The 45833-nt window shown below is 64.3% G+C and carries 40 protein-coding genes and 1 pseudogene; 27 read left to right on the top strand and 14 right to left on the bottom strand.

From position 1 onward, the window contains the following. From A9Z05_RS17965 to tssJ, 10 genes are all read left to right on the top strand, one after another. Positions 1-381: AAA-associated domain-containing protein (locus tag A9Z05_RS17965; RefSeq protein ID WP_176730223.1), on the top strand; the 381-nt coding region annotated here is incomplete at its 5' end. A gap of 535 nt (positions 382-916) precedes the next feature. After that, positions 917-3268, top strand: a complete 2352-nt coding sequence (locus tag A9Z05_RS17960) for a type VI secretion system Vgr family protein (RefSeq protein ID WP_069619308.1) — start codon at positions 917-919, stop codon at positions 3266-3268. A 4-nt stretch (positions 3269-3272) separates the two neighbouring features. Then, positions 3273-5618, top strand: coding sequence for a M23 family metallopeptidase (locus A9Z05_RS17955; protein WP_141723431.1), 2346 nt, complete (start codon positions 3273-3275; stop codon positions 5616-5618). Between the two features lie 11 nt (positions 5619-5629). After that, on the top strand, positions 5630-6250 hold the full coding sequence (locus tag A9Z05_RS36240) for a hypothetical protein (RefSeq protein ID WP_141723430.1): 621 nt from the start codon (positions 5630-5632) through the stop codon (positions 6248-6250). Between the two features lie 235 nt (positions 6251-6485). Next, positions 6486-6953, top strand: coding sequence for a hypothetical protein (locus tag A9Z05_RS36235; RefSeq protein WP_141723429.1), 468 nt, complete (start codon positions 6486-6488; stop codon positions 6951-6953). Between the two features lie 23 nt (positions 6954-6976). Beyond that, positions 6977-7243, top strand: a complete 267-nt coding sequence (locus tag A9Z05_RS17950) for a PAAR domain-containing protein (protein WP_069619306.1) — start codon at positions 6977-6979, stop codon at positions 7241-7243. 56 nt (positions 7244-7299) lie between these two features. Then, positions 7300-8580 (top strand): hypothetical protein, encoded by a 1281-nt coding sequence (locus A9Z05_RS17945; protein WP_256122023.1) that lies wholly within the window; start codon positions 7300-7302, stop codon positions 8578-8580. Next, positions 8546-12088 carry an ImcF-related family protein gene (locus tag A9Z05_RS17940; protein WP_069619304.1) on the top strand — a complete coding sequence of 1181 codons (3543 nt, stop codon included), beginning with the start codon at positions 8546-8548 and terminating at the stop codon, positions 12086-12088. The genes A9Z05_RS17945 and A9Z05_RS17940 overlap by 35 nt, the downstream gene beginning before the upstream one ends. Continuing rightward, positions 12085-13935 (top strand): type VI secretion system baseplate subunit TssF, encoded by a 1851-nt coding sequence (tssF, locus tag A9Z05_RS17935; RefSeq protein WP_084044314.1) that lies wholly within the window; start codon positions 12085-12087, stop codon positions 13933-13935. Before A9Z05_RS17940 ends, tssF begins: the two co-directional genes overlap by 4 nt. After that, positions 13905-14462, top strand: a complete 558-nt coding sequence (gene tssJ / locus A9Z05_RS17930) for a type VI secretion system lipoprotein TssJ (protein ID WP_256122022.1) — start codon at positions 13905-13907, stop codon at positions 14460-14462. Before tssF ends, tssJ begins: the two co-directional genes overlap by 31 nt. Positions 14463-14570: 108 nt before the next feature. Here the strand turns inward: tssJ and A9Z05_RS17925 are convergent, their stop codons facing one another. Next, a complete protein-coding gene (locus A9Z05_RS17925) occupies positions 14571-15449 on the bottom strand; it encodes a MurR/RpiR family transcriptional regulator (protein ID WP_069619302.1) in 879 nt (292 codons plus the stop codon). A gap of 368 nt (positions 15450-15817) precedes the next feature. On the opposite strand from A9Z05_RS17925, the gene ggt reads away from it, so the two are divergent. Beyond that, on the top strand, positions 15818-17569 hold the full coding sequence (ggt, locus tag A9Z05_RS17920) for a gamma-glutamyltransferase (protein ID WP_069619301.1): 1752 nt from the start codon (positions 15818-15820) through the stop codon (positions 17567-17569). Between the two features lie 152 nt (positions 17570-17721). Further along, positions 17722-19050, top strand: coding sequence for a dicarboxylate/amino acid:cation symporter (locus tag A9Z05_RS17915; protein WP_069619300.1), 1329 nt, complete (start codon positions 17722-17724; stop codon positions 19048-19050). Positions 19051-19053: 3 nt separating this feature from the next. On the opposite strand, the gene A9Z05_RS17910 is transcribed toward A9Z05_RS17915, so the two are convergent. Together A9Z05_RS17910 and A9Z05_RS17905 are read right to left on the bottom strand one after the other, a co-directional pair. Continuing rightward, the gene (locus A9Z05_RS17910; protein WP_069619299.1) at positions 19054-19443 is read right to left on the bottom strand and encodes a DUF3331 domain-containing protein; all 390 of its coding nucleotides are present in this window, start codon (positions 19441-19443) and stop codon (positions 19054-19056) included. Positions 19444-19487: 44 nt separating this feature from the next. Then, positions 19488-20780, bottom strand: coding sequence for an NAD(P)/FAD-dependent oxidoreductase (locus A9Z05_RS17905; RefSeq protein ID WP_069619298.1), 1293 nt, complete (start codon positions 20778-20780; stop codon positions 19488-19490). Between the two features lie 149 nt (positions 20781-20929). On the opposite strand from A9Z05_RS17905, the gene A9Z05_RS17900 reads away from it, so the two are divergent. Beyond that, positions 20930-21589: a TetR/AcrR family transcriptional regulator gene (locus A9Z05_RS17900; RefSeq protein ID WP_069619297.1), complete on the top strand. Its 660-nt coding sequence runs from the start codon at positions 20930-20932 to the stop codon at positions 21587-21589. 22 nt (positions 21590-21611) lie between these two features. On the opposite strand, the gene A9Z05_RS17895 is transcribed toward A9Z05_RS17900, so the two are convergent. Further along, positions 21612-22523, bottom strand: a complete 912-nt coding sequence (locus A9Z05_RS17895) for a LysR family transcriptional regulator (RefSeq protein ID WP_069619296.1) — start codon at positions 22521-22523, stop codon at positions 21612-21614. 113 nt (positions 22524-22636) lie between these two features. Between A9Z05_RS17895 and A9Z05_RS17890 the strand changes: the two genes are divergently transcribed. Beyond that, entirely contained in the window at positions 22637-23398 is a 762-nt protein-coding gene (locus A9Z05_RS17890) for an SDR family NAD(P)-dependent oxidoreductase (protein WP_069619295.1), read from the top strand. A gap of 24 nt (positions 23399-23422) precedes the next feature. Here the strand turns inward: A9Z05_RS17890 and soxR are convergent, their stop codons facing one another. Beyond that, on the bottom strand, positions 23423-23902 hold the full coding sequence (soxR, locus tag A9Z05_RS17885; RefSeq protein WP_069619294.1) for a redox-sensitive transcriptional activator SoxR: 480 nt from the start codon (positions 23900-23902) through the stop codon (positions 23423-23425). A 79-nt stretch (positions 23903-23981) separates the two neighbouring features. Here soxR and A9Z05_RS17880 point away from each other — a divergent pair, with 79 nt between their 5' ends. From A9Z05_RS17880 to A9Z05_RS38440, 7 genes and pseudogenes are all read left to right on the top strand, one after another. After that, on the top strand, positions 23982-25184 hold the full coding sequence (locus A9Z05_RS17880) for an efflux RND transporter periplasmic adaptor subunit (protein WP_069619293.1): 1203 nt from the start codon (positions 23982-23984) through the stop codon (positions 25182-25184). A gap of 13 nt (positions 25185-25197) precedes the next feature. After that, positions 25198-28371 (top strand): efflux RND transporter permease subunit, encoded by a 3174-nt coding sequence (locus A9Z05_RS17875; protein WP_069619310.1) that lies wholly within the window; start codon positions 25198-25200, stop codon positions 28369-28371. Beyond that, positions 28368-29891: an efflux transporter outer membrane subunit gene (locus A9Z05_RS17870; protein ID WP_069619292.1), complete on the top strand. Its 1524-nt coding sequence runs from the start codon at positions 28368-28370 to the stop codon at positions 29889-29891. The genes A9Z05_RS17875 and A9Z05_RS17870 overlap by 4 nt, the downstream gene beginning before the upstream one ends. A gap of 164 nt (positions 29892-30055) precedes the next feature. Then, complete coding sequence (locus A9Z05_RS17865) at positions 30056-30511, top strand: MarR family winged helix-turn-helix transcriptional regulator (protein WP_069619291.1); 456 nt, start codon at positions 30056-30058, stop codon at positions 30509-30511. 219 nt (positions 30512-30730) lie between these two features. After that, positions 30731-31378, top strand: coding sequence for a glutathione S-transferase family protein (locus A9Z05_RS17860; RefSeq protein WP_069619290.1), 648 nt, complete (start codon positions 30731-30733; stop codon positions 31376-31378). A 355-nt stretch (positions 31379-31733) separates the two neighbouring features. After that, entirely contained in the window at positions 31734-32984 is a 1251-nt protein-coding gene (locus A9Z05_RS17850) for an MFS transporter (protein WP_069619288.1), read from the top strand. A gap of 31 nt (positions 32985-33015) precedes the next feature. Further along, positions 33016-33099 (top strand): annotated as a pseudogene (locus tag A9Z05_RS38440) (transcriptional regulator); the annotation flags it as partial. Positions 33100-33340: 241 nt separating this feature from the next. Here the strand turns inward: A9Z05_RS38440 and A9Z05_RS17845 are convergent. Continuing rightward, entirely contained in the window at positions 33341-33712 is a 372-nt protein-coding gene (locus A9Z05_RS17845; protein WP_069619287.1) for a YXWGXW repeat-containing protein, read from the bottom strand. A gap of 584 nt (positions 33713-34296) precedes the next feature. Here A9Z05_RS17845 and A9Z05_RS17840 point away from each other — a divergent pair. Beyond that, positions 34297-35418, top strand: coding sequence for a porin (locus A9Z05_RS17840; RefSeq protein WP_069619286.1), 1122 nt, complete (start codon positions 34297-34299; stop codon positions 35416-35418). A gap of 176 nt (positions 35419-35594) precedes the next feature. Here the strand turns inward: A9Z05_RS17840 and A9Z05_RS17835 are convergent, their stop codons facing one another. Further along, positions 35595-35993 carry a GreA/GreB family elongation factor gene (locus A9Z05_RS17835; RefSeq protein ID WP_069619285.1) on the bottom strand — a complete coding sequence of 133 codons (399 nt, stop codon included), beginning with the start codon at positions 35991-35993 and terminating at the stop codon, positions 35595-35597. Positions 35994-36505: 512 nt separating this feature from the next. Between A9Z05_RS17835 and A9Z05_RS17830 the strand changes: the two genes are divergently transcribed. Continuing rightward, on the top strand, positions 36506-36835 hold the full coding sequence (locus A9Z05_RS17830; RefSeq protein ID WP_069619284.1) for a DUF4148 domain-containing protein: 330 nt from the start codon (positions 36506-36508) through the stop codon (positions 36833-36835). A gap of 158 nt (positions 36836-36993) precedes the next feature. Here A9Z05_RS17830 and A9Z05_RS17825 read toward each other — a convergent pair whose 3' ends face one another. Then, positions 36994-37455, bottom strand: coding sequence for a CBS domain-containing protein (locus A9Z05_RS17825; protein ID WP_069619283.1), 462 nt, complete (start codon positions 37453-37455; stop codon positions 36994-36996). A 176-nt stretch (positions 37456-37631) separates the two neighbouring features. On the opposite strand from A9Z05_RS17825, the gene ribA reads away from it, so the two are divergent. Both ribA and A9Z05_RS17815 read left to right on the top strand, forming a co-directional pair. Further along, positions 37632-38282 carry a GTP cyclohydrolase II gene (gene ribA, locus A9Z05_RS17820; RefSeq protein WP_069619282.1) on the top strand — a complete coding sequence of 217 codons (651 nt, stop codon included), beginning with the start codon at positions 37632-37634 and terminating at the stop codon, positions 38280-38282. A gap of 153 nt (positions 38283-38435) precedes the next feature. After that, positions 38436-39005 (top strand): GNAT family N-acetyltransferase, encoded by a 570-nt coding sequence (locus A9Z05_RS17815; protein WP_069619281.1) that lies wholly within the window; start codon positions 38436-38438, stop codon positions 39003-39005. A 20-nt stretch (positions 39006-39025) separates the two neighbouring features. Here A9Z05_RS17815 and A9Z05_RS17810 read toward each other — a convergent pair whose 3' ends face one another. Beyond that, the gene (locus tag A9Z05_RS17810) at positions 39026-39412 is read right to left on the bottom strand and encodes a VOC family protein (protein WP_069619280.1); all 387 of its coding nucleotides are present in this window, start codon (positions 39410-39412) and stop codon (positions 39026-39028) included. Positions 39413-39714: 302 nt separating this feature from the next. On the opposite strand from A9Z05_RS17810, the gene A9Z05_RS17805 reads away from it, so the two are divergent. Then, complete coding sequence (locus tag A9Z05_RS17805; RefSeq protein WP_069619279.1) at positions 39715-40005, top strand: hypothetical protein; 291 nt, start codon at positions 39715-39717, stop codon at positions 40003-40005. Between the two features lie 196 nt (positions 40006-40201). Here A9Z05_RS17805 and A9Z05_RS17800 read toward each other — a convergent pair whose 3' ends face one another. From A9Z05_RS17800 to A9Z05_RS17790, 3 genes are all read right to left on the bottom strand, one after another. Further along, positions 40202-40954 carry a hypothetical protein gene (locus A9Z05_RS17800; RefSeq protein ID WP_176730222.1) on the bottom strand — a complete coding sequence of 251 codons (753 nt, stop codon included), beginning with the start codon at positions 40952-40954 and terminating at the stop codon, positions 40202-40204. Between the two features lie 51 nt (positions 40955-41005). Further along, positions 41006-41614, bottom strand: coding sequence for an acyl-homoserine-lactone synthase (locus A9Z05_RS17795; protein ID WP_069619278.1), 609 nt, complete (start codon positions 41612-41614; stop codon positions 41006-41008). Between the two features lie 210 nt (positions 41615-41824). Beyond that, positions 41825-42268, bottom strand: coding sequence for a DUF4902 domain-containing protein (locus tag A9Z05_RS17790; protein ID WP_069619277.1), 444 nt, complete (start codon positions 42266-42268; stop codon positions 41825-41827). 73 nt (positions 42269-42341) lie between these two features. Here A9Z05_RS17790 and A9Z05_RS17785 point away from each other — a divergent pair, with 73 nt between their 5' ends. After that, positions 42342-43061 carry an autoinducer binding domain-containing protein gene (locus tag A9Z05_RS17785; protein WP_069619276.1) on the top strand — a complete coding sequence of 240 codons (720 nt, stop codon included), beginning with the start codon at positions 42342-42344 and terminating at the stop codon, positions 43059-43061. Between the two features lie 51 nt (positions 43062-43112). On the opposite strand, the gene A9Z05_RS17780 is transcribed toward A9Z05_RS17785, so the two are convergent. Together A9Z05_RS17780 and A9Z05_RS17775 are read right to left on the bottom strand one after the other, a co-directional pair. Then, on the bottom strand, positions 43113-43820 hold the full coding sequence (locus A9Z05_RS17780; protein ID WP_069619275.1) for an MgtC/SapB family protein: 708 nt from the start codon (positions 43818-43820) through the stop codon (positions 43113-43115). A 305-nt stretch (positions 43821-44125) separates the two neighbouring features. Further along, complete coding sequence (locus tag A9Z05_RS17775; RefSeq protein ID WP_069619274.1) at positions 44126-45670, bottom strand: TolC family protein; 1545 nt, start codon at positions 45668-45670, stop codon at positions 44126-44128. Positions 45671-45833: the final 163 nt, after the last annotated feature.

Genomic DNA, 45833 nt, shown 5'->3' with positions numbered 1-45833 from the left:
CTGCATCTGGAAGTCGACGACCTGTTCCCGATCGCGGAAGTGCTGCAGTACCTCGGCTTCGCGGACGTGCGCGAAGGCGACGTGTTCCTGACGCCGCCGGGGCGCGTGTTCGCGGAATTCGGCACGCAGGAACGCAAGCTGATGTTCGCGGATCACCTGCTGAAGCACGTGCCGCTCGCCGCGCGGATCAAGAAGGTGCTGAACGAGCGCCCGGGGCATCGCGCGCCGCGTGTGCGCTTCGAGCAGGAACTGGAGGATTTTCTGTCCGACGAAGCGGCCGAGGAGACGCTCGATGCAGTGATCGACTGGGGGCGGTACGGAGAGGTCTTTTCGTACAACGACAAGACGGAAGTGTTCAGTCTGGAGGATGTCGAGTCGTAAAGTCGGAAAGTAGATATGTGGGACGCGACATTCATCCGTCACCGATGTCGCGCCGACGGTGGAGCGTGACAATTTTCTACATTTCAAAATTCGGTTATTTATCAGATTGGTGGCTTGATATCGCTCAATATGTCGAGGATTTGTATGGAATTTTTTGGATATCGTTCCGTATAAGTCTACTTGCATTTCGAGAGGATTGGTTTTATCGGGTGACGGCTGGGAACCCACGTTGTAGCAGTACGAAGACCTATATTTCCCATTCGGTGGTTCGATTTTAACGATGCTTGTTGAGATCGCGGCTTGATTTAATAAGAGATAAGAAAAAATGGAGATTTTAATAAAATCAAATAAAAATTCATAAAATAAATAAATGGCTTATGTGATTATTTGAAAATTCCGAATTGCCAGATCCGTGACCGGTACGTGTTCATTTTCGTGAACACATGCTTCACTGGCGAGAGCGTTGTGGCACTGCGCCCCTGAAAGCGTGCATGGGCGAACGTGCCGGCGTAAAACCTCTCGTTCAACGGCAACCATGCGAACCATTCAGGATGTACTGAAACACCCCAATTCGGTCGTTACCCAACCTCTGCATCTCGAGATCGCGGGGCTCGATGCGCCGGTCTCCGTTCTGTCATTCGTTCTGACCGAGGAAATGAATACGCGATTCCTCGCGGACATCATCGTGACCTCGCAGGACAAGCGGATCGACGGTGCGACGATTGTGGGCCAGCCGGCAGTCTTCACGATCGAGGAACTCGCTTCGGTGCCGTCGATGGCGGCTGTGATCGATCCGGTTCGGCATGCGGCGCGTACCGTGCACGGCGTCGTCACGCAATGGACTCGCGTCAAAACGTCTCGCGACGAAGCAACTTACCAAGTCCATCTGAAGTCGCGTTTCTCGCTGCTTGAAGAGGTGCACGATTCGGCCGTACTGCTGGACAGGTCGCTTCGCGAGCTGCTGAGCGACATGATCGTCGATCGCGACTTGTTCCAATCCTTCGACGTCGAGTTCGAGCTGGAAGGGCTCGACGGGAAGCTGGAGCAAACCGTGATGTACGAAGAGACGGTCGCGAACTTTATCGACCGGCACTGCCGGCGCGCGGGTGTCTATTACTACTTCAAGCAGGCGAAGAAGGAGGACGGCCCGCAACGCGACACGTTGGTGTTCGGCAATACGCCTCGAGGCTATATGCGAGCGCTCGAGGTGCCGTTGATGCCGCATTCCGGTCTGACGAGCTGGCACGAGGCGATTTTGACGCTGGAAGTTACGCGTGCGCTGGTGCCGCAGACGGTGCGCGAATGGGATCGCAACTACCGCATACCCGACGATCCGCTGCAAGTCGAATCGATCGTGGCCTACGACGACCGCTCGGTATACGGAAGCGTGAATCGCAGCGTCGAGCATTTCCATTCGGTCGAGGAAGGGCAGGCGCTGGCTGATGCGCGGCGTGACGAACTGCTCACACGGCAAGTGCGGCTCACGGGCACGAGTAACGTCATCGGCATGACGCCTGGCATGGTGGTGCGGATCACCAATGACGAGGTGCACGAGGCGCCGCACGGGATGGTGATCACGAAGCTCGTCACGGCCGGTAGCCGGAGCCAGTCGGTGGTCAACACCTTCGAAGCGATCCCCGCACATCAGACCTACCGGCCCGAATACGTTCCTGAAAAGCATTGGCGATGGATCGCCGGCATGCTGATCGGTGTGGTCGAGTCCGGCGACGACGAGCCGTACGCATGGATGGACGAATATGGCCGCTATCGCGTCAGGCTCCTGTTCACCCGGCACAGCGGCAAGCGCGGCACGAACAGCATGCCGTTGCGCGTGCTGCGTACGTCGGCGTCGCACCAGGGCGGCCTGCACGTCCCCTTACTGCCGCGGTCCGAAGTACGCGTCGTCGCGACCCAGGGAAATTGCGACCGCCTGCTGATCGCAGGGGCGCTGCATGACCATGCGCGTCGTGACCTCGTTCACGGCAAGGAGGGTTGGTACAGCCGCGCCGTATTCCGCTCGCCATTGCTCGGCAACAAGTTGCGCTTCGAGGATCTGAAAGACCACGAGGGCATCCGGTTGGCGACGGTGTTCGGGCAATCGTCGCTCAACATGGGCCATCTGGTCGACAGGGACAAGAACAAGCGCGGCCAGGGCTTCGAATTGACCACGCAGAAATGGGGCACGTTGCGCGCGCCGAAGGGGCTGTTTGTTTCGGCAGACGCAGCAGGTGGATCCGAGACGCCGCATCTCGACATGCCCGCCGCTATCGCGCAACTCAAGGCTGCATTGCAGCGCGTGACGGACCTTGCGGCCGCGACGACGCAAGCCAAGGCCGACCCTGCGGACCGAGCGACGCAGGCGGCGCTGCTCGACGGCCTGAATCAGCTTCGCGACGCGGGGCTGCTTGCGAGTGCTCCCGGCGGCATGGCATTCGTGACGCAGAAATCACTGCAGCAATCGGCGGGCGAGAACGTGATCGTTACCGCAGGCCGGGATATGGACGTGAGCATCGTCAGGCGACTGCGCATGGTGGCAGGTGACCTGATCTCGCTGTGCGCGCACAAGCTCGGCATCAAGATTTTCTCTAAAGGAAAAATCGAGCTTCAGGCACAAGGCGCTTCGATGGATCTCTTCTCCGACGAGCAATTGCACGTGTCGAGCGCCGGCGCAAATGTGCTCGTAAGTGCCAAGACAAGGGCGATGGTTGCGTGCGGCGGTGCTTCGATGTCCATCGAGAACGGCAATGTCGTCTTCAATTGCCCGGGTGAATTTCGTATCAGGGCTGCCTCGTTCGTGTTCGAAGGGCCGCGCCATACATCCGTCAACTTGCCGCAATTGCCGGTGAGCGACTACTCGCCCAGTCCCAGATACAGCCACACAAGGTAACGACATGATCATCAGTCCGCCTTTTTTGCCCAAAGCCGGCCTTGCGGCCCCGACCGGGACGAACCCCGATCCGATGATGGACGCCGTAGACGAGCGCGAATGCGATCACGGCATCTATCCGATCGCCTTCGATCGGCGCTGGCATTGCGGCATGCATCTTCAGCCCGATGAGAAGGGCGAGGTGTACGCGATCGCCGACGGGGAAGTCGTTGCCTATCGGGTTTGCCAGCATGCGGTCGACAGCGGTGCGAGCCATATCGGCTTCGTGTTGCTCAAGCACACGACCGAGACGGGTGAAGGCCGCACGCTGGTCTTCTACTCACTTTATATGCATCTGTTGCCGCTGGTGGAATATGAGGAGCACGGCGCGGACAAAGAGCGCTTGCCGGAATTCTTGCGCGTGCCGACTGGTCCGGTGAGCAAGGGGCAGGTGACGCCGGCAGTGTCGGGAGAGGGCAAGAAGGTCCGGCGTAAGGATGTACTTGGGTGGCGCGGGCAATATGAAAGGATGCCGCATTTGCATTTCGAGATTTTCATGTTGCCGGACGATTTCGACGCTTATTTCGGAAGCACGCAACTGGGTAACAGCACGCCCACTTCGCCGAATGGAACGGACTGGTGGGGACATGCCTATTTCGTCATTCCGGCAGGTAGCAACTTTCGTCGTTTGCCTGAGAAGGCTGATGCTCGAAACAAGTTGCACGGGATTGAATTCAAGCCGGGTCACGAGGGTTCGAATACCTTGCCGTTGCTTGTCGAGACCTACTTCAGCGTCGGCTCGAAATACAGCAAGGTCTGGAGTATGGCGCAAGACGGCACCCGCACGCTGCTTACGCCGCAACCCGTCGAGGAAAAGGACTACGAATACGACCTGTACAAGCGTGCAACGGCGCTTTATTCGTCATGCCCGAGCGACGGCTACGAACTGCTGCGTTTCGGTCGCATCCTGTCGCCGTCTAAAACACTGGCGGCAGATGCGCGCGTGACGTGGATGCAGGTCAATTGGGCGGCAGGTAAGGCAGGCTACATCGATATCAATGATCCGAGTATTCAGAAGTTCTCCGACGCGGATTTCCTGTCATTCATGGGCTGGCAGAAAATCAGTGAAGGAAGCACGCCGTTCGACAGTGATGGCATGTGCGATGTGGCTGCGTTGAAGGAAATACTGGGCGATGCCGCTCCGCACGAGGTGCCAGCTGTGCAAGGTGAAACGCTGGAAGCTCACAAGGCGAGAGCGCTTTCAGGGTATGTACAAGGCAACGCCCAGGTACGGCAGCAGTTGCGTGGGCTCGTCTGCAACGCGCCGAGTGAATGGGACAGTACGAACAACGAGGAGCGTTACGCGAGTCTGCTTGACGAGGGTGGCTACTATCACGGAAATGACAAAGGCTACAACGATTTCATGAAGTATCTGAAGGAAGTTCAGTTTTGGGACAAAACGGGGCTTCCGGCGGGGCAGAAGTTGTGGTTTTTTCATCCGCTTGCGTTTATTCGGCATTTTAGGAAATGCGGGTGGATTGATAGGGGTGAGTTTAAAAATATCTATGCAAATAATCGCTATAGCCGGGATCAGCTGCCGTCTCCGAGTCAATTGCGGGATACTTACTTGGGCCCATTAAATAAGGCGACGAGAAAGTATGGATTGACATCGATGATCCGGTTATCCCATTTTATTGGTCAAGGTGCTATTGAGAGCAACTGCTTGGCAGCTATGCAAGAAACAAGCATGCTCGGAAAACTTAAGGAAGGAAAGTTCTACGGTCAAGTTATCAATCCGGAATCGAAAGTGCTGGAATCGATATTGGGACATTGGTATGGTCAGAATTCTGGTGAGGATGACGCCTGGTACCGGTCGGAAAAATTTAACAGTAAGGGAGCGCGCATCGCGAGCTCATACGACTGGCGGAATGGCAACTGTGATCGGGATGATTCACAGAAGTTTCGTGGAAGAGGTTTCAAGCAATTGACTGGGCGAAGTAATTATGCCAGTTATTGGATATTCAGGGGGTGGATTTCGAGTTCATCCTTTACTGAATCGTGGTGGACCGATTCAGCATTCCGTGCGCGAAACCGCAGCGGTATGACGAAGATTCCTGCAGTAATTGATAGGCCTCATGACGTTGCTCTTCCTGATAACAGTATGGATAGTGGGGGATTTTACATGGTATTTGAGCGGCCGGAGGTGGTTAGAAATATTGATCGTGACTCGCCGGCGGTGGTAGTCTCAAAAAGCGATCGACAAAAAGAGCAGGCAATATCGCGCGATGTTACGTATGCCATTAACGGCGGCTATACGGATTGGGAGCGGCGATTGGAGTTTACACGTTTTGTAAAGAGTGTGATTTTGTAGTGGACATAAAAATGCGTAAATTTCGGCGAAATTTGCTTGTACTGGCGCTGGCTTCTATTGGCACTCATGTTTATGCTGATAACACTTATGAGGTGGTCGGGGCCTCGCTGAAAATAGGTGATTCAAAAATATGTTCGCTTGACAGAAAGCCGCGCTACGCGATTGAGAGTTTCGATAAATCCGCTGTCATGCTTTCCGAGACGACTTACGTTGATAAGCGTCAGTTGGATCAGTGTCAAGTCGGAGTAACTGTTCACGTTCTTTCGATTCCGATGCACGTTGGTGTGCTGTCAGATATAAATATATCGAAGGGAATTTACGTTGCGCTCGATTTCGTTGATGTGCGGCCATTTTCATATTTGGCAACAGTGGCTCGTGTTGGCACTTCAAAAAATATTGTGTCTTTAAAGGGGGCGTATATCTCAGGTAAAAAAATCAGTGAGCTTAGGGGCACGGCTTTTAACAGTGGTGGTGAGGCGGGCGCATCGATTATTTCCCCAGATGGTCGCTATGTCGCACCAACCGGTGAAGTGGATTGTTCAAAAACGTCCTACCCAGGAGTATGGGATATAAAAAATAATCGACGTGTTGTGGTGGAAGATGATGTCTGCACTGCGCTTTTTGAAAAGTAAGGAGAGGTTGATTTGTTCCGGTTTTTCGCGCGACGCATACTTTATGACCCCGATTGAGGCGAGTCTTGATCCGCGGCAGTAGAATGATGAGGTAGTGTCAAGTGCTGACTGCAAGTCAGTAATGTGAGAGGTCATGAGGGCAATAGCTTTATTTAAGATCAATGTTATTTATGCTGATGTTGTCTTTGTTGCCGAGGGTATGTGAGAAAGGCTATGGGATGTCAGAGCGTAAATTATGATTAAAATCAAGGTTTTAATGGCGGCAATTATGCTCATAGCATCGTTTTTTTCGTATGCCGACGATTTTTCAAAAACTTTTTCGCCGTATCCGGATGTTGTGGCGGTGGTGAAAATAAAGGGTGATAGTTTGGTTTGGGAGTTGTCTGGTGGCGGTGGGGTCAAGCGCGGGGTGGTAAATTTAGATGCAGAAAAGACATTGAATATCGAGGTAGATAGTTACGATTTTAGCGGACAGCAGGGTTTTCGGGTGTCGCATATAGACGATGGGAAGGGTGTGTATAGCGTCGATAGAGTTTTTACATTTCATTCATCATCTTATGAGTTCGTGGAGAGGTTTCCGTCGTGTGGGGATGGGTTTTTTAACCTTAGGGTGGATAAGGTGCGGCGTTACCTCGTTAGTACTTATTGGAGCCACAATTATCCTAAAAAATGTATTACTAGATTGTCAATTTTAAGGCCATAACTTAATTAATTTAATCTGGTTGAATGAACAAAAAATCTCCCATCCGCAAAGGCGACAAACTCGAACGCGGCGGCGAAGTCACCAATGGCTCACCATGGACGACCTTCATGGGCAAACCGCTTGCCCGCAAGGGCGACGAGGCATTCTGCCAGCAGCATGGCCCGACCGTCATCGACGAAGGCGCCGACAAGTTTCCCGATCGCGACAACAAGCCATTCGCGCTGGACGGCCATCGCTGCGCATGTGGTCGTCAATTGATCTCGTCGTTACCGAACGTCCACTTCGAATAATGCCTGTCGACCTCTCCCAGGCTGGGCGCCCGAGCGCCTATCCGAGCCATCCACGCTTGTGGCCGTGGTGGTTCTGCATTTGGCTAGCCTGCGCGGTTTCCGGAGCAGCGATTGTCCTGCTGATCTGGCCGAAGGGTGAACGGGCAGGCAGCCCTTGGTTCTGGTTCTGCGTCGTCGGTATCCCGAACGGGCTTGTCGGCGTTCTGTTCGCGATCGAACGCGCACGCTATGAGGCCATGTGGTACCGCGCATACCACCGGAATCTCCATCGCGATCGATGGCTGGCGGAGCGTGTCCGTGTCGCACAGCAACCGCTTCGAGTGCTTGGCGTGGGTTATTGCTTGCCTTTGAACGGCCAGACGCTTGCCCAGGCGATCCGTGCCGGCGCGCGTCTGCCGCGATCGCAACAACCTCGCTATGGCGCGGGAGTCGTCGTGCATTGTCGCTTTGATGACCCACCGGAAATATCCGACGAGACCGGCGACGACGAGGAGATTGGTCCGGCCGGCGACAGTGGAGCCGATGCCGCAGCAGATGCGCCACTAAAACGACCCATTGCAGAATTGGCATTCAGGATCGCCGAAGCGCTCGAACCGATCGCCGCGAGCCTGCACGCGCTCACGCACTACGAAGCAACCCACTGGCCGAAGGTTCGCGTACTGGCCGAACCCGGCGAAGAAGCTTTCCGCGAGCAGGAAGTGCACGACGCGTTGCAATTGGCCGGTCTGCCGCTGCTTGCGGTGTCAGCTGCACCAGCTTCGCACGGGTTACTGATCGCGGACGCATGGCTCGACACCCGCGACGCATGCCCGCTGCTCGTAATCGCAACGGCATGGCATGAGGAATGGCCTCCGACTGGCAGCACGGAGGGATGTGTCGCGGTGCTGCTCGATGCCGGCGTCTATCGTCTACCGGAAGGGGTGCCCGTGATGGCGTCCCTGCATCGTCCTGTCGAGGGCAAGCCTGACGAGATCGAATACGGTTTCGCGAATGCCGTGATCTGGGGCGATACGGATTCCGATGCCGTGACGCGTGCCTGGACCACGCGTGCGGTCGCGCGTTGCAACCAGGGGCTGCGCATCGCGAATCTGGCGACGCTTGCGAATAGCGACGCGCAATACGACCTCGCTTACATCGTGGGGGATTTTGGCAATGCCAGCGGCTGGCTCTCCATCGCAGCCGCTATCGAATGCGGTGCTGTCGACGCGCCGCAACTGATCGTCGATGGCGTGCAGTCCGCCATCATTCATGTGCTTCCCGGTACCCATGGGAAGGAAACTTCGTTGCCTGGACACACTCAGCATGACCGATCCGAAACTGACTTTGCGATCGCTTGACTCGGCGCGCGCTGCAGACGCTTCGCCGTCCGGACGCGTTGCGCTCTGGGGCGTGGTGGTAGCGACGCTGATCATCGCGGCTTTCTCGATCGGCCTTGTATGGGTGCGCGGCGACTTGTTCGATCTCACGCCCGGCGGGGCGCGCATGCAGGTGGTGGTCGTCATCGTCATCGCGTTGATCGTATTCGTTGCCATACATCTCTGCCTGTTTTTTATCGGCGCATACGGCATCGCCGGACGAACGTTTCGGCGGGACATCGGCGACGCAACAAAGATGCAAAAGCCGCTCAAACGCGATGCCCGTCTGCAACGCCTGGTCGAGGAACTACGGGTATCGCGGGGCCGGCGCTGGCGATACCGCTTGCCGTGGCTGATGGTGACCGGTGCGGACACATTGCTCGATCAGGTCGCGCCGGGCCTGAAGCGCGCGGGCGCAATGCCGGTTGGCAACGCGATCCTCGTACACGCAGCACCTGACGGCATCGACGCGGGCGTGTGGCGTCGGCAGATCCGTAAGCTGCGCAGCAGACGGCCGGTCGACGGCATTGTGCACGTCACGCACGTGGACGAGCGCGATGTCGAATTGCCGCGCGTCCTCGCCGCGCTGGCCGCCGACATCGGCTGGGCCGCGCCTGTCACGTTACTGCACGCCGTGCCCGCGCAGGGCGATCGACCCGAGACGTTCGAGGCGATCGGTGCATTTCCAGGGGCGGCATACAAGGGGGAGCAGCCGGCGCTGGACTTGCGCGAGCAGCTTGCCGCGATCGAGCGTGGTACGGCGGACGCGGGCGTGCAGCAATGTACGGGGCCCACGCGGATCGGCTATCTGGCCGAAATCTCGCAATACATCGGGACACAGCTCGAACACATCGTGACCGGCTGGCAAGCGCTTCGTGCATCGCAGTGGCTGCGCGCGCCGCTAGCTGGCGTGATGTTCGCTCCGGTATTCAAGGCGACAGCAGCGATGCCGACGCCGGTGCCGATCGCCGCGGACGCGAGCACAACGGTGACCAACATCCCGATCGAGTTCCCGCCGCAACCGGCTGCACTGCTACCCGCGTGGCGCGCAATCGCCAGCCGGCGACGCATTGGCCGGCGGGTGGGAGTCTATTGGCCGGATGCGCTGGCGATGGGTGTGACCGTTGCGGCGATCGCGTGGTGCGCATGGATGACCGCATCGTTCATCGGCAACCAGCGACTCATGCGCGAAGCGAAGGCGGCAGCGAGCGCAGCGCTGGATGCCCGGCCGCGGACCGCAGCCGCCTGGCGCGCGCAACTGGGGCTACAGCAGTTGATGGAAAAGCTCGAATACCGGCAGCAGCATGGCGCACCGTGGCACCTGCGGGCGGGCCTGTCCCGCAATGACGATATCCTCGCCGGTCTCTGGCAACCGTACCGAATCGCTGCGACCCGCAACTTGCAAGCGCCTGTCGTGCAAACAATCGGCGAACTGTTGGAGGCAGCAGATCAGGCGCGCGCCGATAGCCTGCAATCGCAGGACGCGCGAGCTAGTACCTACAACGCGTTCAAGACTTATCTGATGCTCGGCGAGCCATCGCGCGCCGAACCCGCATTTCTGAAGCGCATGCTCGTCACCCTGTGGGCGCGGCCGGTCGAGATGCCGCTCGGCGAGCGTGACGATACCGGCAGGCGGCTTGCAGGCTTCTACGCCGATCACCTGAAAGCGCATCCCGAATGGCGGATAGCGACGAACGACCGCATCGTGACCTCGACCCGCAACATGCTGGTCACGCAAATGGGGCTCGCGTCGGCTGACGACACGGTGTACCAACGTATCGTCGACGAAGTCAAAAACAAATACGCCGACGCGTCGCTCGAAACGCTGCTGAATGGCGCCGATGCGCATGGAATGTTCAAGGCATCACAGACCGTCCCGGGGATCTATACGCGTGCGGCATGGGACGGCATGGTCGCCTCGGCAATCGACAAGGCGTCGCATGAACGCCGGATCAGCAGTGACTGGGTGTTGTCCGGCTCGCAGGCTTCGCAGACGATCGGCAATACGCTCGCGCAGGGCATGACCCGAACCACGGCGATCGACGATGAGAAACGCGCAGCCGAGGAACTGAAGCAACGATTGACGGCCCGGTATTTTGGCGAGTACACGGCGGCATGGCAGCGCATGCTCAATAGCCTGCAGTGGCAACCGACGTCCAACCTCGGTGGCGCGGTCGAGCAGCTTTCCCGACTGGCAGATGCGCAGACGTCGCCGTTGATCGCGCTGATGAAATCCGTGCAGTATCAGGCGCAAGCGGGGCGGCCGTCGCAGGCGCTGGCCGCCACCCTGGTGAGAAAGGCGCAAAACCTGATCGGGGCTGACGAGCAAGCAGGGGCGACCGTCGTCAACCCGCTCGACAAGGCGTTTGGCCCGCTGCTGGTGCTGATGGGCGACACGGGCGCATCGTCTGCCGCGGAAAACGGGAAGCGCGCCACGCCAGCCGACATCGCGCTAAGCGGTGTCAGCTTGTCGCGCTACCTGACGGCGGTCACGACGATGCGGCTGAAACTGCAGCAGATCGCGGGCAGTCCGGACGCTCAGGTCATGGCACGCTCGCTCGCCCAGGCCGTGTTTCAAGGCAAGTTGTCGGAATTGTCCCAGGCGCGCAACGACGCGGCGCTCACGGCCGCGAGCCTGGGTACGGCGTGGGCGGGCTTCGGCGATACGGTGTTTGCGCAGCCGCTCGAAACCGCATGGCAGACGATCCTGCAACCGGCCGCCGCGAGCTTGAATGACGCATGGCGAGCCGGTGTTGCCGCACCGTTCAACGCAGCGATGAGCGGCCGCTATCCGTTCTTCGATACGCAGGCCGATGCGTCCTTCGCCGAGCTCGGCCGCTATGTGCGACCCGATACCGGATTGATTTCGCGTTTCATCACGACCCAACTGGCCGGCGTGATGAAACTCGAGGGCGATCGTTGGGCGCCCAGCGAACTTGCACCGCAGGCCTTGCAGTTTGATCCGACATTCCTGAGCGCCGTCCGGCAGTTGTCGGCGGTTGGGGCACAGCTCTACCCGCAGGCCGATGCCGGGGAGAAATTCGACATGATGGCGCTGCCGACGCCGAACGTGACGCGATCGGAACTGTCGGTCGACGGCATGCAGATCGTCTATTTCAATCAGCAGGAGCGCTGGACCCCGCTGGCGTGGCCCGGCAACGGCTTGAACGGGCACGCGAGGCTCACATGGCAGACGCTCGACGCAGGCTTGCGACAGGCATTTGATTCGACCGGCGATTGGGCATTCCTGCGTCTGCTGAGCGAGGCGGAGATCAAGCCGCTCGATGGCGCGCGCTATCGGCTCACGTGGAACACGGGGAGCGGCGAGCCGCTGTCGTACGTGTTGCGTACGCGGGTCGGCGCCGGGCCGATCGACTTGCTGAAACTGCGCGGGTTTCGCATGCCGGATCGCATTTTCGTCGTCGGCAAGGCGGGCGTCGAGCCGACGCCGCCGCTTCTTCCGCCGCTGCCACAGGATTTCCAGCCATGAGTGAAGACGACAACCATCCGACGAAGCCTGCAGGGAGCGGTTTCGGTGTGGATGACGATCGATACCTGCGCTACTTCGATGCGGAGATGCGTTATTTGCGCGAGGCGGGGAGGGAGTTCGCGCGGTCCCAGCCACACGGAGCCCGCCGGGTCGGAATGACGATGCCTGGCGCGCGTCACGACAGTGTCGAGCAGACCTACGAGGCTTTCGCGTTCCTCACGAGCCGGCTGCGGATGAAGCTCGACGACGCAGCGCCGGAAATCACCGATCCACTGCTCGATCATCTGTGGCCGCATACAGGCCGCACGATTCCGTCGCTGACCATCCTCGAGTGCGTGCCGCGCAGCGGCGAGGCGCGCGTACTCGATACGTTACCGCCCGGGTTGCAGGTACGTTCGACACCGGTCGGACCGGACGGGACCATATGTGTCTATCGAACCACTCGAGCGATACACTTGCTACCGCTCAACGTGCGGGAGGCGGGCGCACGCATGCGCGAGGACGGCCGCACGGTCATCCGTCTCGCGTTCGACCTGCTGCATCGCGAGCAGCGATTGCTGGACGACCTGTCGCGTATCCGGCTATACCTGCATGGCGACCGGCCGACTGCATCGGCGCTGTACGCGGTTTTCACGCGCCAGGTGGAGTCGATCGGCGTGCGCATGCCGCGCGTGCTCGACGGCCAGCTACAATCACGCCCGGCGATGACGATCGAGGCAGCGGGCTTCGGCGCACAGGCGCGACTGTGGCCGACCGACCTCGATGTACGCGACGTCGATCTCGACCGCGAGCAGACGATGCTCGAATATTTCGCGTTCCCCGAGAAGTTCCACTTCGTGGACTTGTGCGGTTTCGACGCGGCCAGCGTGCCACCGGGCGAAACGCGTCTTGAATTCGAAATCGTGATTCGAGACCGAATCCCCGGTGACGCCACGTTCGATGCGGACAACATCCGGCTGTTCTGCACGCCGGTGATCAATCTGCTCGAACTGGACGCCCAGGCAATCCGCCCCAATGCGCATGACCGCGACTATCCGGTGCGCGCCCCGACCTCCGCAGGCGAGCACGTCGAGCCCTACGATGTACTGTCGGTCGTGGCGACCGATCCGCGCACCGCGAGGCAATACCCGTATCAGTCGATCAAGGCATTCCGGCACCGCGGCGGGATGATGCGGCACGAGTCGCCGGATCGGTACTACCACGCTTCGATTCGGCAGGGCGTAACGGGCCAGCGCGAGATGGTCGTGACGTTGGGCGGGCATCTGTGGGCGGAACCGGGCAGCTTGCCGGACGCACACGTAACGGTCCGCGTATTGGCGAACAACGGGCGGCTGCCGCGCATGGCGCTGCGTGAATCGATGATTACCACGCCTGCTTCGACCTTCAATGGCGTCGAGCGCGTGCACAACTTGACAGCCCCGACGATGCCGCTGTATCCGCCGCGCGGTGGCGACTATGACTGGCGGGTGATTTCTCACTTCAATGGGGCCGGCACAACCGAACTGAACATGATGGACGCGAATGTGCTGCGCGGCGCGCTGTCGTTGTACGACTGGACGCGAGAGGGCGATAACCGGCGACGCATCGACGCGATTCATCACGTTTGGCTCGATGAGGAAACGGAACGGGTGGGGGCGCGCGTCGACCGTATCGTGAATGTGAACGTGGGTATCGAGCCGTCCGGGTTTGCCGGGCCGGGCGACGTCGCGCTGTTCGGTGACGTACTCAGTCGCTTCGTCGGCCGCTATGCGTGCTTCCATTTTTCGGTGCGGCTCGTGCTGTATGAAGGCGTGGGCGGCCCGAGCCGGCGCTATCCATGCACGATCAAGACGGGAGACTGGCTGTGACGCCGCGAGCACATCCGATGATGCGAAGCGTTCGATTCGCGGCTGCTACTGCAACGACGGCCGCGTTGCTGTCTGGCTGCGGGTTGTGGCAATCGATGAAAGAGACGACCGCCGGCATGACACACGCGATTTTCGTCACGAAGGTCAAGCAGATGAACCTCGTGATCGAAAGCCGCGCCGCGCTCAACGAGAACGAGCAGGGACAATCTCTACCGGTCGTGATGCGCATCTATCAGTTGAAGGATGTGAAGGTTTTCGAGAGCGCGGCTTACGTCTCGCTGCTTGATGACGACAATGCGTTACTGAGGGCCGATCTGCTCGACAGCATGGAGGCCACGCTCGTGCCTGGCGCCACGGTGACGCTGTCCGCGCCGATGGCAGCCGACGCGCAAGCCGTGGGTGTGGCTGGGTTCTTTCGCGATCAGCGTGGCGCCGAATGGCAACTGGTGATTCCGAAGTCGAAGTGGAAGAAGACGGACCCCGTCAAATTGGTCGTGACGGGCAACCGGATGGAACTGGCACCCTGAACGAGGGAATGCGCCGGTGGTGGGCATGGTGCGTTGCATGCGGGGTTTGCAGTTTGCACACGCCACGAGGTCGAACGCGGACGCCCGCGCCCGAACGGCCACAGGCCATCACTCCGGCAAATCCCGCTGGCTCACATCCCACTCGATCCCGCCCGCATTGAGCTGCTCGATCTTTTCCATCCGCTGTCGCGCCAGTTCCGGCAGCCGGTTCGTCACGCCGATCACCAGCGCTTCGGCGAGCGCGAGCGCCGGTACGTTGGTCTGCAGCATCGCGAAAGGACGACCCTGAATCCGCAGCACGATCTCCGCGAACTCGCCGATCGGCGAGCGCCATTCGTCGGTGATCAGCAGGATTCGCGCGCCGAGCCGGTGCGCGGCCTGCGCGAAGCGGATGCTGTCCTTCTGGTAGCGGCGAAAGTCGAAGATCACGAGCACGTCGTTGCGCCCCATGTCGGCCAGCGCGACGGACGCGAGATTCACGTTCGGCTCGACGGACTGCACATGCGGCCGTGCATACGCGAGCGTAAACGAGAACAGGGACGCGAGCGGCGCCGTATAACGACCGCCGCCGCAGAACACGCGCACGTCCGGATCGGCCAGCACCGCCACGGCCGCATCGAATGCAGCCGCGTCGAGCCCTTCGATCGTGGTCGCGAGCGATTCGGACAGCCGCTGGAAAATCGCCGCATGGCTGTCGCGCATGCCCGTTTCCGAATGAAACGCGTCCATCCGCGCGAGCGGCGAATTCATCGCGGTGTCGATCTCGTCGTGCAGCGCCTGCTGGAACGACGAATAGTTCGGAAAGCCGATCCTGACGACGAAGCGGAACACGGTCGGGTCGCTGACTTCCGCCTGCTTCGCAAACTGCGCGATCGGGCCCAGCCCGAGACTGGGATAGCGATCCAGCAACGCCTGCGCGACCTTCTGTTCCGACGGCGTGAAGCTATCCATCTGGGATAACAGCAACGCCCTGATGCTCGTCCCCATCGGCACTCCGGCTCTCTATCTGAATGGATTGACCAAACGGCAGACGGGCGCCTGCCGGCAACTGCACGCATGTTAGCCGATTGACGTGCGGCAACCCGCGTGTGGCCCGAAATTAGAGGGACGTATCACTCGGTCAGCGAATACGTTCATATGTGTAATAAATCGAACATACATCGGTGCGCGTGGCGAGGTCCACTCCCGCTGAATTTAGTGGTTACCCTAGTTTTTGGCGCAAAAAAGTGAGTGTTATGATCGCGGCCTCGCTGAAATGTATCGTTTATTACATGCTGGATGGGCCGGGCCGAATACGCAGTGGCGCACCGATGCATCCCGGCATGGCCCGGTTTATTCGTCTGGAGGATTCCGTCATGAGGCGGCTGGTAGTACTCACCCTGTTGTCGGCGATGAGCGTGTGCGCGTTCGCCGCGTCGGACCCGGCGATCGAAGCGAAGAACGGCATGGTCGTGTCGTCGCAGCACTTCGCGTCGCAGATCGGCGTCGACATCCTGAAGGCGGGCGGCAACGCGGTGGACGCGGCGGTGGCCGTCGGCTATGCGCAGGCCGTGACCAACGCGTGCTGCGGTAACATCGGCGGCGGCGGTTTCATGACGATCCACCTAGCCGACGGTCGCGACCGCTTCATCAATTTCCGCGAGACCGCACCGGCCGCGGCGTCCGCGAACATGTATCTCGATGCGTCGGGTAACGTGATTCCGGAGCAGAGCCTGTACGGCTATCGCGCGGTCGGCGTGCCGGGTACGGTGGCCGGCCTCGATCTCGCGCAGCGCAAGTACGGGAAGCTGACGCGCAAGCAGGTGATGGCGCCGGCGATCCGGCTCGCGCGCGACGGCTTCGTGCTGACGCGCGGCGATACGGACATCCTCGATACGACGGTCGAGCGCTTCAAGAAGGATCCGGAAGCCGCGCGCATCTTCCTGCGCCCGGACGGCACCGCGTTGCAGCCGGGCGATCGCCTGGTGCAGAAGGACCTGGCCCGCACGCTCGAGCGCATCGCGGAGCAGGGGCCCGACGCGTTCTATCACGGCGAGATCCCGAAGATCGTGGAGGCGGCGGCGAAGCGCGGCGGCGGCGTGATCACGGCGGCCGATTTCGCGTCCTATCGCGCGCAGGACATGGCGCCGCTGACCTGCACGTATCGCGGCTACGAGTTCGTGTCGGCGCCGCCGCCGAGCTCGGGCGGCGTGACGATGTGCGAGACGCTGAACATCCTCGAAGGGTATGACCTGCGCAAGCTTGGCTACCACTCGGCCGCGGCGGTCCACTATATGACCGAAGCGATGCGCCACGCGTACGAAGACCGCAACACGCTGCTCGGCGACCCGGACTTCATCGACAACCCGATCGCGAAGCTGACGAGCAAGGAATACGCGGCGCAGATCCGCAAGAGCATCCATGCCGATACGGCGACGCCGTCGGTCGACGTGCAGCCCGGTGTCGGCGTGCACGAGAAGCCGGAAACGACGCATTACTCGATCGTCGACCACGACGGCAACGCGGTGTCGACGACCTATACGGTCAACGGCCGCTTCGGCGCCGTGGTCATCGCGCCGGGCACGGGTTTCTTCCTGAACGACGAGATGGACGATTTCACCGTGAAGGTCGGCGCGCAGAACCTGTTCGGCCTCGTGCAGGGCACGCGCAACTCGATCGCGCCGGGCAAGCGTCCGCTGTCGTCGATGGCGCCGACGATCGTGAAGAAGGACGGCAAGGTGTTCATGGTGGTTGGTTCGCCGGGCGGTTCGCGCATCATCACGATCACGCTGCAGACCGTGCTGAACGTGATCGACTACGGGATGACGCCGCAGGACGCGGTCGCCGCGCCGCGCATCCATCACCAGTGGCTGCCGGACGCGGTCTATTACGAAACCTACGGCCTGTCGCCCGACACGCTCGCGATCCTGCGCAACATGGGCTACAAGATGGTCGAGCAGACGCCGTGGGGCGCCGCCGAGCTGATTCTGGTCGGCCTGCCGGGCACCGAAGCGGCGAGCCGCCAGAGTTCCGGGAACGATTCGTCCGTGTCCGGCAACGTGCGTGCCGGCTTCATCTACGGCTACAACGACCCGCGCCGTCCGGCGGGCGCCGCGATCGGCTACTGACCGATCGCTTCATGCCGAATCGCTGCCGCCGGCGTTCGCGTTGCCGCGAATGCCGGTGCGGCGGCAGCGCGTCCGTCGGTGGACATTCGCCAGCCTGAGCGGCACGCGCGCCTTTTTTCCGTCAACTCCGTCGCCATGCGGCGAATTCCGTCATGAACAAACGAATGTCTGCGGCAGGCTGGATCCTGCTCGCGATGGCAGCCGGCATCCTGATCGGCTACCTGATCTATACGCAGCTTCCGGACAAGCAGTCGGCCGCGGAAATCGCCGGCTACATCTCGCTCGTTTCCGACGTGTTCCTGCGGCTGATCAAGATGGTGATCGGCCCGCTGGTGTTCTCGACGCTGGTCGTCGGCATTGCGCACATGGGCGATGCGTCGTCGGTCGGGCGCGTGTTCGTGAAGGCGCTCGGCTGGTTCGTCACCGCGTCGCTGATTTCGCTGCTGCTCGGCCTGCTGATGGCGAACCTGCTGCGGCCCGGCGAGAACCTCGGCCTGCCGCTGCCGGATATCGGCGCGTCCGCGCATCTGGCGACGTCCAAGTTCACGCTGAAGGATTTCGTCGGCCACATGGTGCCGAAGTCGATCGCCGAGGCGATGGCGAACAACGAGATCCTGCAAATCGTCGTGTTCTCGATGTTCTTCGGCGTCGCGCTCGCCGCACTTGGCGAGCGCGGCAAGATCCTCGTCGCCGCGATCGACCAGCTCGCGCACGTGATGCTGAAGATCACCGGCTACGTGATGAAACTCGCGCCGCTCGCGGTGATGGCCGCGATGGCGTCGACCGTCGCGGTCAACGGGTTGTCGATCCTGCTGAAGTTCGCGGTGTTCATGGGCGACTTCTACGTGAGCCTCGTGCTGCTGTGGGCCACGCTCGTCGCGGCCGGGCTGCTGTTCCTCGGCCGTCGCGTGTTCAAGCTGCTCGTGCTGATCAAGGAAGCGTTCATGCTGTCGTTCGCGACCGCGAGCTCGGAAGCCGCGTATCCGAAGATCCTCGACGCGCTCGACCGTTTCGGCGTGCGTCGCAAGATCTCGAGTTTCGTGATGCCGATGGGCTATTCGTTCAACCTCGACGGCTCGATGATGTACTGCACATTCGCGTCGCTGTTTATCGCGCAGGCGTACAACATCCACCTGTCGCTCGGCACGCAGATCACGATGCTGCTGATCCTGATGCTGACGTCGAAGGGGATGGCCGGCGTGCCGCGCGCGTCGCTCGTCGTGATCGCGGCGACGCTGCACCAGTTCGACATCCCGGAAGCCGGGCTGCTGCTGATTCTCGGCGTCGACACGTTCCTCGACATGGGCCGCTCCGCCACGAACGCGGTGGGCAATTCAATCGCGAGCGCGGTGGTCGCGAAGTGGGAAGGCGAGCTGATGTCGGAGTCCGAGGCGAACGCGCATGCCGCGCATCTCGATGCCGAACTCGAACGGCAGAACGGTGCTCCGGCCTATGGCGCCGGTCAGACCACATCGACCTGACGGTCAGGCCGCCAATGCGTCGTCGATGCACGCCGCGAGCACCATCGCGGCGGCGTTGCCGGGCGTCGAGCCGAGCAGTTGCGGCGCATAGACGCTGTCGCCGATCTCGATCGATCGCCCCGACAACGCACACACTCCGCGCTTGCGCGTCGTGAACAGGCGCCACTTCTGGTAGCCGTAATGTCCGGTGCAGGCGTCGCACCACGAAATCATCACGGTGTCGGCCGTGGGCCGTTCGAGCACGCTGATGGTCGGCTTGCTCGTCGCGTCCCACGACGGCAGCCGGTCGCGCGTGATGCTGCGCCGCCGCGGCCCGCTCCACGAGACGGATGGCATGTCGAAGCTGCCGATGGCGGCGACGGTCATGAGCCAGGGCGCTAAACGGTTGTTCATGTCAGTTTTCCTCTAAACGTTACGCGACACCGCCAAGCGCGATATCACGACAGGCGGATGCGCGGCTGCACCCAGCCGTTGATCCGTTCGGCGATCCACAGCAAGGTCGCCTTCGAGAAGCCGTGCAGCGCCTGCTGGTGCCGCCGGTAGAGCATCAGGTGGCTGAACTGCGCGAAGCGCCCCTGGATGAAGCCGCCGCGGAAGAACCCGAACTGCCCGAGCGTGCCGAACGCGTCGTAATCGCTGATCGACACCAGCGCGCCGAAATCGTGGAACGCGAATGGCGGAATCGGCGTGCCGTCGAGCCACGCGGGCAGGTGCTTCGCGAGATGCTCGGCCTGCTGCGTCGCGACCTGCGCGGTCGGCGGCAGCGGCCGTTCCTGGCCGTCGAGCTGCAGGCTTGCGCAATCGCCGATCGCGAACACATGTTCGTCGCCGCTCGCCTGCAGCGTGGAGCCGACGACGATCTGGTTCGCGCGGTTCGTGTCGAGCCCGCCCAGCCCCTGCATGAAATCGGGCGCCTTCACGCCGGCCGCCCAGACCATCAGGTCCGCTTCGGCGAATGAGCCGTCGCCGTAATGGAAACCGTTCGCGTCGGCCGACGTGACACGCGTCGACGTCAGCACGCGAAAGCCGATCTGCTCGAGCCGCCGCTGGGCCGACGCGGAAATCCGCGGCGGAAACGCGTTGAGGATGCGCGGGCCGCTTTCGAGCAGCGTGAGCTGCAGCCGCTCGCGCACCGTTTCGTCACCGTACGCCTGCGCCACCTCCAGCAAGCGGCTCAGCTCCGCCGCGAGTTCCACGCCCGTCGCCCCCGCGCCGACGATCGCGACGCGAAACGGCTCGTCGCGCGCGATGCTGCGGAACACGCGCATCCGCAACGCTTCGTTGAAGGTCTCGGCCTGGCGCTGGCTGTCGATGAAGTAGCAGTGCTCGCGCACGCCGGGCACGCCGAAATCGTTGGCCTGGCTACCGAGCGCCAGGATCAGCACGTCGTATTCGAGTTCGCGAGCGCCGATCACGACGTCGCCGTCCTGGGAGCGGATCTCGCCGAGTTGCACGCGGCGGCGCGCGCGATCCAGCCCCTTCAGTTCGCCGGGCTGGTACGTGTAGCCGTGGTCGCGGGCATGGGCGAGGAAGATCACCTGTTGCTGCTGGACGTCGCGCGTGCCGGCCGCGATCGTATGCAGCATCGGCTTCCAGATATGCGTCGGACTGCGGTCGACGATCGTGACCTGCGCCCGCCCGGACCGGCCGAGACGCTCGCCCAGGCGGGTCGCGAGCTGCAACCCGGCGATCCCGCCGCCGACGATGACGATACGTGTAGGGGTTGTCATGGATAAATCATCACGTGATGAATAAGGTATGATCCTAGCGCTTCCCGGCTCCGCGTGTCAACGAAGCGGGGCAGGCAGGCCGCCCGATTCCGGGTCGGGAAACCGGGGCCGGATACGGGCATTCGAATCGTTCAAGGAGCAGGAAAAACGTGGCAGAAGTCACTGAGCGCGCGCCGTCGAAGCGGCGTACGCGCGGACGGCCGCTGGCGGAGGCGTCCGTCGGTCCGGACGTGATATTGCGGGCCGCGCGCCGCACGTTCGCGAAGCGCGGCTACGACGCGACGAGCGTGCGCGAAGTCGCGCGCGAGCTGGGCATCGACGCGGCGCTGATCGCCCATCACTTCGGTGCGAAGGAAACGTTGTGGCTGGCCGTCGTCGAGCAGATCGTCGAGCTGGCCGAACCGATGTTCGACGCGCTGCACGCGTTGCGCACGTCGCCGCTGTCGCATCGCGACCGTGTGCGGCGCGCGCTCGAGCTGTGCGTCGATCACGAATTCGCGGAGCCGGATATCGGCATGTTCTTCTCGACGGCGGCGACCGAGGAGGGCGGGCGGCTCGATCGGCTGCAGGAGCGGATCGTGCGCCCGTATCACGACGCGATGTTTCCGCTGCTGGCGGACGCGGTCGAGGCCGGCGCGATCCGTCCGGTCGATCCGAACGTGCTGTTTTTCATGATCGCGAGCGCGATCGGCACGACGGTGTCGTACAGCCACATGATGCTGGAGTACACGTCGCTGCCGACGCGGCCGGAGGCGTTCCGCGAGGCCGTGCTCGGCGTCGTGTTCAACTTCCTCGGCGACCGGGACTGAGCGCCGCGCGCGATGCGCGCGGTCACGTCGCCACAACCAGTCCCAGTTCGCGCACCGCGTTCCGCGCGGTGTCGCGCAGCGCATCGACGAGCGGCGACGGCGTACGGTACGCGAGCGCCACTTCGTATGCGAGCGGGCTGCCCGCATCCTTCAGTTCGCAGAACGTAATGCCTCGCGGCTGCATCGGCACGAACAGGCGCGGCATCAGCGCGACGCCGATGCCGCCGGCGACGAGCCCGGCTGTCGTCTGCATCTGGCGCGGCTGCTGGACCACGCGTGGCGCGAAGCCCGCCTGCGCGCACGCCGTCACGATCAGCGCGTGCATGCCGGGTCCGTGGTGCGCGGCAAACATGACCCACGGTTCGTCCGCCAGTTCGGCCAGCGCGATGCGGCGGCGGCGCGCGAGCCGATGCCCGTCGGGCAGCGCGGCCACCATCCGGTCGTGCAGCAGCGGCTCGACATGCACGTCGCCGGCGTCGGGCACCGGCAGCACGACGAGGCCGACGTCGGTGCGGTCCTGACGCAGCGCGAGCACCTGCTCGGCGGTCGTCCCTTCCTCGAGCTGAAAATCGACGTTGGGATGCCGTTCCTGGAACGCGCGCAGGATCAGCGGCAACAGCGCATTGACCGTGCTGTCGACGAAGCGTAGCCGCAGCGTGCCGCCGAGGCCGGCGCCCGCGCGGCGCGCGACGGCCACCGCGCGCTCGGCCTGTTCGAGCGCGCGCCTCGCTTCGAGCAGGAACGCTTCGCCGGCCGGCGTGAGCCGCGCGCCGCGATTGTCGCGTTCGAACAAGGCGACGCCCAGTTCATCCTCGAGCTTGCGGATCGCCGCGCTGAGGGGCGGTTGAGCCATGTGCAGCCGTTCGGCCGCGCGGCGGAAGCTGAGCGTTTCGGCCACCGCGATGAATTGGCGGAACTGACGCAAATCGATCATGCGATACCTGTTTCGTATCAAGACGTCATTGAATTCGTATTTTACCTATCGCTGCGCGTTGCCCACACTGCAACTGTCACCAAGCGTCAACACCGAGGAAAGGAGGGCAGGTCATGACGGGCAACGAACAGCAACGCACGGCGATCGTCACGGGCGGGTCGAGCGGGATCGGTTTCGCGATCGCGAACCGGCTGGTGCAGGACGGGTATCGCGTCGCGATCGTCGGGCGCGATGCGGCGAGGCTGGAGGCGGCCGTCGAGCGTCTCGGCGGTGAGGCGATCGGGCAGGCCGGCGATCTGAGCGTCCGGCGCGACGCGGAAGCGGCGGTCGCCGCGATCGTCGCGCGATGGCCGCGTATCGACGTGCTGGTCAACAACGCGGGGCTGACCGGGCGCGTCGGCGCGGATACCGAAGCGGGGGAGGCCGAGGCCGTATGGGACGCGGTGCTCCGTGCGAACCTGAAAAGCCTGTTCCTGACGACGATGGCCGTGCTGCCGCACCTGGCCGACCGTGCCGCGCGAATCGTCAACATCGGTTCGATCGCGGCGCGCGCCGGCAGCCTGTTGCCGGGCGGCCTCGCGTATGCGGCCGCGAAGGCCGGCGTCGAAGGCTTCACCGTCGCGCTGGCGCGCGAGCTCGGGCCGCGCGGCGCGACGGTCAATACGGTCGCGCCCGGCTATATCGCCGGCACGCGCTTGTTCGGCGATAGCGGCGTCGCACCGGCCGTCGCGGCGATGATTCGCGTGCAGACGCCGGCCGGCCGCGCCGGGCAGCCGGACGACGTCGCCGATGCGGTCGCGTGGCTCGCCGGGCCGCGCGCGTCGTTCGTCACCGGCGCGACGATCGCTGTGAACGGCGGCTGGCGCGTCGGATGATGCACGGCGCGCGCGGCCTGCGTGTCATGCGGAATCGATCGGCGGCTTGTCGCCGAGCCAGCGCCGCGCGCCGGGCCCGTTGCGGCCCGCGCGGTCTTCCGGGTTCGTCAGCTTGCAGCGTTTCAGCGACAGGCAGCCGCAGCCGATGCATTCGTCGAGGTTGATGTAGAGCCGCTGAAGCTCCTCGATCCGGCTCGCGACGCGCTGCTTCCAGCCGCGCGACAGCCGCTGCCAGTCCTTGTTGCTCGGCGCGGTGTCCTCGGGCAGGCTGACGAGCTGTTCGGCGATCTCGTCGAGCGAATAGCCGATCTTCTGCGCGAACACGATGAACGCGATCAGCCGCAGCACCGCGCGCGAATAGTGGCGATGGCTCGAGCCGTTGCGGTGCGACTTGATCAACCCGCGCATCTCGTAGAAACGCAGCGTCGACGCCGGCACGCCGCTGCGCGCGGCCACTTCGCGGATCGACATCAGCGGCCATTGCGGCGTTTCCTGGATACCCATGACACCCTCCGGGAAAGCTTGACTTGAAGTTAACTTCAACTTTTATGCTACGCGGCAGTTTAACCCGTCGCGAGGCATCATGTTCTCCTTTTCCCTACGCAGGACGCCGCCTTTTGGCGCCGCCTGCGCCCTGTTGCTGGCGTTGTCGGGTTGTCACGACGGCAAAGGCGCATCGTCGGCTTCCCCCCTTCCCGAAGTCGGCGTCGCCACGATCGCGCCGCGTATCGTCCGCCTCGCGGACGAATTCAACGGGCGCGTCGAAGCGGTCGACGCGGTCGAATTGCGACCGCGCGTGAGCGGCTATCTGCAGCGTGTCGCGTACAAGGAGGGCGACGTGGTCGCGCAGGGCGCGCTGCTGTTCGAGATCGATCCGCGTCCGTACCGGATCGCGCTCGACCGTGCGAATGCGCAGCAGCAGCGCGCCCGTGCGGCGGCAAGCCTCGCGAATGTGCAGCTCAAGCGCGTGCAGACGCTGATCGATGCGCATGCGACGTCGCAGGAAGAACTCGACAATGCGCGCGCCACCGCCGAGCAGGCGCGCGCGGATCTGCAGGCGGCCGATGCGGCCGTTGCCGATGCGAAGCTCAATCTCGGTTTCACCGAAGTGCGCGCGCCGATCGCGGGTCGCGTCGGCCGCGCGGTCGCGACCGTCGGCAACCTCGCGCGCTCGGACGACACGCTGCTGACGACCGTCGTGTCGCAGGATCCGGTCTACGTGTATTTCGATTGCGACGAGCAGAGCTACCTGCGCTACAACGCGCGGCGCGCCGATCCGACGCATCGCGCGATCGGCGCCGATCCGGTGCGCATCGGCCTCGCGAACGAGACGGGCTTCCCTCATGCGGGCACCGTCGATTTCCTCGACAACCGGCTCGATCCGCAGACCGGCACGATCCGCGCCCGCGTGCGGCTGCCGAACGCGGATCATACGTTTACGCCGGGGCTGTATGCGCGCGTGCAACTCGTCAGCGGCCGCGACCAGCACGCATTGCTGGTCGACGACAAGGCCGTGCTGACCGACCAGGATCGCAAGTACGTATACGTAATCGGCCCCGGCGACAAGGCGCTGCGCCGCGACGTGACGATCGGTCGCGAACTCGACGGCGAGCGGATCGTCGAGAAGGGGTTGCAGGCGGGCGATCGCGTGGTGGTCGACGGCGTGCAGCGCATCTACTATCCGGGCGCGCAGGTGAAGCCGAAGGCGCTGCCCGCGCGTGCCGCGGCGGACCCCGGCGCCGGCACGCAGGCCGTGGCCGACGCCGGCGCGCCTGCCGCGCAATGACGGGAGCGATACGATGGATTTCTCCCGATTCTTCATCGACCGGCCGATCTTCGCGGTCGTGCTGTCGATCGTCATCTTCGCGCTCGGCCTGATCTCGATTCCGATGCTGCCGGCCGGCGAATATCCGGAAGTCGTGCCACCGAGCGTCGTCGTGCGTGCGACGTATCCGGGGGCGAACCCGAAGGAAATCGCCGAGTCGGTGGCCGAACCGCTGGAAGAGGCGATCAACGGCGTCGAAGGCATCATGTACATGAAGTCCGTTGCCGGTTCGGACGGCAGCCTGCAGGTCGTCGTGACGTTCCTGCAGGGCGTCGATCCCGACACGGCCGCGGTGCGCGTGCAGAACCGCGTGAGTCAGGCGCTGTCGCGCCTGCCCGACGAGGTGCGCCAGTACGGCGTGACCACGCAGAAGCAGTCGCCCACGCCGCTGATGTACGTGAGCCTCTATTCGCCGGACAACAGCCGCGATTCGCTGTACCTGCGCAACTACCTGACGCTGCACGTGAAGGACGAGCTGTCGCGCCTGACCGGCATCGGCGACGTCGGCGTGTACGGCTCCGGCGACTATGCAATGCGGCTGTGGCTCGACCCGAATCGACTCGCGTCGCGCGGGCTCACCGCGAGCGACGTGATCGCGGTCGTGCGCGAGCAGAACGTGCAGGTGTCGGCCGGCCAGCTCGGCGCGGAGCCGTCGCCGAAGAAGAACGACTTCCTCGTGTCGATCAACGTGCGCGGCCGGCTGCGCACGGCGCAGGAGTTCGGCGACATCGTGCTGCGCAACGGCGACGACGGCCAGGTCGTGAAGCTGTCCGACGTCGCGCGCATCGAGCTCGGCGCGGGCGACTACACGCTTCGCTCGTATTTCAACGACAAGCATTCGGCCGTCGTCGGCATCTTCCTGTCGCCGGGCGCGAACGCGCTCGACGTCGCGAAGGCTGTGTATGCGAAGCTCGACGAGCTGTCGAAGCGCTTCCCGCCCGGCGTCGCCTATCGTCCGGTGTGGGACCCGACCGTGTTCGTGCGCGAATCGATCCGCGCGGTGCAGCACACGCTGATCGAGGCCGTCGTGCTGGTCGTGCTCGTCGTGATCCTGTTCCTGCAGACCTGGCGCGCGTCGATCATTCCGCTCGTCGCGGTGCCGGTGTCGGTGGTCGGCACGTTCGCGTGGCTCTACCTGCTCGGCTATTCGATCAACACGCTGACGCTGTTCGGGCTCGTGCTCGCGATCGGGATCGTCGTCGACGATGCGATCGTGGTGGTCGAGAACGTCGAGCGCAACATCGCACAGGGTTTGAGCCCGCGCGACGCCGCGCACCAGGCGATGCGCGAGGTGTCGGGGCCGATCGTCGCGATCGCGCTCGTGCTGTGCGCGGTGTTCGTGCCGATGGCGTTCATGTCGGGCGTCACAGGTCAGTTCTACAGGCAGTTCGCGGTGACGATCGCAATCTCGACGGTGATCTCCGCGATCAACTCGCTGACGCTGTCGCCCGCGCTCGCCGCGAAGCTGTTGCGTCCGCACGGCGCGCCGAAGGATGCGTTGACGCGCGCGCTCGATCGCGCGTTCGGCTGGCTGTTCCATCCGTTCAACCGCTTCTTCGAGCGCAGCTCCGACCGCTATCACGGCGTCGTCGGTCGCACGCTGAAGCGGCGCGGCGTGGTGTTCGCGGTCTATGCGGCGCTGCTCGCGGCGACCGCGCTGCTGTTCAACGCGGTGCCCGGCGGTTTCATCCCGGTGCAGGACAAGCTGTACCTGTTCGCGGGCGCGAAGTTGCCGGAAGGGGCGTCGCTCGCGCGCACCAGCGCGGTGACCGAGCAGATGACGAAGATCGCGCTCGGCATCGACGGCGTCGAGATGGTGCCGGCCTTTGCCGGATTGAATGCGCTGCAGGGCGTGAACACGCCGAACATCACGAATTCGTACGTGATCCTGAAGCCGTTCGACCAGCGCCATCGCAGCGCCGCGCAGATCAATGCGGATCTGAACGCGCGCTTCGCGGCGATCGATGGCGGCATCACGTATGCGCTGATGCCGCCGCCGATCCAGGGCCTTGGCAACGGTTCGGGTTACTCGCTGTATCTCGAGGATCGCGGCGGGCTCGGCTACGGCGAATTGCAGAAGGCGCTCGCCGCGTTCCAGGCGGCGGTCGCGAAGACGCCGGGGATGAGCTATCCCGTCAGCTCGTACCAGGCGAACATTCCGCAGCTCGAGGTGAAGGTCGACCGGCTGAAGGCGAAGGCGCAGGGCGTCGCGCTGACCGATCTGTTCAATACGTTGCAGGTGTATCTCGGCTCGATGTACGTGAACGACTTCAACGTGTTCGGCCGCGTGTATCGCGTGATGGCGCAAGCGGATGCCGGCCACCGGCAGACGGCCGCCGACATCGCGAACCTGCGCACGCGCAACGCGAAGGGCGAGATGGTGCCGATCGGCTCGATGGTGACGGTCGGGCCCGCGTACGGTCCCGACCCGGTCGTCCGCTACAACGGCTATCCGACCGCCGACCTGATCGGCGACGCCGATCCGAAGGCGATGTCGTCGTCGCAGGCGATCGCGAAGCTGCAGCAGATCGCGAAGGACGTACTGCCGCCCGGCATCACGCTCGAATGGACCGACCTCAGCTACCAGCAGGTCACGCAGAGCAATGCGGCGATCGTCGTGTTCCCGCTCGCGGTGATGCTGGTGTTCCTGGTGCTCGCGTCGCTGTACGAGAGCTGGACGCTTCCGCTCGCGGTGATCCTGATCGTGCCCGTGTGCATGTGCGCGGCGCTGTTCGGCGTGTGGCTGTCCGGCGGCGACAACAACGTGTTCGTGCAGGTCGGACTCGTCGTGCTGATGGGGCTGGCGTGCAAGAACGCGATCCTGATCGTCGAATTCGCGCGCGAGCTCGAGATCCAGGGCACGGGCGCGGTCGAAGCGGCGCTCGAAGCGTGCAAGCTGCGGCTGCGCCCGATCGTGATGACGTCGGTCGCATTCATCGCCGGCTCGGTGCCGCTGCTGATCGGCAGCGGTGCAGGCAGCGAGGTGCGGGCGGCCACTGGCGTCACCGTGTTCGCCGGGATGCTGGGCGTCACGCTGTTCGGGCTGTTCCTGACGCCCGTGTTCTACGTGGCGATCCGCAAGCTCGCGGGCGGCACGCCGGCCGTCTGGAGCGAACAGCACGGCACTCTCGAAGGAGAAAACCGATGAGCGCCGTTTTCCGTCTTTCCGCGTTCGCGATGTCGGTGACGCTGGCCGCCTGCGCGGTGGGCCCCGATTTCAAACGGCCGGATACGGCCACCGCCGCGCGGTTCGCGCGCGACGCTCACCCGGCGACGCAGCGCGACGGGGCGCCGGCCGATACACGGCCCGATATGCCGCCCGATGCATCGGCGGCGGCCGACGCCACGTTCTGGCGCGGCTTCGGCGATCCGACGCTCACGCAGTTGATCGATACGGCGCTCGCGGCGAACCAGGACCTGCAGGTCGCCGTATCGCGCTACGACGCGTCGAACGCGCTGTTGTCGCAGGCGACGTTCGATCGCTATCCGACGATCACCGCGAGCGGTCAGATTGGCCATCAGCTGACGAGCAAGGACCAGGCGTTTGGCGCGCCGCGCAGCCAGCGCGATACGCCGATGTCGAGCGTCGGCATCAATGCCGCGTGGGAACTCGACCTGTTCGGCCGCGTGCGCCGCTCGATCGAATCGCAGCGCGCGGAAACGGCTGCCAGCGCGGCCGACGTGCGCGCGGTGCGCGTCGCGATCGCGGGCGAGGTCGCGAGCACGTATGTCGACCTGCGCGGCTCGCAGGAGCGGCTGCGGATCGCTCGCGAGAACGCCGACAACCAGAAGCAGACGCTCGCGCTGATCAATGCGCGCGTCGGCGCGGGACGCGGCTCGGATCTCGATGCGGCGCGAGCACGCGCGCAGTACGAATCGACGACGTCGCGCATCGCGGTGTACGAAGCCGCGATCGGCGTCGACGAGCATCGGCTCGCGGTGCTGACCGGGCAGACGCCGGATGCGTTGATCGGCCGGTTCGATTGGCCGAAGACGGCCGCGCCGACCGGCACGCCGGTGCCGTTGCCGGCGCTTGTCGCCGACATCGATCCCGGCACGCCGGGCGACCTGCTGCGCCGGCGTCCCGATGTCGCGGCCGCCGAGGCGCGCCTGCATGCGGCGACCGCACGCGTCGGCATCGCGACCGCCGACCTGTTTCCGCGCTTCACGCTGTCCGGCCTGCTCGGCAGCGCGACGAGCAGCTACGGGTTCTTCCGTGCGGGCAGCGACACGAACCTGATCGCGCTCGGCATCGACTGGTCGTTCCTCGACATCGGCCGCGTGCGTGCGCGGATCGCCGCGAGCGACGCGGAAGCGGTCGGCCAGCTTGCGCAGTACCGGCAGACCGTGCTCGGCGCGCTGGAGGAAACCGAGAACGCCCTGCTGCGGGTTGCCCGCACGCGTGACGAGACCGCGCACCTCGTGCGCGCGGCCGACGACAGCGCACGCGCCGCGCAGCTCGCGCAGGCGCGCTTCTCGGCCGGCGCGATCGACTACTACGAAGTGCTCGACGCGCAGCGGACGCTGCTGCAGGCGCAGGATGCGGCGGCCGACGGGCGGATGCGCAGCGCGGCGTCGACGGTCGCGCTGTACAAGGCGCTCGCGGGCGGCTGGCCGGCGGGCACGGGGCAGGGCGCACAAGGCCCGCTCGCTCGGTCGGGGAGGTAGCGCGAGCAGTGCGGCGCGGCGGTCGTGGCGCCGCGTCGTGCGACGAAACGCTTGCCTTGCCGATCGGCGGGCAAGACGGATGCGATGGCAGACGCATGAAAGGGCCGTCGTTCTCGCGGTAAAATTTAATTGCAACTGCAATTAAGCGAGAGGAACGACCTGACATGAACGCAACCGAACCCGATCTGTGGTTCTCGTTCGTCCGCACGCACCGGACGATGATCCGCGAGATCGAGCGTCGCCTCGCGGCGGCCCGTCTGCCTGCGTATGCGTGGTACGACGCGCTGTGGGGGCTCGAAAGCGGACCCGACGGCACGCGCCGGATGCACGAACTGGCCGACGTGCTCGCGATCGAGCGCTACAACCTGACGCGGCTCGTCGACCGGCTCGAACAGGAGGGGCTCGTCACCCGCACGCGTTCGGCGGACGACGGCCGTGCGGCGTTCGCGAGCATCACCGACAAGGGGCGGACGCTGCGCAAAAAGATGTGGAAGGTGTACCAGTCGACGGTCGCCGAGCTTTTTCTCGACCAGTTCACCGGCAAGGGGCGGGCGGCGATGGTCGCCGCGCTCGATCGTGCGACCGCTGCGGCGCGCGACGCGGCAGCCGACGCGAAGTAGCGGTACCCGGCGCACCGAGCGGCCACGCGCCACGCGTCGAGCGGAGACGCTGCGCGGCCTTGCGGCGCGTGGATGCCGGGCGCTGTACGGGCGGACCGGGTCGCACTTCTGGATGTCCCTCCTTCGAGTATTGGCATGTCGCCGGCGCCGCCGGTTTCGGCATAGGATTGCAATTGCAATGATTGTAGTTGCAACGATAACCCGATGACAAGGACCGCCATGACCTCGACGCACTCCCTCACGTTCTATACGGCCGACACGCCGAACGGGCACAAGATCGCGATCTACCTGGAAGAGGCCGGGCTCGCCCACGATCGCGTGCAGGTGAACCTGTCCGCCGGCGAGCAGCGCAGCCCGGCGTATCTCGCGATCAATCCGAACGGCAAGATCCCGGCCATCGTCGACCACGACACGGGGCTCGCCGTATTCGAATCCGGCGCGATCCTCAGCTATCTCGCCGCGAAGACGGGGTGCCTGCAGCCCGAAACGCTGGCCGAGCGCACGGCGGTCCAGCAATGGCTGCATTTCCAGATCGGCGGGATCGGGCCGATGCTCGGCCAGCTGTGGTGGTTCCTGCACGCATCGAAGACGGGCAATGTGGAAGCGATCGACCGCTACCGGAAGGAGGCGCTGCGTCTCTACGGGGTCGTGAACGGCCGCTTGTCGGAATCGGCGTATCTCGCGTCGTCGCGGTATTCGATCGCCGATATCGCGGCGTTTCCGTGGCTGCGCACGGCGGACGAGCTCGACCTCGACATTGCCGGTTTTCCGCACGTCGAGCGCTGGCTTGCCGATATCGCCGCGCGGCCGGCCGTACAACGCGGCCTGATCGCATGCCGCGCGTCGACGGCCGAGGCGGCGCACTGACATCGCGCGCGCCGCATGCGGCCATGATCGCAACAAAGCGCGCGCTTCGTGTCATCCGAATGGACGAGAACGCTGCATGCGGCCGGCGTGCGGATTCGTGTGGCGGGGCATCGTTCCGGCTGCTCGCCAGCGTGTTCATGCACGACGGCGCGCCATGCGTGGTCGCGCGCCGCAGGTTCGGCGCAAGCTGCTGAGCGTCGAGTAGCGGCCGCACGGCCGGGGCGGCTATCCATCGGCGCTGGCCGCACGCGGGGTATCGCGCGAACCGATGCTTAGCATCGCGGCCGGCGGCCTACCGCGGCCGCCGCCCGGTCATTACGCTGGGGCGATCATTCACTCTGTCCGGAAGGTCGCCATGTCCCGGCTCGACTACACACTGCTCGGCCCCTGTCTGCTCGCCATCGCGCTCGACGCGATGGGATTCGGGCTCGTTTATCCGATGATGTCCGCGATCTTCAGCGACCCGCACGCGGGTATCCTGCCGGCCGACGCCGGCGCGCACGTGCGCAATTTCTATCTCGGTCTCGGCTACGGAATCTACCCACTGTGCATGTTCTTCGGCTCGTCGCTGATGGGCGAACTGTCCGACCGCTACGGACGCCGCCGGATCCTGCTGCTGTGCGTGCTCGGCCTCGCGGCCGGCTACGCGATGATGGCGGCCGGCGCGTGGCACGCGAGCATCGCGTTGCTGCTGGCGGGCCGCGGGCTCACCGGCCTGATGGCCGGCTGCCAGGGCATCGCGCAGGCGGCCATCACCGATCTCAGCACGCCTGACACGAAGGCGTACAACATGAGCATCATGTCGCTCGCGTTCAGCGCGGGCGTGATCGTCGGGCCGGTGCTCGGCGGCGTCACGTCCGATCGGACGATCTCGCCGCTGTTCGACTACGGCACGCCGTTCGTGCTGGTCGCCGCGCTGGCGCTGATCTGCGCGTGCTGGACCTGGGCGTCGTATCGCGATTCCGCCGCGCCGCGCGGCGATACGCGCATCGATCCGCTGCTGCCGCTGCGGATCATCGGCGAGGCTGCGCGCCAGCGCAACGTTGCGTTCCTGTCGGCGGTGTTCTTCTTGATGCAGGTCGGTTACGGGCTCTACCTGCAGACCATCATGCTGCTGTTGCAGGCGAAATTCGGCTATACGAGCGCGCGGCTCGGGCTGTTCAGCGGCGTGATCGGCATCTGTTTCGTGTTTGGCCTGCTGTGCGTCGTGCGGCTGATGCTGCGCGTGTGGCGCGTGATCGATATCGCGAAGACGGGCCTGCTCGTCGCCGGGCTTGGTCAGATCCTGTCCGCGCTGTTTCCGCGCGAACCGGTGCTGTGGGCGCTCGCGATGGTCGTCGGCTGCTTCGACATGGTTGCGTACACGACGATGTATACGGCGTTTTCCGACGCGGTCAGCGACGATAGGCAGGGCTGGGCGCTCGGCGTCGCGGGCTCGGTGATGGCGGTCGCGTGGGTCGTGACGGGCGCACTGACGAACCTGCTGCCCGTGCTCGGCGAGACCGGGCTGCTGCTGATCGGCGGCGCGGGTTTCCTGCTCGGCTTTGCGATGATGGTCGTGTATGGCCGCACGCGGCCGGGTGCGCGAACGGCCGTGTTGTCCTAGGCGGGCTCGCACGTCCGTTAGCCTGCCCGCGGCGATGATCCGGCGGCCCCACGACCATCATCGCGCGATCTGCGCGGCGCGCCGTCGCGCACGCGAGTTGGAAGAAGGCGGGCGCTGGGCGCGGCGCACGCATCGGTCCGTTGGCTGGCGGTATGCGGCAGACGAGCGCGAGGGGGCGAGCATGGCCGGATGCATGGTATGACGTCGTGGTCGGAGCGATGTCGTCGGAATGGTGGCCAAACGATATGTTTGACCGTAGCGCGGCTGCCGTGGCGCGTGATTCCGTGGCGCGGACAGCGCTCACGCTCGCGCGCGGTCCGGCTCCGGAACTTGATCGGTCGGAGCCGGACCGCAGCTTACCGCCACGAACCGTCGACGTAGACCCACACCGGCCCCTGCCGGCGCCAGTAGCCGGGCACCCAGCGGCGTCCGGGGCGCCGTGCGACCCAGCGGCCGGACACCCATATATAACGGCCGCGCTGCCAGCGCCAGTAGCCGTCCGTCCATATATAGCCGTGCGGCCGGGGCGGCGGCGGGCGACGGTCGTGGCGTGCCGGCGGCGGCGCGAAGCCGGGGCGATCCGCATACGGCGGGCCGCCGGGAACGCGGTTCGGGCCGGATGGCCGGTACACGGGCGGGGCAGGCTGGGCGGAGGCGGCACGCAGCCAGCCGGTGCCGACGAAGGCGGCGGTCAATCCGATGGCGCGCAGCAGCGAGCGTCGATTCATGGCGGTTCCTGTTCTGTATTCGAGGCCGCCTTACATTAGCCTGCCTGTACGCCCGCCGGGTTACGTGGACGGTCAAGGCTGTTACCGAGTGTCACGGCAGGCGCGAGCCGCCTTTCCTTTCCAGCGACTGACGGGATCGCGCCGTGGACCGGCGTGCGCCCGCTGTTGACGGGTCGAGGGGACGCTTTGGAGGCGGATTGGTCAATATTTGAGATTGATTTGGGTAATAGTTACCGATTTGAGGTTGCCGAACCGAATCCGTTTGTTGTTTCTATGCAACCGTCAAGACGATGACATGTAAGAATGGTGCGATGAAAGCCTCCAAAAAGTACGCGTCAAGAAGTCAAAAACAAACGTTAAAACAAATACTTATGACGCGTCCCCACTTTCATTATTTCTAGTTCTGGAAAAGCTTATTTCTTTATTTGCGGATCGCTCCCCTAGGGTACACCCCTAAACTCACGGTTCCCAAACGGGCAACTATCCGGGCGCCGCCAGCAGGACCGATGGCGCTCCCGGGCGGTTGCAGACCGTTTATGAACAAGGTCGCGAGACCTGCCTCTTTTTAGAAGGGAGCTCCACGAATGAACAAGACTCTGATCGTTGCAGCAGCTGCAGCATCGTTCGCTACCGTCGCTCACGCGCAAAGCAGCGTCACGCTGTACGGCGTGCTGGACGCAGGCATCACCTACACGAGCAACGTCCAGCCGGCACTCGGCCAAGCTGGCAAGTCGCGTTGGGCGATGGGTTCGGGCATTGACCAGAGCCGTTTCGGCCTGCGTGGCTCGGAAGATCTGGGTGGCGGCCTGAAGGCAATCTTCACGTTGGAAAGCGGCTTCAACATCGGTAACGGCCGCTTCGCGAACGGCAACGGCGGCATGTTCAACCGCCAGGCTTTCGTCGGCCTGTCGAGCCAGTACGGCACGGTCACGCTGGGTAAGCAGTATGACGCAACGCAAGACTACCTGGCGCCGCTGACGGCAACGGGCTCGTGGGGCGGCACGTACTTCGCGCACCCGCTGAACCTCGACCGTCTGAGCACGAACGGTGACGTCGCACAGAACAACACGATCAAGTTCACGAGCGCAAACTACGCTGGCCTGCAATTCGGCGGCACGTACTCGTTCTCGAACAACACGAACTTCGGCAACAACCGTGCGTACAGCGCAGGTGCTGCATACCAGTTCCAAGGCCTGAAGCTGGCAGCTGCATACTCGCAAGCGAACCTGGGTGACGGCACGAACGCAAACGGCGCAACGTCGTCGGCGATCGGTGGCATCGCTTCCCAAGGCCGCGTCCGCACGTACGGCGCAGCTGCTGGCTACGCATTCGGCCCGGCACAAGTCGGCGCTGCATGGACGCAAGCACGTCTGGACAACAACGCAGTTGCTGCAGGCACGCTGCGCACCGACAACTACGAAGTCAACGCGAAGTACAACCTGACGCCGGCTCTCGGCCTGGGTGCTGCTTACACGTACACGAACGCGAAGATCAACAACGGCAGCACGCACTGGAACCAGTTCGGCCTGCAAGCTGACTACGCACTGTCGAAGCGCACGGACGTCTACGCACAAGCTGTGTACCAGCGTGCAGCGAAGAACGGCATCGGCGCGTCGATCTACAACGGCGACAGCTTCAACAACAACCTGCCGAGCTCGTCGATCAACCAAACCGCAGCAACGGTTGGTCTGCGTCACCGCTTCTAAGCGTGACGGGCGGGGTAACCCGCTCCGCAGCATCGAAAAGGCGCCTTCGGGCGCCTTTTTTTCGTTTGCGGAAGGCGATGACGATAATCCGGATCGTCCGAATGCGAAAAAGCGAGGCTCATGCCTCGCTTTTGTCGTTCCGTGCCCGTATGGCGCGGCGCTGACCGGCTGCTAGCTCAACGCGTGTATTCGCCGTTGGCTTCCGGCTGGAAGACGATCGCGGCGACCTTCATCAGCTTTTCGGCGCCGCTCGGCTGCATCACCTTGACCATCTGGCCGCGCTGCGTGCCCAGCAACGCCATGCCGACGGGCGAGAACACGTTCAGGCGCCCGAGTTCGAGGTTGGCGGCGTCCGGATAAACGATCGTCCAGGTGGCCTGTTCCTGGGTTGCTTCGTCGAGCAGCGTGATTTGCGAGTTCATCGTGACGACGTTCGCCTTGATGGCGTCGGGCTGGACGATATCGGCGCGCTTGAGCAGCGTATCAAGCATCGTCTGAAAGCGCGGGTTGTGCTCGGCGTGCTTTTCGAGGCGAGCGACGTCGAGTTCGGTCAACTGGTAAAGGCGTTGTTTCATGGTGGTTCTCCAAATGATCGGCAGGGGCAGGCGTGGCGTGCCTATGAGGATCGCCCGGAGCCTGTCTAACCTGGCTCCGGGTGGAGACCGTGCGGTCAGATCAGGCGCCGGGCAGGGGCGAGCGGCGCCTGGGCCGTGCGTCGAGCGAGGGGGTGCGCCGGCTGGCTGGCGCGCGCGCACACGCCGGCCGGGCCGGACTGCGAAACCGAAAGGGGCGCGAGCGCGTACATGATGGACGGAATATCGACTGGCGAATGAAACCTTACGATTCTACAACACAACCTTCCGGACATGTGATCTGGCTGTTGGCGTTTCGTCAGCGATTGTTGTGTAGGTGAAGCAAGTTGGAGCGACCCTGTCCCGAAACAGTGGCCGATCTTTTCCAAAAACGCAACGCTGTATGTTCAAACTGAGGGTTTTCCCTTGGAGTGGCGCGCACTACACTGAATTCAATCGCTTCAGACAGTCTTGCCGAGGCGACGTCAAAACAGAACATATTCCGGAGGTAAATCATGAAGTCGATCATCTACGCAGCCATCGCCGCATCCGTTCTTGCCGCTCCGATCGCATCGTTCGCGCAGTCGGAGCAGGGGTTGACCCGCGCCGAGGTCAAGGCCGAACTCGTGCAACTCGAGCAGAACGGCTACAAGCCGCAGGCGAGCGATTCGCAATACCCGAGCGACATCCAGGCCGCCGAGCAGCGCGTCCGGCCGAACCAACCAATGCTCGCGCAAGCCGACACGAGCGGCTACGGTGCCGCGGCAACGGGCGCGGCGCAAGGCGGCCGCCGCGTGACGCGGGAAGCGCCGAATCCCGTGAATTCGGTCTACTTCGGTAACTGATCGAACGTCCCCCGGGTCTGCCCGAGCGCACCGCTGAATTGACGAGACGCGCGCCAGTCGCGCGCGTCGTTCGCCCGCAGGAGCAGAACCTCCGTCGCCGCATGCCGGCGGCTTTCCGCCCAGACGCTGACGCGTTTGGGCCTTTTTTGCTGGGCGGATCAGGCGGACGTGACGCTCGGCGTGCCGTGGATATAGTGTTCGAGCTGGCTGATCGTGAACTGCTGATCGGCAATCACGCTCTTCACGAGGTCGCCAATCGAGATGAGGCCGACCAGCTTGCCGCCGTCGAGCACGGGCAGGTGACGCATCCGGTGCTCGGTCATCAGCGCCATGCACTCGTCGGTGGATTGCGACGGTTCGACGTAGCGCACCTTCGCCGTCATGATTTCCTCGACGCGGGTGGCCTTCGACGAGCGGTCCTGCAGGACGATCTTGCGCGCGTAATCGCGCTCGGTGACGATGCCCGCAATGTCGTCGCCGTCCACGACCAGCAGTGCGCCGATGCCCTTTTCCGCCATCAGCTTGATGGCGTCGTAGACGAGATCGGTCTTCGTGACGGTGTAGATGGTGCGGCCCGAATCCGGCTTGGCCTTGAGAATCTGCGCGACAGTCGTGCTCATTCGCTTTCTCCGTGTGCAGGTCGATGCAGGGCAGGCGGGGCGTGATGCGCGTCACCCGGTGAACCCAGTATAGCCGGGCGGGCGGCGGCAGTCGCGTGACGTTTCCAGATTAGCGGTAAACTCGCGTCACGCACCATCCACATAACTCCTACATTCCTGAAGTTTCGATTGAATTCATGATGTCTTCGCGTCCCCAATCGCCCACGCCGGGCAATGGCCAGGCCGACGAGTGCGTGACGCTCGTCGCCACCGCGTTGCTGCCCACGCGCTACGGTACGTTCACGTCATACGCGTTTCGCGTGTCGGGCAGCGATGCCGAACACCTCGCGCTCGTGATGGGCGACGTGACGGGCGAGCAGTCCGTGCTGACCCGGCTGCATTCCGAATGCCTGACCGGCGACGTGTTCGGCTCGTACCGCTGCGATTGCGGCGAGCAACTCGATCTCGCATTGCGTTACATCGCGGCCGAAGATCGCGGCGTACTGCTGTATCTGCGCGGCCATGAAGGCCGCGGCATCGGCCTGAGCAACAAGATCCGCGCGTACGCGCTGCAGGAGCAGGGGCGCGACACCGTCGAGGCGAACCTCGATCTCGGCCTGCCAGACGACGCTCGCGAATACGACTCGGCCGCCGCGATCCTGCGCATCCTCGGCGTGACGTCGGTGCGGCTGATGAGCAACAATCCGAAGAAGTTCGATACGCTCGTGAAGCACGGGATTCCCGTTTGCGAGCGCGTGGCGCTCGCGGTGCCCGTGCGCGAGGAAAACGAACGTTATATCCGCACGAAGCAGACGAAGTTCGGGCATTACTTCGAGGAAAACGAGTAACCCGAGCAGGCGTGCCAGCGCCTGTTTCTCGTCACCCATTCTTCCGATCGTCGCCGCGACATGCGACGATCGCGATTTCTTCCTCATTCGTTCCGGTTCCGGGTTCGTGACGTCATCTGAATTGCACCCGCCGCCCATCTGCTCTGCACGCCCATGACGACCACGCCATTCAGGATCGAAACCGAACGCCTGACGCTGCGCCGCTGGCGAACCACGGATGCGGAAGCGCTATCGGCGATGCATGCGGATCCGGACGTGACCGCGTGGCTCGCGCGCGGCCCGATGTCGATCGACGAGGCAGGTGACGTCATTGCGCGCTTCGACGCGCATGTCGATGCGCACGGCTTTGGCGCGTGGGCGGTCGAGCGTCGCGCCGATGCGTTGCTGGTCGGCGTTTGCGGCCTGTCGTATGAGGCACGCGCAACGCATCCGATGGCGCCCTGCGTCGAGATCATGTGGCGACAGGCGCGCCATGCGTGGGGGCATGGCTACATGGGCGAAGCGGCCGCTGCCGCATTGGCCGACGGGTTCGACCGGATCGGGCTCGGCGAGATCTTCGCGTGGACGGCCGACGCCAACCTGCGATCGCAACAGGTGATGCAACGGCTCGAGATGCTGCGCCAGCCCGCGCGCGATTTCGACCATCCCGCGTTGCCGGAAGGGCACCCGCTGCGACGGCATGTCGTTTACGTCGCCCGCTCCGGCAGCCGTGCCGGCGTGTAACGGCTCCGCGCGCGTGCCCGTCAGCGCCACGTGCCGTTCTGCAACACGATCCTATAGCTGTCGGCATCCTCGAAGGTCTGGCCTGATATTTCCCAGTATGGATTGAACGACGTCACCGGCATGAAGCCGTGTGCGGTCGCGCGCTCGCAGGCGGTTTCCCATTCCGGACGATCGGGCAGATAGAACACGATCAGATCCTCGGGTGTCGGCGATGGCGCGATCGGATGGTCGGGGCAGTGCGTGAACTCGAAGTGATAGTCGAGGCCTTCGCGTCCGAGCATCACACCGGAAAAGCCGTCGTGATCTTCGAAGCGAGCCAGTACGGACAGATCCAGTGCGTCGCGATACATGCGCTCGGTGCGGGCGAGGTTGCTGACCGGGCGGGCAATGCGCAGATGGGCGTGCAAGATGGCCTCGGCGGGAAGTGGTGGGCCGCTCAATGATAAGCCGTCCGATCGCGATTGCGCGAGGCGAGCGGGCCGCGCTTCGGGCGATACTTGGCGTATCGAACGATATCGATTCGATACGGCCAAGCGAATCGAATGGTGTCGACCCTCATCTCGCGAAAGAAAAAACATGACGCTTCTCGATTCCATGTGGGCACGCCGCGTCGCAGCGGCCACTCGTCGGCAAGACATTCGAATTCATGCGTTCGGCGCCGCCTGTCGCACGACATGCGGATACGCGCATGCTGGGTGGGAGGTGACGAATGGGTAAGCCCGATCTTCGTCGACCGGTTGCCGGACCTTATCGTCAGTCGCGATGGGCGGCTGGAGTTGAGGCCGCCTTCGGGTGGGTGGCAAGGGGGACGTTGGTGCTGGCCGGCTTGGCGCTGGTCGCGTTGGCGGCGCTGACGGGCGACGTCGGTGCCGTGACGGACCTGCCGGCGACCCGGAAGGGCTGGCTGTACCTGCTGCTGGCGCTTGTCGTCGCGGTCGCGCTGATATTTGCGGTGCGCCACTACTGGCTGCGGCCGACTGGTATGCATCCAGCGGGCTAGCCACACGGGGAAGATGATGCGTCCCCACAAACGTTCAGGCAATAAAAAAGCCCGCTGCTTGAGCGGGCTGAATCCATGTTTGGAGACATGGAGGAGACAGACATAAATTTAAGGGAAAACCCGGACGTTTGCAAGCCCTCGTTGTATCCGCACAACTTACCGCCGTGCAAATCGCCGCGCAGCGGCACGGCCTCATTCACATGCCGCCGGCCCGTGCATGCGCCGCAAACGCGCCAAACCGCTCTTGCGCGATGGGGAGCGCGTATTTGCTGCGCATTTCCGTCTCGATCCATGCACAGGCCTCGCGTGCGCAGTCGGTCAATGCGTGCCGCGTCGCATGCCCGTCGATGTCGTAGACGAAACGCACGCCGACCTCGTCGTCGTCGACCTGTCGCTCGAGCTGATTGAGCTGCAGTTGCGGCCCATGCTGTTGGGACAGCGCGCGCAATTCGTCGAAGTGATATTCGAGCCAGTCCGCGAAGAACAGCGCGTCGCTGTGGCTGGGCAGGCGGAAAGCTGCGCTGCGCGACGGGCGCGCTGCGATTTCGCCGGGCGCCGCATGCGGTTCCCGGGCCGAGGCGACGGGCGCGAGCGGGTGCCGCATCTGCCGGTACGGCTCGCGATCGCGCAATGCGTGCCACAGCAATTCGTCGCCCGCCGCGCCGGACGGCTGCATCGTCAGGTCGTGCCGGCCGTCGCCGGTCGCGGCGATGTCGCGGATCACGAGACGCAGCGAGCACAGCGGCTCGTCCGCAACCAGCAGGGTGGCCGGGCGCGGCAGCCCGCACACGAGCGGCGCGGCGCCGGCTGCCCGAAACACGAGCCCGCGGCGGTCGAGCCGTACGAGCGGCAACGGCCTCGGAAACGCCGGATAGGCGACCGCGATGCCGGCGCCGCTGGCGTTCGTCAACCGCGGCATCATCGCGCGAAAGACCTGGGACTGGTCCACGTTGGTTCTCCTTCGTTACGATGCCGCCCGGACGGAAACGTGCGTTCCGGCTCAGGCGGCGATAGCTTGCCGGGCAGTCTGCCCCGGCTCGATTCCTAGTGCCGCAAACGTTTGCGAGTCGATGTCGATCCAGCACGCGACCACCAGACGTCCGTCGACCTGCTTCGGCGGGCCTGCGCGGTGCGCGTGTATGCCGATCCGGCGGAACAGCCGCTCCATGCTCGCGAACGTCACGCCGATCAACTGCCGCGCGCCGAGCTGCGCCGCGCATTCGACGACGGCCGCGAGCATCGGGCGCACGGCCCATTCGGCATTGCCGGGCCCGCCTTCGTCGTCGGTCGCCGCGAATCGGGACAGTTCCCACACGGCGGCCGATTCCGGCAGCGGCATGTCCTCGGCGACCAGGTCGGCGAACAGCGACTTCAGCAGATACGGGCGCGTCGTCGGCAGCAGGCGCGCGCAGCCGCACATGTCGCCGTCGGCGTTGCGCGCGAACACGTAGACGGTATCGTCGCGATCGAACTGGTCGCGCTCGAAACTTTCGTTCGCCGATGGGAGCGCCCAACCGAGCTGTTCGACGAACACACGGCGCCGATAGCGCCCTAGATCCGCCGCGAGTTCGTGTGATAACCGCCCTTCCTCGTGAACGAAGGTCTGCATGGATGTCCTCGGATCTGTGCTTTTGTATGCACGCATTACAGCGCGCGGCACGAGGAGCCTGTAACTGGTAACTCTTACAGGGTGATGGCGTAAAGACGCCATTTGCGCGGTGGTAACGGTTTCTTGATCGACGGGATTGAAAACCGGGCCGCTTTTGCTTATAAAGAGCGCCAGTCTTGCAAAATTGTCAGAGGAATGCGCAGCCGGTTGTCACTGGAGCGTGGGCCCGGCATGATAGGCGTCGTCGTGCCCGAGGAGGGCCGACGCGACCGCGGCGGGCCAGTCGATGGCGGCGAGCCGCGCGGCGAGCGCGGCGGCCGTACGGAACATGCCGATGTCGGCGCCCTTGGCGTCGACGGCCATCACGTTGCTGCGGACGTCGCCGCCCGCGATCACGAACGTGCCCGTCGCACGTTCGAGGTACCAGTCCCAGCCGACCGTCACGTAGGCGACGCCGGCACCGGCCGCGCGATGCCATTCGGTATAGCCGGCGAGGCGGGCGTCGATCGCGTTGTCGTGCAGTTCGGCCAGCAGCGAGGGGTCGAGGCCGCTCGCGACATGGTCGAGCACAAGCGCGGCCAGTGCGCTTTCTGACAGGCGTACGTAGCCGTCCGGGGACGGGCCGGGGACTGGGTGCAGCAAGGGTGAAGTCATGCGCGGAATGTATCAGCCTCGAACGGGTGCTGGAACCTGACAAGTATGACAGCGTGACGTTGTCGGAGAAAGAATGGAACTGCGCTGGCAGGATGCCTACCAACAATTCAGCGCCGCGGAAGACGAGCAGCAGCTCTTCCAGCGGATCGCCGCCTATTCCAGGCGGCTGGGATTCGAATATTGCTGCTACGGCATTCGCGTACCGCTGCCCGTTTCGAAGCCCGCGGTCGCCATCTTCAATACCTACCCGGAAGGCTGGATGGCGCACTATCAGGCGCAGAACTATATCGAGATCGACTCGACGGTTCGCGACGGCGCACTCAGCACCAACATGATCGTCTGGCCGGACGTCGACAACATCGACCCATGTCCGCTGTGGCAGGACGCGCGCGATTTCGGGTTGTCGGTGGGCGTCGCGCAATCGAGCTGGGCGGCGCGCGGCGCGTTCGGCCTGTTGAGCATCGCCCGTCATGCCGACCGGCTGACGCCGGCCGAGATCAACATGCTGACGCTGCAGACGAACTGGCTCGCGAACTTGTCGCATTCGCTGATGAGCCGCTTCATGGTGCCGAAGCTGTCGCCCGCGGCGGGCGTCACGCTGACCGCGCGCGAGCGCGAGGTGCTGTGCTGGACGGCCGAGGGCAAGACCGCGTGCGAAATCGGCCAGATCCTCAGCATCTCGGAGCGGACGGTCAACTTCCACGTGAACAACATCCTCGATAAGCTCGGCGCGACCAACAAGGTCCAGGCGGTCGTCAAGGCGATCTCGGCCGGCCTCATCGAACCACCTTGACGTGACGTCGCGCGACGGCGGCGCCGGATGCGGCGGCCGCCACGCCGCGGCTCACTCCATCATCGGCTCCGCTTCCTTCGCGGTCCAGCTCACGCTGGAAATGCTTTTCTCCATGCTCATCCGGCTCGCGATCTGCTCGAGCTTCTGCTGATCCTTCGGATGCAGCTTCAGCGTCGCGGTCACCTTCAGCCGGTCGGGTTGCTCGGGCACGTCTTCGCTCGTAAGGCTCTGGAACGACAGCGGCTTCGCATACATCGCGTTCGACAGCAGCGTGCGGATGTGCACTTCGTCGGCGGCGAGGCAGATCACGGTGATCTGGTATTCGCGCACGAGATCGGCATTCGACACGGGCGTTGCGTTGATGGCCTGGCTGACGCCGCGCAGCACCGTATTGGTGAGCAGCACGACGCCCGTGCCGGCGAGCGCCGGCACGTAGTGGCCGGAGCCGGCCAGCACGCCGACGGCGGCCGAGCACCACAGCGTCGCGGCGGTGTTGATGCCCTGGATCGAGCCCTTGTCGCGCATGATCACGCCGCCGCCGAGAAAGCCGACGCCCGACACGACGTACGCGGCGATCTGCGTGACGCCCGCGACGCCGTTGCCGGTCAGCACGCCGAGCGTGACGAACAGGCACGCGCCGCTCGCGACGAGCGTGATGGTGCGCAGGCCGGCCGTGCGCTGGCGCATCTGCCGCTCGAGGCCGATGGCGACGCCGCAGGCGAACGCGGTGAAAAGACGGAGTGCGAAATCGAAAGTCATGGTTGTCCTGCCGTGCAAGAAGCGCATGCCGGCGCGCGTCGCCACGGCGCAAGGCCGAACGCGACGCGGCGATAGCCGTCATCGCGCGGTACTGTACCGCGCGAATGCGTCATTCAGTGTGAAACGGGGGGAGCGTGCGGCTCGCGGAACGCGAGCCGCGGCAGGAGAACTGCGGCGGACAGGCGTTCAGGCGGCAAGCGGCGCACGCAACGGAGTGCTGCAACTGTCCACGATGGTTCCCGAAGGAAGAATGGGCGGCATTCTAGTGGGCGGCGCGCGCCCGCGTCAACCGCCTCGCGGCGGCGCTACCGGGTCGTGCCGATCGTCCCCGTCGCGAGCGCGAGCGCGGCGGCGGCCGACAATGCGCCGGCATAGCTGTCGACTTCCGCGTTCCGCGCGGCGAGCAACTGGCTTTGCGCGATCGTCGCGTCGGTGACCGAACCGACGCCGCTCCGGTACGCGGTCAGCGCCGCGTCGTAGCTGGTTTGCGCGGCATCGACGAGTGCCTTCGCGGCGTCGTGCGACGCCAGGCTCGTCTGCACCGCGTTCTGCGCGGCGACGACCTGGCGCACCGCTTCCTCCTTGGTCCGCGTGAGGCGAGCGGATGCGTTGTCCGCGTCGTTGCGCGCCTGCATCAAGACGGCGGAGCGCAAGCCGCCGTCGTACAGCGGAATCGTCACGCCGAGGAACACGCCGCCGCCGTAGCGGCTGCCGTTCAGGTTGACGGTCGGCGCCTGGTCGCCGATCGCGGGCAGCGCGGAGATGGACGTGCCGCCGCTCGCATACGACGTCGATGCGGACAGGAAGATCTTCGGCATGAACGCGGCTTGCGCTGCCTTGATCTTCGCGCGATTGGCCTTTTCGACCGCGAACGCGCCCTGCAGATCGGGGCGGCGCGCGATCGCGTCCGACACGATCGCATCGACCGACGAGCCGAGCGCGGGCGGCAGCGGCCGCTTCGGCAGCGCGGCGATCGTCGGCTTCGACAGCGGCGAGATGCCGAGCGCGGAGACGAGCGCGAGGTAGCCGTCGCTCTCGGCGCCGTTCGCCTGCACGAGCGCGAGGTTCGCCTGCGCGCGGTTCTGCGTCGCCTGCGCGAGCTCGACGACCGTGCCGACGCCGTGCTTGAGCCGCGCGCGGGACGCCGCAAGGATCGCATCCGCGTTCGCGAGGCCCTGTTGCGCGCTGAGCGCGCGCGAGCGGGCGGCTTCGTAGCGGTAGTACGAGACGGTCACGTCGTGGATCACCTGCTGGTGCACGGCCGTGAACGCGACGTTCGACGCGATCGACGCCTGCTCCGCCGCTTCGACGCGCGCCGCGCGGCCGCCGAAATCGAACAGCAACCATTGCAGCGACAGCGCCGAAATCGTGCCGTGCACGGTGGTGTTGCTCGACGAATCGCCGAGGATCGTCGACGTCGAACCGTGGTTCGCCTGGTACGCGCCCATTGCCGTCGCCGACAGGCGCGGCAGATAGGCGGACTTGGCGAGGCCGACCGCGAGCGCCGCATTGCGCGCGTCGTTCCAGGCGATGCGGGTCAGCGGGTTCGCCGATTCAGCGAGATCGATCAGCTCGGGCAGCGTGTACGCATGCGCGGCATCGAGCGCGGCCGGCGCCGACACCGACGCGAGCGCCGGCGAGGCCGGCAGCGTGTAGTCGTGCGCACCTTGCACGGATGCGCGCGGCGGCGCCGCCACGATGTCGCCCGCGGCCGACGTTTGCGGCTGCCACGGGCGGTCGGACGCCTCCGGCGCCAGATCGATCGACGACGTCGCGCAGCCGGCCAGCGCGACGGCGGTCGCGAGCGCGGCGGCGGCGATCGAGGCGGCCGGCGGTTCAGGTACGCGCATGAGGGGCAGACTCCTTCGGTGTGGCTTGACGGGCGGCGTCGGCGATCTGCGCGAGCCGCGTGTCGATCAGGTTCAGCAGCGCGTCGCGCGCGGGGTCGGTGGGGGCGGCGCCGCCGTCGAGCGCCGCCCCCACCGACCCCGCGCGCGACGCGCTGCTGAACCT

The organism is Burkholderia sp. A2 (assembly GCF_001729305.1).
Lineage (GTDB): Bacteria > Pseudomonadota > Gammaproteobacteria > Burkholderiales > Burkholderiaceae > Burkholderia > Burkholderia sola.
The sequence above is the reverse complement of the archived record's forward strand: the minus strand, read 5'-3'. Positions and strand labels throughout refer to the sequence as shown.

What these genes read in the sequence shown, in the direction of transcription:
- A9Z05_RS17960 (WP_069619308.1), top strand. Translation starts at nt 917, where the DNA reads ATGCGAACCATTCAGGATGTACTGAAACACCCCAATTCGGTCGTTACC.
- A9Z05_RS17955 (WP_141723431.1), top strand. Translation starts at nt 3,273, where the DNA reads ATGATCATCAGTCCGCCTTTTTTGCCCAAAGCCGGCCTTGCGGCCCCG.
- A9Z05_RS36240 (WP_141723430.1), top strand. Translation starts at nt 5,630, where the DNA reads ATGCGTAAATTTCGGCGAAATTTGCTTGTACTGGCGCTGGCTTCTATT.
- A9Z05_RS36235 (WP_141723429.1), top strand. Translation starts at nt 6,486, where the DNA reads ATGATTAAAATCAAGGTTTTAATGGCGGCAATTATGCTCATAGCATCG.
- A9Z05_RS17950 (WP_069619306.1), top strand. Translation starts at nt 6,977, where the DNA reads ATGAACAAAAAATCTCCCATCCGCAAAGGCGACAAACTCGAACGCGGC.
- A9Z05_RS17940 (WP_069619304.1), top strand. Translation starts at nt 8,546, where the DNA reads ATGACCGATCCGAAACTGACTTTGCGATCGCTTGACTCGGCGCGCGCT.
- tssF (WP_084044314.1), top strand. Translation starts at nt 12,085, where the DNA reads ATGAGTGAAGACGACAACCATCCGACGAAGCCTGCAGGGAGCGGTTTC.
- tssJ (WP_256122022.1), top strand. Translation starts at nt 13,905, where the DNA reads ATGCACGATCAAGACGGGAGACTGGCTGTGACGCCGCGAGCACATCCG.
- A9Z05_RS17925 (WP_069619302.1), bottom strand. Translation starts at nt 15,449, where the DNA reads ATGGGGACGAGCATCAGGGCGTTGCTGTTATCCCAGATGGATAGCTTC.
- ggt (WP_069619301.1), top strand. Translation starts at nt 15,818, where the DNA reads ATGAGGCGGCTGGTAGTACTCACCCTGTTGTCGGCGATGAGCGTGTGC.
- A9Z05_RS17915 (WP_069619300.1), top strand. Translation starts at nt 17,722, where the DNA reads ATGAACAAACGAATGTCTGCGGCAGGCTGGATCCTGCTCGCGATGGCA.
- A9Z05_RS17910 (WP_069619299.1), bottom strand. Translation starts at nt 19,443, where the DNA reads ATGAACAACCGTTTAGCGCCCTGGCTCATGACCGTCGCCGCCATCGGC.
- A9Z05_RS17905 (WP_069619298.1), bottom strand. Translation starts at nt 20,780, where the DNA reads ATGACAACCCCTACACGTATCGTCATCGTCGGCGGCGGGATCGCCGGG.
- A9Z05_RS17895 (WP_069619296.1), bottom strand. Translation starts at nt 22,523, where the DNA reads ATGATCGATTTGCGTCAGTTCCGCCAATTCATCGCGGTGGCCGAAACG.
- A9Z05_RS17890 (WP_069619295.1), top strand. Translation starts at nt 22,637, where the DNA reads ATGACGGGCAACGAACAGCAACGCACGGCGATCGTCACGGGCGGGTCG.
- soxR (WP_069619294.1), bottom strand. Translation starts at nt 23,902, where the DNA reads ATGGGTATCCAGGAAACGCCGCAATGGCCGCTGATGTCGATCCGCGAA.
- A9Z05_RS17880 (WP_069619293.1), top strand. Translation starts at nt 23,982, where the DNA reads ATGTTCTCCTTTTCCCTACGCAGGACGCCGCCTTTTGGCGCCGCCTGC.
- A9Z05_RS17875 (WP_069619310.1), top strand. Translation starts at nt 25,198, where the DNA reads ATGGATTTCTCCCGATTCTTCATCGACCGGCCGATCTTCGCGGTCGTG.
- A9Z05_RS17870 (WP_069619292.1), top strand. Translation starts at nt 28,368, where the DNA reads ATGAGCGCCGTTTTCCGTCTTTCCGCGTTCGCGATGTCGGTGACGCTG.
- A9Z05_RS17865 (WP_069619291.1), top strand. Translation starts at nt 30,056, where the DNA reads ATGAACGCAACCGAACCCGATCTGTGGTTCTCGTTCGTCCGCACGCAC.
- A9Z05_RS17860 (WP_069619290.1), top strand. Translation starts at nt 30,731, where the DNA reads ATGACCTCGACGCACTCCCTCACGTTCTATACGGCCGACACGCCGAAC.
- A9Z05_RS17850 (WP_069619288.1), top strand. Translation starts at nt 31,734, where the DNA reads ATGTCCCGGCTCGACTACACACTGCTCGGCCCCTGTCTGCTCGCCATC.
- A9Z05_RS17845 (WP_069619287.1), bottom strand. Translation starts at nt 33,712, where the DNA reads ATGAATCGACGCTCGCTGCTGCGCGCCATCGGATTGACCGCCGCCTTC.
- A9Z05_RS17840 (WP_069619286.1), top strand. Translation starts at nt 34,297, where the DNA reads ATGAACAAGACTCTGATCGTTGCAGCAGCTGCAGCATCGTTCGCTACC.
- A9Z05_RS17835 (WP_069619285.1), bottom strand. Translation starts at nt 35,993, where the DNA reads ATGAAACAACGCCTTTACCAGTTGACCGAACTCGACGTCGCTCGCCTC.
- A9Z05_RS17830 (WP_069619284.1), top strand. Translation starts at nt 36,506, where the DNA reads ATGAAGTCGATCATCTACGCAGCCATCGCCGCATCCGTTCTTGCCGCT.
- A9Z05_RS17825 (WP_069619283.1), bottom strand. Translation starts at nt 37,455, where the DNA reads ATGAGCACGACTGTCGCGCAGATTCTCAAGGCCAAGCCGGATTCGGGC.
- ribA (WP_069619282.1), top strand. Translation starts at nt 37,632, where the DNA reads ATGATGTCTTCGCGTCCCCAATCGCCCACGCCGGGCAATGGCCAGGCC.
- A9Z05_RS17815 (WP_069619281.1), top strand. Translation starts at nt 38,436, where the DNA reads ATGACGACCACGCCATTCAGGATCGAAACCGAACGCCTGACGCTGCGC.
- A9Z05_RS17805 (WP_069619279.1), top strand. Translation starts at nt 39,715, where the DNA reads ATGGGTAAGCCCGATCTTCGTCGACCGGTTGCCGGACCTTATCGTCAG.
- A9Z05_RS17795 (WP_069619278.1), bottom strand. Translation starts at nt 41,614, where the DNA reads ATGCAGACCTTCGTTCACGAGGAAGGGCGGTTATCACACGAACTCGCG.
- A9Z05_RS17790 (WP_069619277.1), bottom strand. Translation starts at nt 42,268, where the DNA reads ATGACTTCACCCTTGCTGCACCCAGTCCCCGGCCCGTCCCCGGACGGC.
- A9Z05_RS17785 (WP_069619276.1), top strand. Translation starts at nt 42,342, where the DNA reads ATGGAACTGCGCTGGCAGGATGCCTACCAACAATTCAGCGCCGCGGAA.
- A9Z05_RS17780 (WP_069619275.1), bottom strand. Translation starts at nt 43,820, where the DNA reads ATGACTTTCGATTTCGCACTCCGTCTTTTCACCGCGTTCGCCTGCGGC.
- A9Z05_RS17775 (WP_069619274.1), bottom strand. Translation starts at nt 45,670, where the DNA reads ATGCGCGTACCTGAACCGCCGGCCGCCTCGATCGCCGCCGCCGCGCTC.